Source organism: Clostridium sp. AF35-15 (assembly GCF_003477745.1).
GTDB classification, from domain to species: Bacteria; Bacillota; Clostridia; order Lachnospirales; family Lachnospiraceae; genus Otoolea; species Otoolea fessa.
The window spans coordinates 1-57,671 of record NZ_QUDY01000011.1 but is presented as its reverse complement, the minus strand read 5'-3'; the positions used below and the strand labels follow the sequence as shown (position 1 = coordinate 57,671).

53 protein-coding genes (1 of these 53 running past the window's edge) are annotated in these 57,671 nt (G+C 44.6%); 43 read left to right on the top strand and 10 right to left on the bottom strand.

All coding sequences use genetic code 11. The features are described from left to right. From DWZ76_RS12175 to DWZ76_RS12100, 16 genes are all read left to right on the top strand, one after another. Positions 1-628, top strand: the 3' portion of a protein-coding gene (locus DWZ76_RS12175) for an exopolysaccharide biosynthesis polyprenyl glycosylphosphotransferase (protein WP_118472844.1). 743 nt of this gene lie to the left of the window's left edge; only the last 628 of its 1,371 coding nucleotides appear in the window; its start codon lies beyond the left edge, outside the window; the stop codon is at positions 626-628. A 91-nt stretch (positions 629-719) separates the two neighbouring features. Further along, positions 720-1,706, top strand: a complete 987-nt coding sequence (locus DWZ76_RS12170) for a glycosyltransferase (RefSeq protein WP_333549113.1) — start codon at positions 720-722, stop codon at positions 1,704-1,706. A 25-nt stretch (positions 1,707-1,731) separates the two neighbouring features. Next, positions 1,732-3,549 carry a glycosyltransferase gene (locus tag DWZ76_RS12165; protein WP_118472842.1) on the top strand — a complete coding sequence of 606 codons (1,818 nt, stop codon included), beginning with the start codon at positions 1,732-1,734 and terminating at the stop codon, positions 3,547-3,549. Further along, on the top strand, positions 3,507-4,334 hold the full coding sequence (locus DWZ76_RS12160) for an ABC transporter permease (RefSeq protein ID WP_333549114.1): 828 nt from the start codon (positions 3,507-3,509) through the stop codon (positions 4,332-4,334). The genes DWZ76_RS12165 and DWZ76_RS12160 overlap by 43 nt, the downstream gene beginning before the upstream one ends. 15 nt (positions 4,335-4,349) lie before the next feature. Next, on the top strand, positions 4,350-5,087 hold the full coding sequence (locus DWZ76_RS12155) for an ABC transporter ATP-binding protein (protein WP_118472840.1): 738 nt from the start codon (positions 4,350-4,352) through the stop codon (positions 5,085-5,087). Positions 5,088-5,104: 17 nt separating this feature from the next. Beyond that, positions 5,105-6,163: a glycosyltransferase gene (locus DWZ76_RS12150; protein WP_182427334.1), complete on the top strand. Its 1,059-nt coding sequence runs from the start codon at positions 5,105-5,107 to the stop codon at positions 6,161-6,163. 26 nt (positions 6,164-6,189) lie between these two features. After that, complete coding sequence (locus DWZ76_RS12145; protein ID WP_118472838.1) at positions 6,190-8,286, top strand: glycosyltransferase; 2,097 nt, start codon at positions 6,190-6,192, stop codon at positions 8,284-8,286. A 1-nt stretch (position 8,287) separates the two neighbouring features. Further along, on the top strand, positions 8,288-9,610 hold the full coding sequence (locus tag DWZ76_RS12140; protein ID WP_118472837.1) for a hypothetical protein: 1,323 nt from the start codon (positions 8,288-8,290) through the stop codon (positions 9,608-9,610). A gap of 16 nt (positions 9,611-9,626) precedes the next feature. Next, complete coding sequence (locus DWZ76_RS12135; protein ID WP_118472836.1) at positions 9,627-10,577, top strand: glycosyltransferase family 2 protein; 951 nt, start codon at positions 9,627-9,629, stop codon at positions 10,575-10,577. Positions 10,578-10,609: 32 nt separating this feature from the next. Next, positions 10,610-11,866, top strand: coding sequence for a nucleotide sugar dehydrogenase (locus tag DWZ76_RS12130; protein ID WP_118472835.1), 1,257 nt, complete (start codon positions 10,610-10,612; stop codon positions 11,864-11,866). A gap of 30 nt (positions 11,867-11,896) precedes the next feature. After that, a complete protein-coding gene (locus tag DWZ76_RS12125; protein WP_118472834.1) occupies positions 11,897-14,257 on the top strand; it encodes a YfhO family protein in 2,361 nt (786 codons plus the stop codon). Further along, entirely contained in the window at positions 14,247-15,230 is a 984-nt protein-coding gene (locus tag DWZ76_RS12120) for a glycosyltransferase family 2 protein (RefSeq protein ID WP_118472833.1), read from the top strand. Before DWZ76_RS12125 ends, DWZ76_RS12120 begins: the two co-directional genes overlap by 11 nt. A 36-nt stretch (positions 15,231-15,266) precedes the next feature. After that, complete coding sequence (locus tag DWZ76_RS12115) at positions 15,267-16,181, top strand: sugar phosphate nucleotidyltransferase (RefSeq protein ID WP_118472881.1); 915 nt, start codon at positions 15,267-15,269, stop codon at positions 16,179-16,181. Positions 16,182-16,221: 40 nt separating this feature from the next. After that, complete coding sequence (locus DWZ76_RS12110; protein ID WP_243017833.1) at positions 16,222-17,451, top strand: hypothetical protein; 1,230 nt, start codon at positions 16,222-16,224, stop codon at positions 17,449-17,451. A gap of 185 nt (positions 17,452-17,636) precedes the next feature. After that, positions 17,637-18,461 (top strand): hypothetical protein, encoded by an 825-nt coding sequence (locus tag DWZ76_RS12105; protein ID WP_118472831.1) that lies wholly within the window; start codon positions 17,637-17,639, stop codon positions 18,459-18,461. A gap of 117 nt (positions 18,462-18,578) precedes the next feature. After that, positions 18,579-20,168 carry an AAA family ATPase gene (locus DWZ76_RS12100; RefSeq protein WP_118472830.1) on the top strand — a complete coding sequence of 530 codons (1,590 nt, stop codon included), beginning with the start codon at positions 18,579-18,581 and terminating at the stop codon, positions 20,166-20,168. A 106-nt stretch (positions 20,169-20,274) separates the two neighbouring features. Here DWZ76_RS12100 and DWZ76_RS12095 read toward each other — a convergent pair whose 3' ends face one another. Then, a complete protein-coding gene (locus tag DWZ76_RS12095) occupies positions 20,275-21,654 on the bottom strand; it encodes an MATE family efflux transporter (protein WP_118472829.1) in 1,380 nt (459 codons plus the stop codon). Positions 21,655-21,809: 155 nt separating this feature from the next. Between DWZ76_RS12095 and DWZ76_RS12090 the strand changes: the two genes are divergently transcribed. From DWZ76_RS12090 to DWZ76_RS12040, 11 genes are all read left to right on the top strand, one after another. Next, positions 21,810-22,046: a hypothetical protein gene (locus tag DWZ76_RS12090; RefSeq protein WP_022360338.1), complete on the top strand. Its 237-nt coding sequence runs from the start codon at positions 21,810-21,812 to the stop codon at positions 22,044-22,046. A gap of 372 nt (positions 22,047-22,418) precedes the next feature. Beyond that, the gene (locus DWZ76_RS12085) at positions 22,419-23,204 is read left to right on the top strand and encodes a ZIP family metal transporter (RefSeq protein WP_118472880.1); all 786 of its coding nucleotides are present in this window, start codon (positions 22,419-22,421) and stop codon (positions 23,202-23,204) included. A 483-nt stretch (positions 23,205-23,687) separates the two neighbouring features. Continuing rightward, on the top strand, positions 23,688-25,607 hold the full coding sequence (locus DWZ76_RS12080) for a DNA gyrase subunit B (RefSeq protein WP_118468750.1): 1,920 nt from the start codon (positions 23,688-23,690) through the stop codon (positions 25,605-25,607). 85 nt (positions 25,608-25,692) lie between these two features. Beyond that, positions 25,693-27,936: a DNA topoisomerase (ATP-hydrolyzing) gene (locus DWZ76_RS12075; RefSeq protein ID WP_118472828.1), complete on the top strand. Its 2,244-nt coding sequence runs from the start codon at positions 25,693-25,695 to the stop codon at positions 27,934-27,936. A gap of 34 nt (positions 27,937-27,970) precedes the next feature. Continuing rightward, positions 27,971-28,693, top strand: coding sequence for a purine-nucleoside phosphorylase (gene deoD, locus DWZ76_RS12070; protein ID WP_118472827.1), 723 nt, complete (start codon positions 27,971-27,973; stop codon positions 28,691-28,693). A gap of 121 nt (positions 28,694-28,814) precedes the next feature. Beyond that, the gene (locus tag DWZ76_RS12065; protein ID WP_118472826.1) at positions 28,815-30,386 is read left to right on the top strand and encodes a nitrite/sulfite reductase; all 1,572 of its coding nucleotides are present in this window, start codon (positions 28,815-28,817) and stop codon (positions 30,384-30,386) included. Positions 30,387-30,640: 254 nt separating this feature from the next. Continuing rightward, positions 30,641-31,726 (top strand): aspartate-semialdehyde dehydrogenase, encoded by a 1,086-nt coding sequence (gene asd, locus DWZ76_RS12060; protein WP_118468829.1) that lies wholly within the window; start codon positions 30,641-30,643, stop codon positions 31,724-31,726. A gap of 699 nt (positions 31,727-32,425) precedes the next feature. Continuing rightward, positions 32,426-33,475: an aldose epimerase family protein gene (locus DWZ76_RS12055; RefSeq protein WP_118472825.1), complete on the top strand. Its 1,050-nt coding sequence runs from the start codon at positions 32,426-32,428 to the stop codon at positions 33,473-33,475. Positions 33,476-33,521: 46 nt separating this feature from the next. Then, on the top strand, positions 33,522-34,412 hold the full coding sequence (locus DWZ76_RS12050; RefSeq protein ID WP_118472824.1) for a DMT family transporter: 891 nt from the start codon (positions 33,522-33,524) through the stop codon (positions 34,410-34,412). Between the two features lie 171 nt (positions 34,413-34,583). Beyond that, positions 34,584-36,881 carry a DNA topoisomerase gene (locus DWZ76_RS12045; protein ID WP_118472823.1) on the top strand — a complete coding sequence of 766 codons (2,298 nt, stop codon included), beginning with the start codon at positions 34,584-34,586 and terminating at the stop codon, positions 36,879-36,881. Between the two features lie 58 nt (positions 36,882-36,939). Beyond that, complete coding sequence (locus DWZ76_RS12040) at positions 36,940-37,665, top strand: UDP-N-acetylglucosamine pyrophosphorylase (RefSeq protein ID WP_118472879.1); 726 nt, start codon at positions 36,940-36,942, stop codon at positions 37,663-37,665. Here the strand turns inward: DWZ76_RS12040 and mgtE are convergent. The 3 genes from mgtE to DWZ76_RS12030 form a co-directional block, all read right to left on the bottom strand. After that, positions 37,657-39,108 carry a magnesium transporter gene (gene mgtE, locus DWZ76_RS12035; protein ID WP_243017832.1) on the bottom strand — a complete coding sequence of 484 codons (1,452 nt, stop codon included), beginning with the start codon at positions 39,106-39,108 and terminating at the stop codon, positions 37,657-37,659. The two genes, DWZ76_RS12040 and mgtE, sit on opposite strands and share 9 nt — an antisense overlap. A gap of 205 nt (positions 39,109-39,313) precedes the next feature. After that, entirely contained in the window at positions 39,314-39,463 is a 150-nt protein-coding gene (locus DWZ76_RS15090) for a hypothetical protein (RefSeq protein WP_022358426.1), read from the bottom strand. Positions 39,464-39,526: 63 nt separating this feature from the next. After that, positions 39,527-40,111, bottom strand: a complete 585-nt coding sequence (locus DWZ76_RS12030) for a TetR/AcrR family transcriptional regulator (RefSeq protein WP_107000022.1) — start codon at positions 40,109-40,111, stop codon at positions 39,527-39,529. A 410-nt stretch (positions 40,112-40,521) separates the two neighbouring features. On the opposite strand from DWZ76_RS12030, the gene DWZ76_RS12025 reads away from it, so the two are divergent. From DWZ76_RS12025 to DWZ76_RS12010, 4 genes are read left to right on the top strand one after another with little or no spacing between them, the layout of a single operon-like run. Next, positions 40,522-41,154: a cytidylate kinase-like family protein gene (locus DWZ76_RS12025; protein ID WP_117795649.1), complete on the top strand. Its 633-nt coding sequence runs from the start codon at positions 40,522-40,524 to the stop codon at positions 41,152-41,154. Between the two features lie 25 nt (positions 41,155-41,179). Next, entirely contained in the window at positions 41,180-42,148 is a 969-nt protein-coding gene (locus DWZ76_RS12020; protein WP_243017831.1) for a cell surface protein, read from the top strand. A gap of 35 nt (positions 42,149-42,183) precedes the next feature. Continuing rightward, positions 42,184-44,625, top strand: a complete 2,442-nt coding sequence (locus DWZ76_RS12015) for an MMPL family transporter (protein ID WP_118472822.1) — start codon at positions 42,184-42,186, stop codon at positions 44,623-44,625. Then, a complete protein-coding gene (locus DWZ76_RS12010) occupies positions 44,609-47,239 on the top strand; it encodes a hypothetical protein (protein WP_118472821.1) in 2,631 nt (876 codons plus the stop codon). The genes DWZ76_RS12015 and DWZ76_RS12010 overlap by 17 nt, the downstream gene beginning before the upstream one ends. 128 nt (positions 47,240-47,367) lie before the next feature. Here DWZ76_RS12010 and DWZ76_RS12005 read toward each other — a convergent pair whose 3' ends face one another. The 5 genes from DWZ76_RS12005 to DWZ76_RS11990 all read right to left on the bottom strand — a co-directional run bounded on the left by DWZ76_RS12005 (position 47,368) and on the right by DWZ76_RS11990 (position 50,580). Further along, the gene (locus DWZ76_RS12005; protein WP_118472820.1) at positions 47,368-48,420 is read right to left on the bottom strand and encodes a site-specific integrase; all 1,053 of its coding nucleotides are present in this window, start codon (positions 48,418-48,420) and stop codon (positions 47,368-47,370) included. A 320-nt stretch (positions 48,421-48,740) separates the two neighbouring features. Beyond that, complete coding sequence (locus DWZ76_RS15425) at positions 48,741-48,863, bottom strand: hypothetical protein (protein ID WP_279220597.1); 123 nt, start codon at positions 48,861-48,863, stop codon at positions 48,741-48,743. Between the two features lie 43 nt (positions 48,864-48,906). Beyond that, positions 48,907-49,590 carry an SHOCT domain-containing protein gene (locus tag DWZ76_RS15345; protein WP_243017830.1) on the bottom strand — a complete coding sequence of 228 codons (684 nt, stop codon included), beginning with the start codon at positions 49,588-49,590 and terminating at the stop codon, positions 48,907-48,909. A gap of 36 nt (positions 49,591-49,626) precedes the next feature. Continuing rightward, complete coding sequence (locus DWZ76_RS11995) at positions 49,627-49,851, bottom strand: hypothetical protein (RefSeq protein ID WP_118472819.1); 225 nt, start codon at positions 49,849-49,851, stop codon at positions 49,627-49,629. 312 nt (positions 49,852-50,163) lie between these two features. After that, entirely contained in the window at positions 50,164-50,580 is a 417-nt protein-coding gene (locus DWZ76_RS11990; protein ID WP_118472818.1) for a helix-turn-helix transcriptional regulator, read from the bottom strand. Between the two features lie 141 nt (positions 50,581-50,721). On the opposite strand from DWZ76_RS11990, the gene DWZ76_RS11985 reads away from it, so the two are divergent. Continuing rightward, positions 50,722-50,943, top strand: a complete 222-nt coding sequence (locus DWZ76_RS11985; RefSeq protein WP_118472817.1) for a helix-turn-helix transcriptional regulator — start codon at positions 50,722-50,724, stop codon at positions 50,941-50,943. Between the two features lie 130 nt (positions 50,944-51,073). Here the strand turns inward: DWZ76_RS11985 and DWZ76_RS14955 are convergent, their stop codons facing one another. Continuing rightward, on the bottom strand, positions 51,074-51,997 hold the full coding sequence (locus DWZ76_RS14955) for a hypothetical protein (RefSeq protein ID WP_147353139.1): 924 nt from the start codon (positions 51,995-51,997) through the stop codon (positions 51,074-51,076). 246 nt (positions 51,998-52,243) lie between these two features. Between DWZ76_RS14955 and DWZ76_RS15085 the strand changes: the two genes are divergently transcribed. From DWZ76_RS15085 to DWZ76_RS11930, 11 genes are all read left to right on the top strand, one after another. Next, positions 52,244-52,387 (top strand): hypothetical protein, encoded by a 144-nt coding sequence (locus tag DWZ76_RS15085; RefSeq protein WP_182431323.1) that lies wholly within the window; start codon positions 52,244-52,246, stop codon positions 52,385-52,387. A 59-nt stretch (positions 52,388-52,446) separates the two neighbouring features. Further along, complete coding sequence (locus DWZ76_RS11975) at positions 52,447-52,692, top strand: hypothetical protein (protein ID WP_118472815.1); 246 nt, start codon at positions 52,447-52,449, stop codon at positions 52,690-52,692. A 96-nt stretch (positions 52,693-52,788) separates the two neighbouring features. Then, positions 52,789-52,968: a hypothetical protein gene (locus DWZ76_RS11970; RefSeq protein ID WP_118472814.1), complete on the top strand. Its 180-nt coding sequence runs from the start codon at positions 52,789-52,791 to the stop codon at positions 52,966-52,968. 12 nt (positions 52,969-52,980) lie between these two features. After that, the gene (locus DWZ76_RS11965) at positions 52,981-53,196 is read left to right on the top strand and encodes a hypothetical protein (protein WP_118472813.1); all 216 of its coding nucleotides are present in this window, start codon (positions 52,981-52,983) and stop codon (positions 53,194-53,196) included. Continuing rightward, complete coding sequence (locus tag DWZ76_RS11960) at positions 53,189-53,377, top strand: hypothetical protein (RefSeq protein WP_118472812.1); 189 nt, start codon at positions 53,189-53,191, stop codon at positions 53,375-53,377. Before DWZ76_RS11965 ends, DWZ76_RS11960 begins: the two co-directional genes overlap by 8 nt. Continuing rightward, the gene (locus tag DWZ76_RS11955) at positions 53,358-53,657 is read left to right on the top strand and encodes a hypothetical protein (RefSeq protein WP_118472811.1); all 300 of its coding nucleotides are present in this window, start codon (positions 53,358-53,360) and stop codon (positions 53,655-53,657) included. Before DWZ76_RS11960 ends, DWZ76_RS11955 begins: the two co-directional genes overlap by 20 nt. Beyond that, positions 53,629-53,949, top strand: coding sequence for a hypothetical protein (locus tag DWZ76_RS11950; protein WP_118472810.1), 321 nt, complete (start codon positions 53,629-53,631; stop codon positions 53,947-53,949). The genes DWZ76_RS11955 and DWZ76_RS11950 overlap by 29 nt, the downstream gene beginning before the upstream one ends. Further along, entirely contained in the window at positions 53,933-54,127 is a 195-nt protein-coding gene (locus DWZ76_RS11945) for a hypothetical protein (RefSeq protein WP_118472809.1), read from the top strand. Before DWZ76_RS11950 ends, DWZ76_RS11945 begins: the two co-directional genes overlap by 17 nt. Continuing rightward, entirely contained in the window at positions 54,128-55,093 is a 966-nt protein-coding gene (locus tag DWZ76_RS11940; RefSeq protein ID WP_243017829.1) for a hypothetical protein, read from the top strand. 20 nt (positions 55,094-55,113) lie between these two features. Continuing rightward, the gene (locus DWZ76_RS11935) at positions 55,114-55,851 is read left to right on the top strand and encodes a PD-(D/E)XK nuclease-like domain-containing protein (protein WP_118472808.1); all 738 of its coding nucleotides are present in this window, start codon (positions 55,114-55,116) and stop codon (positions 55,849-55,851) included. A gap of 11 nt (positions 55,852-55,862) precedes the next feature. After that, a complete protein-coding gene (locus DWZ76_RS11930; RefSeq protein ID WP_118472807.1) occupies positions 55,863-57,413 on the top strand; it encodes an ATP-binding protein in 1,551 nt (516 codons plus the stop codon). Positions 57,414-57,671 lie beyond the last annotated feature (258 nt).

The following is a 57,671-nucleotide window of genomic DNA, read 5'->3' as shown; positions in this document are numbered from 1 at the left end:
GGGACAGCGGTTTGTGAAACGGGCGATTGACCTATTCTTTTCAGGATTGGGAATCGTTGTTTTATCGCCATTTTTTCTGCTGGTGGCGCTGTCAATCTATCTGACCGACCGGGGACCTGTGTTTTATAAGCAGACGAGGCTGACCGAGGGTAGGAAAGAGTTTCAGATCTGTAAATTCCGGACGATGATCCAGAACGCAGAGGCGAAAACAGGCGCCAGACTGGCGGCTGAAAATGATGACCGGATTCTGCCGGTCGGACACTTCCTCCGCAGAACCCGTCTGGACGAGCTTCCGCAGCTTTTTAATATCTGGAAAGGCGAGATGTCGATCGTGGGACCGCGCCCGGAACGTCCGGAGCTGGCGGAGGAGATAGAGGAAGAGATCCCGGAATTTTGCTACCGCCTGAAAATGAAAGCGGGACTGACTGGTTATGCACAGGTTTACGGGAAATACAATACGACTTCCTATGACAAGCTGAAACTGGATCTGACCTACATACGGAATTATTCTCTGCTTCTGGATCTGAAGCTGATGCTGATGACACCGAAGATCATGATGTTAAAAGAAAGTACGGAAGGAGTGGCGGACAATGGAAACGCTTCTGACAGTCGTCATCCCGGCGTATAACGCGGAAAAATATATTAAATACACATTGGACTCTCTCTGTGACGAATGTACAAACAAACGTCTAGTTCTTGAAAAACCTGAAATTTCAGACATGGAGAAAGGAGAGACAGAACCGGATGCGAGATACCAGGAAAATGGGCAGTCGTGCCTGGAAGTGTTGGTGGTAGACGATGGTTCGACAGATCACACCGGAAAAATTGCAGATCAATATGCAAAAATCTATCCCGATACAGTCCGTGTGATTCATAAAGAAAACGGCGGTCACGGTTCTGGCATTAATTGCGGCGTCCGGGAGGCGCGCGGCCGGTATCTAAAGATTGTCGATGCCGACGACTGGGTCGAGCCGGAGGCATTTTCAAATTTATTAGATGCATTGGCGCATACCAACGATGATGCGGTGGTCAGCGGCTTTTACTGGCGGTTTGACAATGGAAGCGGGGAGGAATCCTCTTTTCCGAGTAAGGCGGAGATGAAAGAGCCATTCAAGGGCGTGAAATACGGAAAATCATACGTTTTGGATGGTATCGCTGATCAGGTTTATATGAAAATGCATGGGATTACCTGGCGGACAGAGATTTTGAGACAGATGCCGCTTTCGATCGACGAACATTGTTATTACGTCGATGCGGAATACATCCTGTATCCGATTCCGTGGGTGCGGACCGTGTCCTTTCTGCCGGATTTTGTCTACCAGTACCGGATTGGACGTGTAGGTCAGAGTGTCAGCCCGGAAAAAATGGTGCAGAACAAGAAAAATTACGACCGGGTGCTGGAATCCCTGTGTGCATTTTATCAGAAATGCCGGAATGGAGAGATTGCCTGCTCTGAAGAAAAACTGCGCTATATTGAGAGCGGAATCGCCCGCGTGGCGGCAGGAAGAGTCAAGATCCTTTTGAGCCTTCCGGCGGATAAAAAGGTGAGAAATCAGCTGGTTCGGTTTGACAAGGAATTATTGGAAAAATATCCGGGAATTTATCATGCAAACCGGAATAAGGCGGTAAAGGCGCTCCGGATGAGCCGGTATCGGTTGTATGGGGCGGCGGTTTGGGTGCTGAAACATCAGAAACGCCAGTTCTGACGAAACAAAAGAAGGAGAAGAGCGGATGAGATTACAGAATATACGGTTCCCAGAACCGGACATTTGCAGGGAAGAAGAGCTGTATTTCCACCGGAATGGTGAGTGGATTGATTTCAATGGCTATTTCAATCTCTTTTATATAGAAAAAAGAAAAAAATATACAAATCAGGAAACACTGACGCTGCATCTGGAAGTGGGCGATTGCCAGGCAGTCCGGCTGATACATGACGAAACCATGATCCGTGAAATCGAATTGAGCGGACAGCCGGAGCCGCTGACATTGGAATTTCCGTATCAGGAGACGGATAAAGGTGTATTCTGGTTTTCAGTAAAACCAGGAATAAGCAGCAAATCAGATGTACCGCAGCTGTCTGGGTGGTATGAGGGAAAATGTCAGGAGGAAAAGTCGGTTCGCATCGCGGCGGTTGTCTGTACATTTAAACGCGAACCGTATGTGCTGCGAAATTTAAAAAGTGTTCTCCGCTTTTTAGAGCGCCCGGAAAATGCATCGATGAATCTCTGCTATTGGCTGGTGGATAATGGGAGAACACTCTCGGAACACGAAGAAATCAGCCGCCTGGCTGCCCAGCATCCAGATACAATTCGCATCATTCCAAACCGAAATGTCGGCGGCGCCGGCGGCTTTACGAGAGGCATGATTGAAGCGATCGAGGAGAAAGAACGCCTGGGACTGACACACGTACAGATGATGGATGACGATGCGGTCATGGATCCGGAGCTGTTTGTGCGGGCGTATGGATTTTTGGGGATGCGGAAGGATGAGTGGGAGGATATTACCTTAGGCGGAAGCTTGTGGCGGGAGGATTTCCTGTATATTCAGCAGGCAGCCGGAGAGTGGTTTGAAGAATTTGTAGTAAAGAATGATTTCCCACTGGCAGATTTAAGAGATTTCCACACATGTACGGATAAATATATGTGTGAAGCAGTTCATAAAAACACGCCGTATTCCGGCTGGTGGTGCTGCTGCATGAGTTTGAATCTTGTGCGCCCGGATAATCTGCCGATCCCGCTGTTTCTTCACCATGATGATATCGAATTTGGCATTCGAAACCAGAAAGCGGGAATCGTCTTTTTAAATGGATTTGGCGTATGGCATAAAGGGTTTGAACTTACCTTTACAGGCGTAAATACGTATTACGATGTGCGGAATACATTAATTACGACCGCTTTGATCGAAAAGGAGAGAAGTCAAACAGAGATCCTTAAATGGATTTGGAAACGTATTACAGTGGATATCATTGAATTCCGCTACGGAGAAATGCGATTGGCATATCAGGCATTCTATGATTTCTGCCGTGGACCGGAATGGTTATCTAAAACGGATGCAGAAAAGTTGAATAACTGGCTTCGAGAGCAGGTTGCAATGAAACCGATTGAAAATCTGAAGGAAGAATTAGGGGAAGAAGACTATCGTCGGATTAAACAATATGCGGAAGACTATCGGGATTCCTATGAAGTGAAAACGGTAAACGAATATTTCGGCCCGGCGAGAAAAGCGGCAAATCTGGTAAAAAAAGCCACATTCAATGGCTGGCTGCTTCCTGCGGATAAAAAAATAATCGCTTTATCGCCAGTTGAATCTCCGTTCCAGGCATTCCGGAAGAAAAAAGTTGTGTTGTTTGAGCCGTTTTCGGGAAAAGCCGTTCTGGCAAAGAAAGACTGGAAACAGATGTGGCTGGCTTGTGGACTTTACCGTGACGCATGGAGGTTGATGAAAAAACATAAATCAGCAGCCGAGAAATACCGGAATGAGATTCAAAAATTCACATGCATGGATGCATGGAAACAGTATTTGGAGATAGAGAAAGGAACCAAAAAATGAGGGCTTGGATTGACCGGATCAATGTTTTTATGAAATACAAAGATCTTCTGATACAGCTGGTAAGCCGTGACATAAAACTAAAATATCGACGCAGCTTTCTGGGATATCTGTGGAGTGTGCTGAATCCGTTGTTTGTCATGATTATTATGACGATTGTGTTTTCGACGATGTTCAGCCGGAATATTGAAAATTTCCCGGTGTATTTGTTTACGGGGAAGATGTTGTTTGATTTTATGTCTACATCGACAAACCAGGCGATGACCTCTGTTACGGGCAATGCGGCGCTTTTGAAAAAAACGTATGTGCCAAAATACATTTTTACCTTATCGAAGGTGACGAGCTGTATGGTGGATTTGCTATTTTCGTTTGGAGCATTATTTATTGTTATGCTTGCCACAAGAGCACATATATATTGGACCTTTTTCTTGTTCCCAATTGTAGTAATTCAAATATATATCTTTTGTTGTGGTTTGGGATTCTTTTTAGCAGAGTTCAATGTCTTTTTTAGAGATGTGCAGTATATCTACCAGGCAATTATTACAGCATGGATGTACTTAACACCGATTTTTTATCCGGTGGAGTCCTTACCAGGCAGTGTTGCCTTTATCGTAAAGGGATTGAACCCGTTATATTATTATGTGGCGCAGTTTAGAGATTTAGTTTATTATGGTCGTTTTCCGGGACCACGTGTTTTCTGGGGCGGCTGGTTGATAGCATTTGTGATGCTGGTGCTTGGAGTCTTAATGTTTAAGCGAAAACAGGATGACTTTATTTTATATATTTAAGGAACAGGTGCTGAAATGGAAGATTATGCAATCGAAATAGATCACGTAACCATACGTTTTAATATGGCGAGTGAAAAGGTTGATAACCTGAAGGAATACATTATTAAGCTGATAAAAAAAGAACTGATATTTCAGGAATTTCTGGCAGTAAAAGATGTCTCTTTTAAAGTAAAACGAGGTGAAGCGTGGGCGCTCATTGGCGTGAACGGTTCTGGAAAATCAACACTTTTAAAGGCAATTAGTGGAATTTTAAAGCCATATAAAGGGAGTATTACCGTAAATGGAGAGATTGCGCCTCTGATTGAGTTAGGAGCAGGATTTGATCCGAATTTAACAGCTCGTGAAAATATTTATTTGAATGGAACTGTTTTAGGACATTCGAAGAAATTTATGGAAGAGCATTTTGATGAAATTGTGGATTTTGCAGAATTGCATGATTTCCTTGATACTCCAATTAAAAATTTTTCATCCGGTATGTCTGCCAGACTTGGCTTTTCGATTGCAACGATGGTTAAGCCGGAGATTTTAATTGTTGATGAAATTCTGGCAGTAGGTGATTTCCTTTTCCAACAGAAATGTATGGAACGCATGAGTCACATGCTGGAGGGTGGAACAACCTTATTATTTGTGTCACATAATATAGAGACAGTGAAAAAACTTTGTGATCATGCAGCGTGGTTGGATCATGGGGTGCTTAAAATGGCTGGCGAAGTAGAGACTGTATGTGATGCATATATGGAACAAAGAAAATAGAAATGATTGGAGAGCATATGACGAAAGTATCAATAATTGTTCCTATTTATAATATGGAATTATATCTGAAAGAGTGCCTGGACAGTATTTTGAGCCAGACTTTAAAAGAGATAGAGGTAGTATGTATTGATGATGGTTCAACGGATCGATCATGGGAAATTCTGGCAGAATATGCGAAAGCAGATGCCAGAATTTTACCGATCCGTCAGGAAAATCAGGGAGTTTCGACAGCAAGGAATAACGGAATTAAAAAGGCTTCCGGTAAATATCTGATTTTTATGGATCCAGATGACTGGTATCCAGAAAAGGATATTCTGGAAGTCCTTTTTGAAAAAGCGGAAAATAGTGGGTGTCAGATATGTGGCGGGGAGTTTAGTGAATACAATGACAGGACGGGAGAGGTCAGAACAGAATTTCCAGAACAGTATTTTGGATATGTATTTCAAAAAGAGGGTGTAATTGAATACAGGGATTGGCAATTTGATTTTGGGTATCATAGATTTTTATATAATCGGGAATTTATATTAGAACATCAGTTGTATTTCCCTAAATTGATTCGATTTCAGGATCCTCCATTTTTTGTAAAAGCGATGATTACTGCCGAAAAGTTTTATGCGGTAAAGAAAGTGGTGTATCGATATCGTTATGGTCATAGAGATTTGAAATGGACAAGAGAAAAACGGATAGCGCTGTTGAAGGGTATCTATATGGATATGGATATGGCAGTTAGAAATCATCTGGAAAGACTAGTTGATTTGACGTGGTTTCGGATGACGGAGGAGTTTGGAGAGATAATTTGTTGTGGAATTATAGAGGGTGAGACAGAAATTGAAGAGTGGATCAGACGAGTGTATGATTGTTTAGAAATAGATAGAAAAGAGAAGTATGGATATCCGTTTTATAGAAGATTTAGGGACGAAGTGATTTTGTTAAAAGAAAAGCAAAGAAAAGAAGATGAGAGATTGGAAAATGAAATAAAAGCAATAAAAAATTCAATAACATTTCGAGTTGGAAAATATCTGCTATATATACCGCGCTGTATTAAATTGGCTTTATGGAGCCGAAAAAAGTCCTAAAAAATAACATTTAATGAGGAATACAAATGAGTGAAATTAAAGTTTCGGTTATAATGCCAGTATATAATGCAGAAACATATTTAGAAGAAGCTATTGAATGCTTAATATGTCAGACATTAAAAGAAATAGAAATTATTTGTGTAGATGATGGTTCGACGGATCGTTCATTGGAAATTTTGGAAGAATATTCAAAAAGAGACGATAGAATCAAAATTTTACATCAAAGAAATTTATATGCTGGAGTTGCAAGAAATAATGGATTGAAACAAGCAAATGGAGAATTTGTTATATTCCTTGATTCGGACGATTTGTTTGAAAGAGGACTATTGGAAAAAACATATAAACAAGGGAAAAAAGTAAATGCAGATATAGTTTTGTTTGGAGGGGAGTGTTTTAATGTAGATAATGGAGAACATAAAGAAAGACCGGATTTTTTGCGGAAAGAGTATATAGGAGATAAGTCAGTATTTTCACGAAAGGATATACCGGAAAAGATATTTAATATTACGACACCGTGTCCATGGACAAAATTATATAGTAGAAAATTTATTGAAAGAGAAAAATTGCAGTTTCAGGAATTGCAGCATACAAATGATGCTTTTTTTGTATTATTATCGTTAGCGTTAGCGAATAAAATTACATATATAGATGAGGTTTTAATAAGTTATAGAATTGGACAAAAGAATAATCTTCAAAGTGTAAAAAGTAAAAATCCAGAAATGTTTTTTGAAGCATATGAGCAAGTGTTTGATGCGCTGAATGAAAAAGGAATTTATGAAGAGGTAAAGAAAAGTTTTATAGAGGTTACTTTAGCTGGATGTGTTTATAATATAAATTCAGTTAAAACAAAAGAGGCAAAAGTGAAAATATATCAAGAGATGCAGCAAGAACATTTTACAAGGATGAATTTGTTGGAACAAGAAGAAACGTTTTATTCTAATTTAGAACATCTGTATCAATGCAAAGGAACTAAGTATATTTTAGAATGCATTGAAAAAAGAAATAGAAATTATGAAGAAAATAAGTTGACACTTTTATTAAAAAATGAAGAAAAAAATATTCCAAAAGTTTCAGTTGTTATACCAGTGTATAATACGGAAAATTATTTGAAAGAATGTTTGAATAGTATTATGAATCAAACGTTAGATGAAATTGAAATTATATGTATTAATGATGGTTCAAAGGATAATTCGTTGGAACTGTTGTTAGAAGCGGCAAGTAAAGACCATAGAATATCAGTATATACACAGAAAAATTCGGGACTCTCGGTCACTCGTAATAGGGGCGCTGAATTGGCAAATGGAAAATATATTTATTTTATGGACAGCGATGATATTTTAGATAAAAATGCACTTTATAAGTTGTTTTTTAGAGCTGAAAAAGATTCGCTTGATATGATATGCTTTGATGGCCGGAGCTTTGTTGATGATGATTTAGAAGGAACGGTTAGTGCGGCAATAGACTATTATATAAGAAGCGCAAAATATAATGGTGTGTATACAGGAGTAGAATTATTATCTTTAATGCAAAAAAATGGGGATTATCGGACAAGTGTTCCGCTTCAAATGGTAAAAAAGTCATTTTTAGAAGAAAATAACATACATTTTGTAAACGGAATTCTTCATGAGGATAATTTATATACATATCAATGTATGATAATGGCAAAAAGAGTAGTACATATGCCAAATCAATTTTTTAATAGGCGTTATAGAAGTAATTCTATTATGACGACACGGACCACATTTGAACATTCATATGGATTGTTTTCTTGCTATATATATATGGTTCTTTTTTTGAATGATAAATTTATAAATGAATTGTGTTTGGAAAGTGTACTCGAATTGCAAAAAAACGTATTAGGAGAAGCAAGAAACGGATTTTTAAAGTTATCTCGAGAGGAACAATTTGCAGTAGAAGGACTTGAATTAAAAGAAAAGAATCTATTTAAATTATATATTGTGGATTGGTGCGCGCAGAAGTGGAGTGCTGACTGTATAAAACAAAATATTGATCAAGAAATTCAAAAAGCAATAGAGAATGTAAAAAATACAATTACATTTAAAATTGGGAAAAGCATTATGTTTCTACCAGGTAAAATAAAAAGAATAATAAAGGGATATTAAAATGAAAAACTCAAAAATATCGGCTTTTTTGAAAAAATACATAGTACTATTTATTTTGTTATGTGCAGTATTTACTTTTTTGAAAACAATAATATATATACTTCCAAATGAACCAATTCAGAAGAATATAAGGAATTCTATGGAACAGATAAATGAAGAGGGAGTATATCCAAGAATGTTTTATTCTGGAAAAGATAGTGCAGCACAACGTTTAGATAATTATTCAGAGGCTATTTATTTAAATGTAGCATATGCTTCGAATCAAAAGAATGTATTAAATTTAGCGATGGGAGATTATAGAGCGTCTTTCAAAGGAATGAATCCTCTGGAAGCATTAAATCAATTAATTTTGAGTGATGGAAATGAGAAAGTTTCATATAGAGACTATGCTAGGCATTGGATGGGGAGTGAGGTGTTTATTCGTCCATTGTTGATGTTTTTTACATTACCTCAAATTAGATTGATTTACCAGGCCGTATTTATAATTTTGATTTTTTGTACTTGCCGAATTAGTGAGAAAACATTTGGAAAAAAAATTGGATTTTCTCTTTTGATGGCTTTATTGTCGGTGAATATGATTGTTTTATGTTCATCAAGTAATTTCCTTGGAAGCTTTTTTGTAGCATTAATAGGTATAATAGTTGTTTGCAAAAAAGACTATGATGAATCGGCTACAATGTTCGTTGTAGGTGGAGTGACTAGCTTTTTGGATTTATTAGTGACGCCAATGGCATCATATACATTAGTTATGAATATGTTATTGATAAAGAGAGATGTTAAACATGAAAATGAACAGATAAAAGACAAGTTTGTCTTTTTGTTAAAGTGTAGTGCTTCTTGGTGTATAGGATATCTTGGCTTGTGGATGAGTAAATGGATTTTATCATCAATTATCCTAAGAAAAAATATTATTTTAGATGCTTATTTGGAAACAAAGAAATATGGAATACAATCATCTGAGTATGATATGAAAAGCGGCAGAGATGTATTAGAGCTTATTTCAAAAGAGATAAAGCAAATATTTCCAATAAACTTAATTGCTTGGAATTCATTGTTTGGAAAAATATTGATTATGATGCTCATTTGTATTTTGTTGTTTTTGTTATATAGAATTTTCAAGGAAAAACCGAAATATGTATTTTGTTTATTAGTAGGATGTGCTCCGTATGTATGGTTTTTAGCATGTCCGGGGCATTCTTGGGTTCATTTTTGGTTTACATATCGTTCGCAAGTAGGAACAGTGTTTGCATTTGTGTTCGTTTGTTTTAATGTGTTTTTTATAAAAAATAATAAAAGTGAAATATTACAAGAAACACATACGTGAAGATAAGGAGAGCGATATGGATAAAATAGCAGTATTAATCCCATGTTTTAATGAGTCTCAAACGATAGAAAAAGTAGTTTCCGATTGGAAAAGGGAGCTTCCGGAAGCTGTTATATATGTGTATGATAATAATTCTAGTGACAATACAGCTGATTTAGCAACCAAAGCAGGAGCTGTGGTTAGGCATGAGTATTCACAAGGAAAGGGAAATGTCATACGACGGATGTTTAGAGAGATTGATGCTCAATGTTACATCATGGTTGATGGAGATGATACCTATCCAGCGGAATACGGAAAACAAATGGCAAATTTGGTGCTCAAAAAAAGAACGGATATGGTGGTAGGAGACCGTTTATCATCTACATATTTTGATGAAAATAAGCGTCCATTTCATAATTTTGGAAATTGTATTGTTAGAGGTTCTATTAATCGACTTTTTAAAACGGATATCAGAGATATTATGACAGGATACAGGGCATTTAGTTATTTGTTTGTTAAAAGTTTTCCGGTTCTGTCAAAAGGATTTGAAATTGAAACAGAAATGACGATCCATGCAGTAGATAAAAATATGCGGATTGAAAATGTAATTATTGAATATAGGGATAGACCAGAGGGAAGCGAATCAAAACTTAATACATATTCGGATGGATTTAAAGTATTAAAAACGATTGGAAAACTGTATAAAAACTATCATCCACTGGGATTCTTTGGAAGAATTTCTACGATATTAATTTTAGCTTCAGCACTCCTGTTTCTTCCGATTGCTATTAAATTTCTTCAAACGGGGTTTGTCCCTAATTTTCCGACATTAATTGTTTCTGGTTTTATAGCCGTGACAGCAATTATATCTTATTTTGCAGGATTAATATTGGAAACGTTGACAGAGAAAGAACGACAAGAGTTTGAATTTCGATTGCAAGTAATTGAAAATTTGGAGAAAAGCATAAAGAATATAGACTTCAAATGAAATTAATTGTAAAAAAGAAGAGGCAATAGAAAATGAAAAAATTTGAAGATTTAAAAATCGCAGTAGCTGGCACAGGATATGTAGGTTTATCGATTGCAACTCTTTTGGCGCAGCATCATAAGGTAATGGCAGTTGATATTGTTCCAGAAAAAGTAGAGTTGATTAATAGGGGAAAATCACCAATCCAGGATGAATACATAGAAAAATATCTGGCAGAAGAAAAATTGAATCTTACAGCAACGCTTGATGCAAAAGAGGCATATAGTAACGCGGATTATGTGGTTATTGCTGCGCCAACAAATTATGATTCAAAAACACATTATTTTGACACGTCAGCAGTTGAAGCTGTCATTGAGCTGGTTATGAAATATAATCCGGATGCAATTATGGTTATCAAGAGTACCATTCCGGTTGGATATACAACCTCTGTTCGTGAAAAGTTTAATTGTAAAAATATAATTTTTAGTCCGGAGTTTCTTCGAGAAAGTAAAGCCTTATATGATAATTTATATCCAAGCCGTATTATTGTTGGAACAGATTTGAAGGATGATCGGTTAAAGAAAGCAGCACAGCAATTCGCAGAACTTCTGCAGGAAGGTGCAATTAAAGAAAATATCGATACCTTGATTATGGGCTTTACCGAAGCGGAGGCTGTGAAACTTTTTGCAAATACCTATTTAGCACTGCGCGTGGCGTATTTTAATGAACTGGATACATATGCGGAAAGTAAAGGATTGAATACACAGCAGATTATAGATGGAGTGTGTCTGGATCCCAGAATTGGCAACCAATATAACAACCCTAGTTTTGGGTATGGAGGCTATTGTCTGCCGAAGGATACAAAGCAGTTGCTGGCAAATTATGCGGACGTTCCAGAAAATTTGATTGAAGCGATCGTAGAGAGCAACCGGACCCGGAAGGATTTTATTGCCGACCAGGTATTGAAATTAGCCGGATATTATGGATATGAGGATGATAACGAATTCGAAGAAGAGAAAGAAAAGAATGTGACTATCGGAGTTTACCGGTTGACAATGAAAAGTAATAGCGACAATTTCAGACAGAGCTCGATTCAGGGAGTTATGAAAAGGATTAAAGCAAAAGGGGCAAAGGTGATCGTATATGAGCCGACTTTAAAGGATGGAGAGACATTTTTTGGGTCACTCGTTGTAAATGATCTGAGTAAATTCAAACAATTAAGCCAGGCGATTGTAGCAAATCGCTATGACAGTTCGCTGGATGATGTGAAAGAAAAGGTTTATACAAGAGATATTTTCCAAAGGGACTAGAAAAGTATTTATTGCACAAGGAGAGCATGGATGTGCACAGCATATAAAGAAAGAAAAAAGATTGATTTTAACAGATATCCTGAGCTGGAGGCATTTATAATGTGTGCTTTGATTGCCGGAATCATTATGATCCCGGCAATGATTTTAAATCATGGATATTTTGCACTGTCAAATGATTTTTCGGCAGAGGAAATTCCGTTTGGAATGCTGATGAACAGGGCAATCAAGTCGGGAGAAACTTGGAGCTGGGGAATTGATTTGGGAGGAAATCTACTAGAATCATTTGGCTTTTATAATATTGGAAGTGTATTTTACTGGATTTCCCTTTTGTTCCCGGCAGAATTGTATCCACGGGTAATAGGATGGCTATTTATATTAAAGATTGCGGTCGCAGGATATTCATCTGCATTGTGGATGAAAAGATACTTACATAAAAAAGATGCTATATTGATAGGCGCGATGTTATATGCATTTTCGGGAGCACAATGTATTAATATTGTTTTTTATCATTTCCAGGATGTGATAGCGTTGTTCCCATTTATGCTGGCTGCCTTGGACAAAATGATATTGGATAAAAAGAAGGGATGTTTTGCACTGGCATGTGCCGTGAATTTGTTATGTAATCCGATATTTTTCTGGGGCACTACCTGCTTTACAGTTTTATATTATATTTTCCGTTTTTTACTTCCAAATTTGCGTGAAAAAGGACAGATAAAAAATATTTTAACTTGTTTCTGGGAAGGAATTTTGGGATGCCTGATTTCGGGTGTGATTGTAGTTCCGACATTTTTGTCCATGATGGGAAATAAGCGGGCAACTGCTGTTTTACCAATATCGGACTGGTTTTTAATGACGGTAAAAGAATGGCTGATTGAAGTAGGGGCTTTCTTTTTTCCAGCGGAATCAATGGATTCATATTCTGCAATTGTGTCTAATGACTGGGGAAGCTGGGGAATTTACTTACCATTGTTCGGATTGGCTTTTGTATTGACATATATTTTTCATGAGAAAAATTGGCTGAGTTCTTTGATTAAATGTTGTTTTGTAATGGCAGTGATTCCAATTTTGAATAGCGTATTTATAGCATTTTCACCAGATAGATATGGAAGATGGCTGTTTATGTTTTCCTTACTTTTGTCTTTGGCAACGGCCGTAGTTTGTGAAAAAGCGGATAAATATAGAGATTCTTTAAAATATGGATTGATAATTTCTATGGGTGTCATTTTGACGTTTACAATAGCGCTATGCTGCTTAAAACGGATACATTATGACGGTATAGAAATTTTTCGGATTCACCGATTTGTGCTTAATATAATGAGTGCTGTTTTGGGAGTGGTGGTGCTTGCAGCCATAATCAAAAACAAGCGTAGCGAGTGCACAAAAATATATAAAGGTGCTACTATCTTTTTTAGTGTATGTTTGTTGGGAGTAAGTGTTTTTGATTATCAGAATGGGGCGCTGGATAATACTGGGATAAATTTCCGTATTGAATCAAATCAGTATTCTAAAAATGTTTCTACTTATTTGACGGAGATTCCATCACTTTTGAAAAGGAATGTATTGCCCTACAGATATTATTTTGATGAGGGAATTGGATATACATACTATAATCTTAGTATGACAAATGAACTCCCATCAACGAATTCTTTTATAAGTACGTGCCATTCTTCTGTTTTTGATTTTTATCGTGCGCTTGGAATCAACAGAGGAAATATGTCTCCGGCTGGTCCGGTCGGAATGCAGGAATTATTGGGTGCCAGATATATCGTTACGATGAAAAAATTAAGCAATCTGAAATTGATAAAGCATATAAAGAATGCGAATAATCAAGATTTTTATATATATGCAAATCAAGCGGCGCTTCCGATGGGAACTTTATATGATTCATATATAACAAAGTCAGAATTTAACAAAGTTTCTGCGGAACTACGGGCTTTGGTCATGCTTCATACTTTAGTAATTGAAGATCAGGATGTAGAAAAAGTAGAGAAACAATTAAAACATGCGCCGGAATATATTGAATTGGCGGGGGAGGAGCTGCTAAAAAGAACGATACAAAATAAAAATCCTAATTCTAATTTTGAAACTAAAAAAAATACTTTAAATATTAGACTGGAAGCCGATAAGAAAGAATTTGCATTTTATAGCATACCGTATGATCGCTTTTGGAAAGTAAAGGTCAATGGATATGATGCAGAAATGTATAATTGCAATGGGTTAATAGCAATACCAGTTGAAAAAGGAGAAAATATAATAGAGTTTCGATACGAATATACACCCTTTAAAGTTGGAATATCTTTAAGTGCAGTAGGCTGTGTTTTATTTGCTTTATACGATCGCTTGCAAAAAAATGTGAAGCAAAAAGAAAGTAGTGAAAATAATGAAAAATAAACCTGTTTTATATATAATAATCCCTTGCTATAATGAAGAAAAAGTGCTTCCTATTACGGCGCCGTTGTTCAAACAGGAAATAATGAAATTAATCAATAGAAACATTATATCAGTTAAGAGTAAAATTATGTTTGTGAATGACGGAAGTAAAGATCAAACATGGAATATTTTATGTGAATTGGCAAAGAAAGATGATTGCTTTCTTGGTATATCACAAAGCCGTAATAGAGGACATCAAAATGCTGTTTTAGCAGGTTTGATGGAATCAAAGGATCAATGTGATATTACAATATCGATTGATTGTGATGGTCAGGATGATATCAATGCCATGGATTCTATGGTAGAAGAATATTTAAAAGGAAATGAAATCGTATATGGTGTGAGAAGCAGGCGGGATACAGACACTTTTTTCAAAAGGTTTACAGCGGAGTCTTTTTATAAGCTATTAAATTGGATGGGAGTGGAGGTCATTTATAATCATGCGGACTATCGTCTGATATCTTCCCGGGTTCTTCAGGAGTTTGCAAATTATAAAGAGGTAAATATTTTTTTAAGAGGAATGGTTCCCCTGGTTGGATTTAAAAGTACGATCGTATATTATGAAAGGCATGAGAGAATTGCAGGTGAGAGCCATTATCCTCTAAGTAAAATGCTTTCGCTGGCTTTTGATGGCATTACGAGTCTTAGCATTAAGCCGATTCGAATGATAACGGGAGTTGGTTTTGTTATTGCTGTATTAAGTTTTATCGGAGTGCTTTGGTCGTTTGTGGAGTATTTTATCGGAGAAACCGTAAATGGATGGGCAAGTATGACAAGTTTAATATGTTTTATAGGAGGTGTCCAACTGCTTTGTCTTGGTATTTTGGGTGAATATATTGGAAAGATATACTTAGAAGTGAAAGCCAGACCTCGCTATATTATTAGTGATAGAACGTATACTAAGACAACTATCTGTGAGGAAGAGAATAAATAACTTACTAAGATATAGAGAAATTCTATGGAGGAAAAAATGAACACAACCCTCATCATCATGGCTGCCGGCATCGGTTCCCGTTTCGGAACCGGTATCAAGCAGCTTGCGAAAATGGCTCCCAACGGGGAGATTATCATGGATTTTTCAATTTATGATGCGAAAGAAGCGGGATTTACAAAGGTTGTCTTTGTGATTCGCAAGGCAATTGAGAAAGAATTCAAAGAAGTGATCGGAAACCGATTGTCTAAGGTCATGCCGGTCGAGTATGTTTATCAGGAGTTGGAGGATCTGCCAGAAGGATATGAGGTTCCAGCGGGGCGTGTGAAACCTTGGGGTACAGGACAGGCGATCCTGGCTTGTAAGGATATCGTGAAAGAGCCGTTTGTGATTATCAATGCAGACGACTATTATGGAAAGGAAGCATTTGTCAAGCTGCATGATTTTCTGGTTTCGGGAAAACATGAGGACGGAAAGATAGCTCTGGCGATGGCGGGATTTTCTCTGAAAAATACTTTGAGTGAGAATGGCGCTGTGACCAGAGGCGTCTGTGTGGCGGATGATACAGGTCATCTTGAAAAAGTAATTGAGACAACCGGGATTCAGAAGATAGACGGCAAGATTCGGTGCGATAATGCAGAAGTAGAAGGCTGGATTACACCAGACACGATGGTTTCGATGAATATGTGGGCGGGATATCCGGATTTTTTACAATATATTAGGGAAGGTTTTCCTAGATTTCTAGATCAACTAGGTGAATATCCAGAGAAAAAGGAATACCTCCTTCCGAATATCGTAGCGGAATTGCTGGAAAAAGAAGCGGCTTCAGTTAAGGTACTTTCTACATCGGATAAATGGATTGGAATTACTTATAAGGAAGACATTGAGCCAGCGCAGGAAAGTTTTAGTCAGATGATAACGGCTGGATGCTATCCGGAAAATTTATGGATATAATTAAAGAAGCAGAATTGTTACGAAAGGGAAGAAGTAGATTGTGGCAAGTTGGTTGTTTTACATAGCGGTCTTTTTGAAACAATTTTATATTTTTCCAAGCGGCAATCTTGGGATTGCAGATCTGTTTTTCGCGGCTGCCTGTGCGATGACATTTTATGGAGCATGGAAGAACCGGACAAAATTATTTTACAGGGAAGATATCCCATGGGTTATTTTTCTGATTTTTGTCGCTATCATTAATGGAATCTATTTTATCCGGACTTCCAATCGGGAGTTCCCGCTGCATACGATGTATTGGATTTATTCCGCGTGTCTGATATGGATGTTCCGGACATTGTATTCAGATGGCTTTATGCGTGGTTTGTGCTGGATTTGCCGCATCAATATGGTATTTCAGCTGCTTGTTCTGTTCTCTGGGCGTGGGCGTTATTTCCATGAATCCTGGGGTGGTGCCCGGTTTATGGGAACCTTCAATGATCCGAACCAGTTTGCATTTTTTATCTTTACCATGATGCTGGTACTTTTTATGGGGGATCGGCGGAAAGCGATTTATACGGCGAAAACACGTATCGGCTTCTGGGGAATGTTTCTGTTGGGAGTGTTTTTGATAGGAAAGGCAAAATCAACGGGGATGTTTGTCGGTCTGCTTGTATTCTTTTGTGTGCTTATCGGACAGCTTTTCTGGGACAGATGCTGCCATTCAAAGCGGAAAAAGCTGTGGTGGATAGGCGGCGCGGTTTTTGTGGTGCTGTTGGCTGTTGGGGTATATAGGATCCTGCCGGGGGCTGATTTTGAAGTTTCTCAGACGAGCTACACGCTTTTTTCGCGGATTCAGCAGAAACTCTGGAAATTGGCAAATGGCAATCTTTATGATTTGCTTTACGATCGAAGTGCAGAACGCTTGGTATTGGAACCGCAGTATTTATTATATGGGGCAGGAGAGGGCTTTTTTGAGCGGTTTATTCCACATGATGGGTTTGAACAGCTGCTGAGCCCGGGCGTGTTTGATGTGTTTCATGTGAATGAAATTCATTCGAGTTTTTTTGATGTCTGGTTTTCGTATGGTATCATTCCAACAGCGGTGCTTGTATATTGGATTGTACGAAATGTGATTCGATGCGATCGGGCACAGCGTGCGGCAGTGCTGGCATTGTTGGCGGAAAGTTTTACGCTGATGAATTGCAGACAGCCATTTTTCTGGTTTTTGATTGTGATGGCGGGGATGAGCGGACGGGAAATGTGTGTGGATGAAAGAGCGACTGAGGAGTAAAAACTCAGCCGTTCTTTTTTATAAAGTGACCGCTTTGCTGGAATTGCTATTTTCATAGAATAGCATATGTAAGGGGAGGATGCAAGAAGAAAAGAAGTTGAAAAATAGATTGGGTAAATCTTTGCAAATTCTTTTTTGAAATGCTACAATACAAGAAAAATCTTTGTAAAGAGAAGTGAGAATTTATGATATTTTTAAAGCTAAAATATTATTTCAATAAATTCAAAATCTGCATCTATATATGTGGAGTCATTCTTGTCCTGTTTATGTTTGTGACATTGTTAAGACAAGTGAATCTGTTCACGCGAGCAGATTCTCAAACCCTATTAGGTATAATCGGAACATTGCTTGGAGCAGTTGTCGGTGCTGTTTTTTCATTGCTTGGGTCTATATGGGTCAATACACAGCAGCGAAAAGAAGAATTGAATAGGAAAAGAGCGCAGGAGATTTATCGACCGCTTTATGATGAACTTGTAAACATCCATAGAAACATATTGAAAGAAAATCCATATCCTTCTCTTATTGAATTCAGGACGGGGCATCAGACGATGAAACCGCATCCACAGTATGCTGAATGGCGGAAGATAGAATTGGACAGCCGTTATCTTCAGATCCCGGCGGAGTTGAAGAGACAAATGGATCGCCTGTTTGGGGCGCTGGCTGGTTATTTGACGAAACGAAAAGGGGCATCGGATGAAGTGAAGAGAATTCTTGATTCTGTTTTAGAGGAATTCAAACTGCCACCTTGCAGAATAGAAAATTTTGGAAGTGTGGTATTAGGGGATGTTATGAGTGGTAAAAGGAAGGGAATTTATGGAGAGAGTATGTATTTTATGGAAGAGGATGTGCCGGATGAAGCTGTCATAAAAAAAGTAAATGAACGCTTTTATGAGGTGGCGGATGAAAGCATAATTTTGAAGGACATGAAGGATGTTTATAATGGCTGGATGCGGGAAGAAGAGATGGCAATTAAAATATTGGAGTTGCTGATTCGGATGGCTGAGAAGTAGAGGAACGTTTTGAATGATGATCTTGTCATTCAAACTATCAAATGTTAATATTAATCATATAAATATGATTAATATTATGAACAGGCAAAGCAACAGCTTCGAAAGGAGTGTGTCAATATGGGGATTTTTGTGAATTCGGATAATTCAGCGTTTCAAGTTGCGTTGAATTCGGAAATCTATATTGATAAAACAGGTTTGTTGACGTATACCAATAAGGTGATGAATACATTGCAGGGATATATTTGCAATAGCCGTCCCAGAAGGTTCGGAAAGTCGATTACGGCGGATATGCTGACAGCGTATTACAGTAAGGGCTGCGATTCAGGGAATATGTTTTCTGGACTTGAAATTAGTCAGAGCCCGGATTTCAAGGAACATCTAAACCGATATGATGTGATTCACTGGGATATCCAGTGGTGTATAGGAGCTGCTGGGGGTGCCGACAGGGTTGTATCGTATATTACAGAGAAAACGATTGAGGAATTAAGAAAATATTATTCAGAAGCAATACCGAGTGACACGTGTTCGCTTCCAGAAGCACTGTCATTTATTTGTAATGCAACGAAGAATAAGTTTGTTGTAATTATTGATGAGTGGGATGTTCTGATTCGTGATATGGCGGCGAATTCGAAAATTCAGGATGAATATATAAGTTTCCTGAGGGGATTGTTTAAGGGAACGGAACCGACCAAGTATATTCAACTTGCTTATTTGACGGGCATTCTTCCTATTAAAAAAGAGAAAACCCAGTCGGCACTGAACAATTTTGACGAATTTACGATGTTGAGCGCGGGTCGCTTGTCTCCGTATATTGGATTTACGGAGGCGGAGGTGAAAGAACTTTCAGAACGCTATCAGGTGGAATTTGATAAGGTAAAGGCGTGGTATGATGGATATGTTCTAAAAAATTGTCAGGTTTATAATCCCAAAGCAGTTGTGAGTGTCATGCTAGATGGTGAATTTAAGAGCTATTGGTCGGAAACCGCGTCTTATGAGGCGATTGTGCCGCTCATTAATATGGATTATGACGGATTGAAAACGGCAATTATCGAAATGCTGTCTGGAGTTGAAGTGAAGGTAGATACATCAACATTTGGAAATGATATTTCGAATATTCAGAGTAAAGACGATGTGCTGACATATATGATTCATTTGGGGTATTTAGGCTATGATCAGACGAAAAAGATGGCGTTTGTTCCGAATGAAGAAATTCGGCAGGAGTTGACTAAGGCGGTAGAAAGTAAACGCTGGAATGAGATGTTTCTGTTTCAGCAAGAGTCGGAGAGGTTGTTGGATGCAACATTGGATTTGGATGAGGAAGTAGTAGCATCACAGATCGGGAAGATTCATGATGAATATGTATCTGTTATTCAATATCATAATGAAAATTCTTTGAGCAGTGTTCTCGCGATTGCTTATCTGAGTTCGATGCAATATTATTTTAAACCAGTTCGGGAACTACCGACAGGACGTGGATTTGCGGATTTTGTATTTATACCAAAACCAGAGTACAAGAATGATTATCCGGCGCTGGTAATTGAACTTAAATGGAATCAGAATGCACAGACTGCGCTGCAGCAAATCAAAGAAAAGAACTATCCAGAATCGATTTTAAATTATATGGGAAATATTTTATTGGTTGGAATTAATTACGATAAGGTAAGTAAGGAACATACGTGTCGAATTGAAGCATATGGAAAAAATTAATGTATATTTTTGACATAGTAAAAACTATCGTTATATACAGCAATGGCTAAAAGTCCGTCCCACAAACTTTTAGCCATTTTCATTTAAATAAATAACCTCTCTATCTTTAAGAATCCTTCCCTTTCTGCAATCTCGTCAATTCTCTCCAAATCGTCAAAAGCATCGTTCCAAAGCAGGCAATTCCGCCGACAAAGTTGGAAATCGGTTCGGCGGCGAATACGCCGTTGGTGCCCATTCCGAACATACCTGGCAGCAGGATTGTCAGCGGAACGACGATGATTACTTTTCGGAAAATAGAGAAAAAGATCGCTTTTTTGGATTTGCCCAGACCGACGAAAATCGACTGTCCGGAGAATTGGAGCGACATCATAAAGAATCCGAAAAAGTATAAGCGGATCGCCGGAATACCTGCTGCGATGAGTTCGGCATCCTGGTTAAAAATGCGGATAAAGAATGCCGGGAAACCATCGACGATCAGCCAGATACCGGTCGTATATAAAATTGCAATAAAAGAGGTAAAGACGATCGCCTTTTTAACGCGTCCGTATTCTTTTGCCCCATAATTGAAACCGAGCACCGGCTGGGCGCTGTGGGTGACGCCGGTTACCGGAAGCGTTGCAATTTCACGGATGGAGTTGATAACGGTCATAACGCCGACGTAGAGATCGCCGCCGTATACCTGTAAGGTCGCATTGCACATGATCTGGACGGTGCAGTTTGTGATCGACATTGTGAAACCGGAAAGTCCGAGACCGACGATTTTCCGGACTCTCTGCGCGGAAAGACGCATGGAAGAACGTCTCAGTTTCAGAATTGTTTTGTCACTGGTTAAAAACCGCAGAATCCAGATAGCGGAGAGAAGCTGCGACAGGATGGTGGCGAGCGCCGCGCCGCGGATTCCCATGTGAAGCACAAAGATAAAAATCGGGTCGAGCAGGATATTGGCGGCAGCGCCTAAAAGGACGGTCATCATGCCGATGCGCCCGAAGCCCTGTGAATTGATGAACGAGTTCATGCCAAGTCCGACCATCACGAACAGGCTGCCGAGCAGATAGATCGTAATGTAAGCATTCGCATATGGATAAGTAGCGTCGCTGGCGCCGAACAGATACAGCATTGGTTTGCGGAATATCAGGCAGAGAAGGGTCAGAAGCACACCTGAAATGAACATCATGGAGAAAGAATTTCCCATGATTGCCTCGGCTTCTTTGATATCCCCGCGCCCGCGTTCGATCGAGCAGAGCGGTGCACCGCCCATGCCAAACAGATTGGCAAATGCGATGACAAGCGTGATGATTGGCAGCGAAAGCCCGATGCCGGTCAAAGATAGAGTGGCGTGATCGGGAATGCGCCCGATATAGATGCGGTCGACGATGTTGTACAGGACGTTGATAAGCTGCGCCAGCGTCATCGGGATTGCGAGATTCATGATATTTTTAACGATACTTCCTTTGGAGAAATCGTTCTGTGTATTGGGATTACTCATACAAACTCCTTTTTTCTTGCGTTTGGATACAACCTGATATTATAATAAAGTAAAAGAAATTTGTCCAGAGAGAAAGACATTCAAAAAAGGAAGTTCGATATTGCACAAATAAGAGATCTGTGCTATTCTCAAAGAAAACGAAAGGGGTATGTATTATGCCGAGAGGACCAAAACGTTCTGCATTAGAAGTAAACAAAGAGAAGCTGGCAGCGGTAGAAGAGAAGCTGGCTAAATTAGAAGAAACCGTTAAAGCTCTGAAAGCAGAGAAAAAGGAATTAGCGGCTGAGATTCGTAAAGCTGAATTAAGCGAATTACTGGATGCGATCGAAGAGAGCAATTTAAGCGTAAACGATGTTCATGAGTTTATCAAACAGAATTCTGAGCAGAAATAAATTAAAAAGCGATAAATCATTGTATTCAAAGAATGAAAAGAGAACTGGAAATTAGGGACAGCCTGGTTTCTGGTTCTTTTTTTATTTTGTGAAAAAACATTTGTAAACGAAATATATGAAAGAATGCCGGTGCCGAAACAGAGGGTTGTTTGAATCGGATTTGAGCCGGGATTGGCGGATGAAATCGGCTTAATGATAAAAAGGAACCGTGCAAAAGAAAGGTGCATATGCTACAATAGGAATATTCAATCAGAGGAACTTGAGATGACTTCTTTGATCAAACCGGTACCTCAAAGAGAAATAGAAGAAAAAAAACAAGGTTCCGGGGAAAGAACCGCTCAGATATTAAAAAAGAAAGCGAAGGGAATGAATATGGATCATAATACGCTACTTGGGGTTTTGATTCCGTTTGTCGGTACGACGGCGGGAGCAGCTTGCGTCTTTTTTTTGAAAAATGAGTTAAAGCCGATCATCCAGAAAACGCTTTTGGGGTTCGCATCGGGGGTGATGGTGGCGGCGTCGGTCTGGTCGCTTTTAATTCCATCGATGAATATGTGCGAAGCGATGGGGCGTCTGGCATGTCTGCCGGCATCCATTGGGTTTATGGTGGGTATTCTGATGCTGCTTTTGCTGGATCGCCTGATTCCGCATCTGCATCTGGGAAGTGATGAGCCGGAGGGACATATGTGCGGGCTCAAGAAGACAACGATGCTGGTTCTGGCGGTCACACTTCACAATATCCCGGAGGGCATGGCAGTCGGAGTGGTATTTGCCGGATTCTTAGCAGAAAAGAGCGGCATCACGCTTGCAGCGGCGCTGGCACTTTCACTTGGAATTGCGATTCAGAACTTCCCGGAGGGAGCGATCATTTCCCTGCCGCTTCGGAGTGAGTCGGGGATGAGCCGGAAAAAGGCGTTTGCGATGGGAACACTCTCCGGTATCGTCGAGCCGATCGGGGCGCTTGCGACGATCGCCGCGTACCGCTATCTGGAACCGGTTCTGCCGGTTCTCCTGGCGCTTGCAGCAGGGGCGATGATTTACGTGGTTGTGGAGGAGCTGATTCCGGAGTCGGCGCAGGGCAGTCATTCCGATATGGGAACGATCGGATTTGCGGTTGGATTTGTGCTGATGATGATTCTGGATGTGGCGCTGGGATAAAAGAAAGCTGGCAGTGCTGGCATGGAATCCGGTTGTCCAAAAAGCGAACATTTGTTCTGAAAAATGCGTTGCAAAATTTTTGAATTTATGTAATAATATTTGTAGCTGTTCAGTAGGTCCGCGCATTTACTGCGCTGACCGTACGAAAACATGGGCTAGCAGGCAAAAATCCCATTGCCGCAGGCAATTTTTAATGGATTTTTGCGCGTGACTGTGAAGGTACTGAACAGTTACTAATATTTTATAGTAAATGAGAACGGTTTACTACTTTTTCGCTAATGAAAAGTCTATAAAACAATGGCTGGCGGGTGTGATGCCAGAGAGTTAGAATGTTCTATTTGCATGATTTCAAAGTCATAAAATAAATACGTATTATAAGTGGAAGAAATCAGCTTGACCAGTGAAATAAAAGCTGCCGTTTGCATCACACGTGTAAATGGCAGCAAATATGATTCCCAGGTCGGGCACAGGAGGAATGAATCTATGGGTAAAACACAGTATGATGCGGACAGCATAACGGTTCTGGAGGGGCTGGAGGCTGTCCGTAAGCGTCCTGGTATGTATATAGGAAGTGTGGGAACGAAGGGACTCAATCACCTGATCTATGAGATCGTGGATAACTCGGTCGATGAGCACCTGGCGGGCGCCTGTTCCCAGATCCGCGTGACGCTCGAGGCGGACGGCTCCTGCACCGTCCGGGACAATGGACGCGGTATTCCGGTGGAGATGCATAAAAAGGGTATGGCAGCGGAGCGAATTGTGCTCTCGACCTTGCACGCGGGCGGCAAGTTTGACAACAATGCGTACAAGACGAGCGGCGGTTTGCACGGTGTCGGTTCATCGGTTGTCAATGCCCTCTCAGCGCATCTGGAGGTCAATGTATATAAAAATGGACAGATCCATCACGATGCGTATGAGCGCGGCATCCCGACGGTTGAGCTGATCGATGGTCTTCTGCCGGTGGTTGGAAAGACAAGAGAGACTGGAACAGAGATCAATTTTCTGCCGGATCCGGAGATTTTTGAAAAAACGCGGTTCAAGGCGGACTGGCTCAAGAGCCGCCTGCATGAGACGGCATATCTGAACCCGAAGCTGACGATTCTTTATGAGAATAAGCGGGCAGGCGAGGCTGAAAAGGTGACTTATTCGGAGCCGGACGGCATCGTGGCGTATGTGCGCGAGTTGAACAGCACGAAGACGCCGATTCATGATCCGATTTATTTTAAGGGCGTCAGCGACCAGATCGAGGTTGAAGTGGCGTTCCAGTTTGTCGATGCATTTGAGGAAAATGTACTCGGCTTCTGCAACAATATTTTCACGCAGGAGGGCGGCACGCATCTGGCAGGCTTTAAGACGCGTTTTACCCAGATGATCAACAGCTATGCGAAAGAGCTGGGAATCCTGAAGGAAAAAGATACAAAATTTACAGGACCGGATACGAGAAACGGCATGACGGCGGTTGTGGCGGTCAAGCATCCGGATCCGATCTTTGAGGGGCAGACGAAGACAAAGCTGGCGAGTGCCGATGCGACAAAAGCGGTGTTCAGCGTGACAGGGGACGAGCTGCAGCTTTATTTTGACCGGAATTTAGAGGTATTGAAGGCGATCATCGCCTGTGCGGAGAAATCTGCAAAGATCCGGAAGGCAGAGGAACGCGCCAAGACCAATATGCTGACGAAATCCCGTTTTTCCTTTGACAGCAACGGAAAGCTGGCAAACTGTGAGAGCCGCGAGGCAGAGAAATGTGAGATTTTCATTGTCGAGGGAGATTCCGCGGGCGGTTCAGCTAAGATGGGACGAAACCGCCGCTATCAGGCGATCCTGCCGATCCGGGGCAAGATTTTAAATGTGGAGAAAGCTTCGATGGACAAGGTGTTGGCGAATGCCGAGATCAAGACGATGATCAATGCGTTCGGCTGCGGCTTTTCGGAAGGATATGGCAATGATTTCGATATTGCGAAGCTGCGTTACCACAAGATCGTCCTGATGACGGATGCCGATGTGGACGGAAGCCATATTGATACTCTGCTTCTGACTTTCTTATACCGTTTTATGCCGGAATTGATTCAGAACGGGCACGTATATATTGCGATGCCGCCGTTATTTAAGGTGATTCCGAAAAAGGGAAAAGAAGAGTATCTATACGATGAGAAAGCATTGGAGCGCTACCGCAGAACCCACACAGGGGAATTTACCCTGCAGCGCTACAAAGGTCTGGGCGAGATGGATGCGGAACAGCTCTGGGAGACGACGTTAAACCCGGAGAACCGTGTGCTCAAGCGTGTGGAGATCGAGGATGCCCGGATGGCGTCGGAGATCACGGAGATGCTGATGGGAAGCGACGTGCCGCCGAGACGGCAGTTTATCTACGATCACGCGGATGAGGCGGAGATAGATGCTTAATAGAAAGATTATGAGTAACTGTGAAGGCACTGAACAGTTACGATTATGAAAGTATATGACAGGAATTTAGGAGATAGAAAATAGAATGGCTGAAACGATCATTACGACAGAATATTCAGAGGAAATGCAGCGCAGCTATATGAACTACTCGATGAGTGTCATCACGGCCCGCGCCATCCCGGATGCGAGGGATGGTTTGAAACCGGTACAGCGCCGCGTCCTTTACGATATGGGGGAGCTGCATCTGGGGCACGACAAGCCGCACCGGAAATCGGCGCGTATCGTCGGTGATACGATGGGTAAATACCATCCGCACGGCGACAGTTCGATCTATGAGACGCTGGTCGTGCTTTCCCAGAATTTTAAGAAAGGAATGCCGCTGGTAGACGGACATGGAAACTTTGGTTCCATCGAGGGCGACGGGGCGGCGGCGATGCGTTACACGGAGGCGCGTCTCCAGAAGTTTGCGGAGGAAGTATATTTAAAGGATTTGGATAAGACCGTCCGCTTTGTGCCGAACTACGATGAGACGGAGAAAGAGCCGGAGGTTCTGCCGGTCCGTGTGCCGAATCTTCTGATTAACGGTGCCGAGGGAATTGCGGTCGGCATGAGCACCAGCATTCCGCCGCACAATCTGGGCGAGGTCATCGATACGGTGATGGCGTATATCGATCAGCCGGAGATGGAGACGGAAGCGCTTCTGAGCGTCTTAAAGGGACCGGATTTCCCGACAGGCGGCATCATTGCGAATAAGAGTGAGCTTCCGGCGATCTATGAGACGGGAATGGGGCGCATCAAGCTGCGTGCCCGGATGGAGGTGGAGCTTGGAAAACGCCGTTCTGACCGGGACAAGCTGGTGATCACGGAGATTCCGTACACGATGATCGGCGCGGGCATCAATAAATGTCTGTCGGATATCGCAGATCTGGTTGAGTCCAAGAAACTTGCCGATGTGGTGGATATTTCCAACCAATCGAATAAAGAAGGAATCCGGATTGTTCTGGAACTCAAGAAAGATGCGGATATTGAGAAAATCCAGAATATTTTGTATAAAAAGACAAAACTGGAGGATACATTCGGCGTCAATATGCTGGCGATCACGAATGGACGCCCGGAGACGCTGAATTTAAAGGGAATCTTAAAGAATTACCTGGATTTCCAGTATGAAAATAATACCCGCAAGTATCAGGTGCTTCTGGAAAAGGAGCAGGAGAAGAAGGAGATCAAGGAAGGTCTGATCACAGCCTGCGACTGCATCGATCTGATTATCGCGATCCTGCGCGGTTCGAAGAATCTGAAAGATGCGAAAGCCTGCCTGATGGAGGGCGATATTTCCAAAATACAGTTCCGCACACCGGGATTTGAGGAAGACGCCAAGAAGCTTCATTTTACGGAGAAACAGGCATCTGCGATTCTGGAAATGCGTCTCTATAAACTGATCGGCCTGGAGATCTTGGCATTGCAGAAGGAGTACAAAGAGACACTTCGAAAGATCAAAGAATACCAGAAGATTCTCGGCAGCCGTGAGGCGATGGACGAGGTGATTAAAGAAGATCTTCGGTCAATCAAGGAAGAGTTTGCAGTGGAACGCCGGACGAAGATCGAGGATGGACGCGAGGCGGTGTATGACGAGGCGGCGGAGAGCGCCAGACCGGGCGTGTTCGTGCTGGACAAGTTTGGTTATTGCAAGATTCTGGAACCGTCGATCTACGAGCGGAACCGGGAGACAGTGGACACGGAGAATATGTATGTACTGTCGTGCCATACGACGGATAAGATTGGATTGTTTACGGATCTGGGTGCATTCCATCAGGTGAAGGTGACGGAGATTCCGTTTGGAAAGCTGCGCGATAAGGGTGTGCCGATTGATAACCTGAGTAAATTTGATGGTACCAAAGAACGTCCGGTCTGTGTGGTGAATGCGGCGCAGTTAAAGGGACAGAAGCTATTATTTGCAACGAAAGATGCGATGATCAAGATCGTGCCGGGCGGGGAATTTGAGACAAATAACCGGACAGTGGCGGCGACCAAGCTTCAGGAGAATGATATGCTTCTCTCGGTACAGTCGGCGGACGGCATGAGAGAGGCGGTCATCCAGACAACCAGCGGTATCTTCCTGCGATTCCCGATCGAGGAGATATCGGAGATGAAGAAGAATGCGAAAGGTGTGCGCGGCATCAAGCTGGGACGTACCGAGTCGCTGGAGGCAATCCATCTGCTGGACGGCACCGAGGACGATCCGATCGTTATGTATAAAGAAAAACCGGTTCATTTGAGCCGTTTGAAAATAGGCCACCGCGACGGCAAGGGAAGCCGGGCGAGAAGCTAGAACAAAACAGAAAGAAAAAAAGGAGGTATTTCATATGACTGAACTTCAGAACACACCGACCCCTCATATCGGGGCAAAGCAGGGCGAGATTGCGGAGACAATTCTACTTCCGGGCGATCCGCTGCGGGCAAAGTATATCGCAGAACATTTTCTGACGGATGCAAAACAGTTCAATACAACGAGAAATATGTACGGTTATACCGGCTATTATCAGGGCAAACGCGTGTCTGTCATGGGAACCGGCATGGGCTGTCCGTCGATGGGAATTTATTCGTATGAGCTGATTCATTTTTATGGATGCAAGAATCTGATCCGGATCGGAACAGCCGGTGCGCTGCGTCCGGAGGTAAAGGTGCGCGAGCTTATTTTTGCGATGGGCTCCTGTACGACATCCAACTATGTAAAACAGTTTTGCCTGCCGGGGGATTATTCCTGCGTGTGCAGCTATGAGCTGCTGGAAAAGGCGGTTGAGTCTGCGAAAAAGAGAAATTTAAAATATCATGTCGGTAATATTTTGTGTTCCGATATGTTCTACAATCCACCGCTTGAGCCGACCGGAACTACCTGGGCGCAGATGGGCGTGCTGGCAGTGGAGATGGAGTCGGCGGCACTTTACAGCAACGCTGCCTATGCGGGCGCAAATGCGATCTGTATCCTGACCGTATCGGATTCGGCAGTGACCGGAGAGGCGACGACGGCAGAAGAACGCGAGAAGACGTTTACCAATATGATGGAAGTGGCGCTGGATCTGGTGTAAGTGCTAAGCTGGTAAAATAAAAGTAGAATTTGAAGGTTACTGTTTATGGGTAGGCACTTTTGGAACCGAAAGTGCCGTAAGAAAACGTGGTGGCAGCAGGAAGAGAAAACAGGAGAGAACAATGATAGGAATTGCTCCACAGGAGTGGAAAACAGATCTTCCGGAGTTTTGTGAAAAAACGAGGGATTTTTATGCAGGAAAGATGGATAAGGGCTCATATAAGGGCTTTTCAGGACGTTACGGCAGTTATGCACAGAAAGGCGGCGCGGCGAGCATGCTGCGTCTGCGTATGACGGCAGGATGTGTGTCGAAGGAGAAGCTTGCATTTATCGCAAAGGCAATCCGTGCATATCAGGTAAATATGGTACATTTTACGACTTGTGAGAGCGTGCAGTTTCACAATCTGGATGAGAAATCAGTCTGTGAATTGATGGAGCAGGCACTCGATGCCGGGATCGTGACGATGGGCGGCGGCGGGGATTTTCCGCGAAATGTGATGTGTTCTCCGCTTTCCGGCGTGGAAGAGGGCGAATATTTCGACGTTATGCCGTGGGCGAAGGCGGCGGGAGAATATCTGATGACCTTTATCAATGCGGAAAAGATGCCGCGCAAGCTCAAGGTCTGTTTCTCTAATTCACCGGCGAATGTGACGCACGCGACCTACCGCGATCTGGGATTTGCGGCTTGTCCGGACGGAACGTTTGATGTATACAGTGCAGGCGGCCTGGGAAACAATCCGCAGTTTGGCGTTAAAGTTGCCGAGGGCGTTGCGCCGGAGAAGATTCTTTATTACATTAAGGCGATGTGGCTGACATTCCGGGCATATGGCAATTACGAAAACCGCGGAAAAGCGCGTACCCGGTATATGCAGGAAGCACTCGGCGGAGCGGAAAATTACCGGAAGGCGTATCAGGAGAAACTTCAGGAGGTACTGACATCCGGGGAGCAGCTGGATCTTTCCCGCGAGGAAGTGATGGCAGCGGCAGGAATAAAAGAAAAGCAGAGCAAAACAGGCGATGGAAGCAGCGCGTCGGGAGAACGTGTGCTGGAGCAGAAACAGCAGGGACTTTATACGGTTATCTGGCATCCGATTGGCGGACAGCCGCGCCCGGAGACGCTGGCAGCCCTGGGAGAACTGATGCAGACGATTGACGGCACAGAGCTTCGCCTGGCACCGGATGAAACTGCGTACATCATTAATTTGACCGGAGCAGAAGCAGAGAAGATTCTGGAGGCGACGAAGGAGACGGCTCAGACAAAGTTTGAGACATCGGTAAGCTGTATCGGTGCGTCGATCTGTCAGGTTGGTGCACGCGATTCGCAGGCTCTGTTACAGGCGTGTGTAAAGGCGGTCGGGGAGGCACAGATCCCGGACGGCGCACTTCCGCAGATTCATATTTCCGGATGTCCGTCCTCCTGCGGTACCCACCAGACCGGACTGATGGGATTCCGCGGCGGTGTGCGGATGGCAGATGGCAAGGCACAGCCGGCATTTGTATTTTATCTGGGCGGAAATGAGGTACAGGGAAAAGAGACGATGGGACGCGAGCTTGGCACGATGTTTGAGAGTGAGATTCCGTCGTTCTTAGTGAAACTAGGAAAAGAGATTGCGGCAAGGGGGCTTGATTTTGAGAGCTACCGGACGCAGTACCCGGATGGGATTGAGAAGGCTGCAGCGGAATACTTGGCTTAGAAGAACCTATTTTGAGTTAGAACATCGTTAAATCCGTGACAGACGTTATAAATTTGTCAAATGTCCGCGAGTGACATACAAATGTATTTTTCTTGCGGAAAAATGTTGATTTTTTGTTTGTTTTGTTATAGGATAGACAAGAATTACAGCGGCAGAGTGAAAACGTGTTGCAGAGCAGGAGCTTCCTATCCAAACTCCATCCTGCCATGAGAAGCTGAAAAAGCCGCTGTCAGAAGAGGAGAAAAACGATGAACATGGAAAAGAAATTACGTGTAGGCATTCTGGGAGCAACTGGTATGGTAGGTCAGCGTTTCATCACGCTTCTGGCAAATCATCCGTGGTATGAGATTACTGCGCTGGCAGCAAGCCCGCGTTCTGCAGGAAAAACATATGAGGAGGCAGTCGGCGGACGCTGGAAAATGCAGACCCCGATGCCGGAGTGTGTGAAGAAGATGGCCGTTATGAACGTAAACGAGATCGAGAAGGTAGCATCCGAAGTTGATTTCGTGTTCAGCGCCGTAGATATGACAAAAGAAGAGATCCGTGCGATTGAAGATGCGTATGCAAAGACAGAAACACCGGTTGTTTCTAACAACAGCGCACACCGCTGGACACCGGATGTTCCGATGGTAGTGCCGGAGATCAATCCGGAGCACTTTAAGGTGATTGAGTTCCAGAAAAAACGTCTGGGAACCAAGAGAGGCTTCGTAGCAGTAAAACCGAACTGTTCCATCCAGAGCTATGCACCGGTTCTGACTGCATGGAAGGAATTTGAGCCATATGAGGTAGTAGCTACGACGTATCAGGCAATCTCCGGAGCTGGCAAGACGTTCAAAGACTGGCCGGAGATGGAAGGCAACATCATCCCGTACATCGGCGGTGAGGAGGAGAAGAGCGAGCAGGAGCCGCTTCGTCTCTGGGGAGAGATCAAGGACGGCGAGATTGTGAAGGCATCCGAGCCAGTGATTACCTGCCAGTGCATCCGTGTACCGGTTCTGGACGGACATACAGCAGCCGTATTTGTAAAGTTCAGAAAGAAACCAACCAAAGAGCAGCTGATCGAGAAGCTGGTTAATTTCAAAGGACTTCCGCAGGAACTGGAGCTTCCGAGCGCACCGAAGCAGTTCATTCAGTATCTGGAAGAGGATAATCGTCCGCAGGTACAGCTGGATGTCAACTATGAGAAGGGCATGGGCGTATCTGTTGGCCGTCTGAGAGAAGACAAAGTTTACGATTGGAAGTTTGTAGGTCTCTCCCACAACACACTGCGCGGCGCAGCCGGCGGTGCGGTACTGTGTGCAGAGCTTCTGACCGCACAGGGATATATCCAGGCGAAATAAAGAAATCTGTTCAGAGAATCCGTGAAATAGAAAATTAAAACTGATAAAAGTAAGAACTGCCGCCCAGTGGCGGAGAGGCTGTTAAAAAAACGATGGCTGACTCTGTCCGGAACGGCAGTTTTTGTTTGTGCCATAGGAAACTTCGTCCTAAGACACAAAAAATGCTCCGCGTGATGCGTCAAGGAACATTCTTTTTTATCTGAAATGGAATCTTGGTAATTGTTCACAGGTGGGAATTTTCTGAACTGAAAATTCCGTAAGATACAGTTCTGGCTGCAGCTTTTGCCGATTTGGAATGTGAAGCATCGGCAAAAGCCTGTTACTGGGCACACATGTGTGAACAGTAACGAATCTTTAAATTTTTATAATGGGATTTGGAAAAAATGGGTGTGCATGAGGGGAAAAGTATTGTATACTTAATAAATCAGCTATTTATCTCAGTCGAGAAGACTCCCACCTCTTCAGGTGGTGAGTAATAGCAAATTTGTCTCAGTGGAAGCCTTGTTTCCGACTGAGATAAACGCTCCGCGAGGATGCACAGTGATTCTGATAGGAATATGTCAGCTTCGCTGACCAGAATCACGCGCCAAGTCTCACGGACGTTCGATTTGAAAAGGTAAATAGATTTAATCTGACATAGGTAAGCATAAAAAATGCGAAAAATATTTTTCGGATTCTAAAAATTAAGGGGGATTTGGCATGGTTGAGAAGACAATCTTTGGAACAATGGAAGATGGCAGAGAGGTCAGCCGTTATACATTGACGAATCAGAATGGAGTTTCTGCATCCTTTTTAGATCTGGGTGCAATCTGGTCCACGATGCTGGTGCCGGATCGGAACGGAGAGATGGCGGATGTCCTGCTGGGACATGAAACAGTAGCAGACTGCCTGGTAAGCGATGGGCATCTGGGCGAGTCTGTTGGACGAAATGCAAACCGGATTGGCGGCGCGGCGTTTACGTTAAATGATAAAAAATACGAATTGACGGCGAATGATGGTCCGAACAACCTGCACAGCGGCATGGATTTTTACCGGAACCGTATCTGGGCGGCAGAATATGAGACGGGCGTTAATCAGGTTTCGTTTACACTGGAAAGCTCGGACGGCGATCAGGGATATCCGGGAAATGCCTCGATCCGTGTGACCTACACGCTGACAGATGAAAATGAAGTAAAGATTCATTACGAGGGAACCTGCGATCAGGATACCATTTTTAATATGACAAACCACGCGTATTTCAATCTGGCAGGCCATGAGAGTGGTCCGGCGCTTTCGCAGATGGTTTACATTGACAGTGATGCGATCACGGCGGTAGACAAGGTGCTGATCCCGACCGGTGAGATCCGCAAGGTAATGGGGACTCCGATGGATTTCTCAGATTTCAAGCCGATCGGACGTGATATTGAAGCGGATTACGATCAGTTAAAACTGGGCGGCGGCTACGATCATAACTGGATTCTCAACCATGAGTCAGGCGTATTCAGTCTGGCGGCGGCTGCGATCGACGAGGAGAGCGGGCGCAAGATGGAGGTATACACCGATCTGCCGGGAGTTCAGTTCTACACGGGCAATTTCCTGGACGGACAGGTTCCGGGTAAGGGCGGCGTGAAGTATGTGAGACGCCAGGGATACTGCTTTGAGACGCAGTATTACCCGAACGCAGTCAACATGCCGGGATTTGCATCCCCGATCGTGAAAAAAGGCGAGAAATACGATACAACGACCAGTTACAAATTTATGACGGTTTAAATTTGTATTTGATTTGTGATCATTTTGACATAGGATAGAGATTGGCATGAGTGAGACAAACAACAAGGGAGTAAAAGTGCTGGCATCTGCCAGCCTTTTATTTGTAACAATTATCTGGGGCAGCGCGTTCGTTGTGATGAAAAATTCGATGGACGCGATCACACCTACATACCTTTTGGCGTACCGGTTTACGATCGCGGCGCTTGGGATGGCGGCTCTTTTCTGGAAACAGATCCGGGGAATGTCGATGCAGGAGTTTAAATGCGGCGCACTGGCGGGATTGTTTCTATTTATCAGTTATTATTTTCAGACGTATGGGCTGAAATACACGACCGCGAGTAAAAATGCGTTTATTACGACGTTGTATGTGGTGATCGTGCCGTTTCTGGCATGGGCGGTTAATCATGTGCGCCCGAAGGCAAATAACCTGGTCGCAGCGGGATTTGCTGTTGTGGGATTGGCTCTTTTATCGCTGAAAGGCGATCTGTCGGTCAATTTTGGTGATTTCCTGACGCTGGTGTGCGGCATCTGCTTTGCGGTTCATATGATTTTTCTGGATCGCTTCACGGCATACTGCACTCCGATCCGCCTGACGGTCATGCAGATGGGAACAGCGGCGGCGTGTTCGTGGGTGCTGGGGCTTCTCACGGAAGGAGCGTTCCATCCGAAAGTATTTACACTGCCGGGAGTAGCAGTTTCGATGCTGTATCTGGGACTCGCATCCAGCATGCTCTGTTTTCTGCTTCAGACAGTGGGGCAGAAATATCTGAGCGCCAGCACATCCTCGATTCTACTGTCGTTTGAATCGGTGTTTGGACTCCTGTTCTCTGTCTGGCTGCTGCATGAGGAGCTGACGGTGCGGATGCTAATTGGCTGTGCGCTGATGTTTGTGGCGGCGATTCTGGCGGAGTGGACGCCGAAGCGGAAAAGTAATTAGAGGAAATTAGGTTACTGTTCAGCAGGTCTGCGCATTTACTGCGCTGACCGTACGAAAACATGGGCCAGCAGGAAAAAATCCCATTGCCGTAGGCAATTTTTAATGGATTTTTGCGCGTGACTGTGAAGGTACTGAACAGTTACGAAATTAGTAAGATAGGAGCAGAACAACGTGGCAAAATCGTTATTTATAGCCGAGAAACCGAGCGTGGCGCGTGAGTTCGCAAATGCACTCAAGGTAAATGGGCGCTCGGCGGATGGCTATATTGAATCGGAAAATGCGGTTGTGACCTGGTGTGTTGGACATCTGGTCACGATGAGCTATCCGGAAGTATATGATATGAAATATAAGCGCTGGAGTCTGGAGACACTTCCATTTCTCCCGAAAGAATGGAAATATCAGGTTATCGACAGCGTGAAGAAACAGTTTGGAATCGTGAGCGGTCTCTTAAACCGGGCGGATGTAGATACAATCTACGTCTGTACCGACTCGGGACGGGAGGGAGAATATATCTACCGCCTCGTCGCGCAGATGGCTGGCGTGCAGGGCAAGAAACAGAAGCGCGTCTGGATCGATTCACAGACGGAGGAAGAGATTCTACGCGGCATCCGCGAAGCGAAGGATCTGTCCGAATACGATCATCTGGCGGATTCGGCATATCTGCGGGCAAAAGAAGATTATCTGATGGGAATTAACTTTTCCCGTGCACTGACGTTGAAATATGGACCATCTGTTTCTAACTATATGCGAAGTTCTGACCGGACCGTGATCTCAGTCGGACGCGTCATGACCTGTGTCCTCGGCATGGTAGTCCGCCGGGAGCGGGAAATACGGGAATTTGTCAAAACGCCATTTTACCGCGTGATCGGTACATTTGGACCGGCAGGTATCTCGATTGACGGTGAATGGCGGGCGGTGGAAGGAAGCCGTTACTATGGAACGCCGTGTCTGTATAAGGAAAATGGTTTTAAGGAGCGAAAGGACGCGGAGGCGCTGATTGCATGGCTGTGGGAACGCGAGAATGGAAACGAAAATTCGGGAGTCATGCAGTCAGAGGTCAGCGACGCAGAAAAAGCGGACGCGGGTTTAATGGGCGTATATAATACTTCGCAGGGAACCATTTTAAAAGTGGAAAAGAAAAAGGAAACCAAAAATCCACCTCTTCTCTATAACCTGGCGGAGCTCCAGAATGATTGTTCTAAAATGTTTAAAATCAGCCCGGATCAGACCCTGAAAGTGGTGCAGGAGCTGTACGAGCGAAAGCTGGTTACCTATCCGCGAACGGACGCGCGTGTGCTTTCAACGGCGGTGGCGAAGGAGATCAGCAAAAATATCGGCGGTCTGACGCATTATGAGCCGCTGGCGGCATTTGCATCGGAGGCGATGCAGGCAGGGCTGTGGAAGAACATAGCAAAAACGCGTTATGTCAATGATAAGCAGATTACCGATCACTACGCAATCATACCGACCGGACAGGGACTCGGCGCGCTGCGAAGTCTCTCGGAGTTGAACCGCAAGATTTACCAGGTGATTGTGCGCCGTTTCTTAAGCATCTTTTATCCGGCGGCGGTTTACCAGAAATATGCGGTTGAGATTGAGGTAAAAGGTGAACATTTCTTTGCCAGTTTTAAGGTATTGAAAGAAGCGGGATATCTCAAGGTGGCGGAAATTCCGAAAAAGAAAAAGGACACTGCCGGGGAAAGTGTCGGCAGAACGAACCGCCTTGAACCAGGTATAGATGGAAATGATGCGGAAAATCCGGCAAGAGAAGCAGATGGAACAGACAGCAGCCAGCCAAAGGTAATTGACGCGTCCCACCCAGAGTTTATCCAGATGCTGGAACAGCTCAAAAAGGGGATGAAAGTGTCACTGGATGATTTGCAGATCAAAGAGGGCGAGACATCTCCGCCGAAGCGTTATTCCTCCGGTTCGATGATTCTGGCGATGGAAAATGCCGGTCAGCTTATCGAAGACGAAGAGCTGCGCGCCCAGATCAAGGGCAGCGGCATCGGAACGAGTGCAACCCGCGCGGAGATCTTGAAAAAGTTGTTCAACATCAAATACATGGCGCTCAACGAAAAAACGCAGGTCATCACGCCGACCTATCTGGGAGAACTGATTTATGAGGTCGTACACACCTCCATGAAGCAGCTTCTCAACCCGGAGCTGACGGCAAGCTGGGAAAAAGGTCTGACCTATGTGGCAGAGGGCAGCATCACACCGGATGAATATATGCAGAAATTAGAGCGCTTCGTTATCGGACGCACCTACAATGCGGTTCATATGGGAAATACGTATGGGCTGCGGCCGGCATTTGATGCGGTTGCTGTGTTTTACCAAAATGCAGAGAAAGTGTCGCGAAGCAGAAGCGTAAAGAGTAGGGGAACTGCGAAGACTGCAAGAACAGTAAAAGCTGAAACTAGCTCTGAGACGACAAGTATTACATCCGGACAGGAACAAAGTAAGTGAAAGTAAACAATCTATTTATAATAATAGAAGAAATTGAATTTCAGGAAAGGCAATGATCATGAAAAAAGAAGAAATGAAAATCACAGAATTATATGATTTAACCCATACGCTGGCTTCAGATTATCTGAAACAGTTTACCTACCCGTGGGAGGCGCTGGCAGGTCTCAGTGATTTTATCATCGAATTGGGAAAGAGCCTGGATCCGGCAGAATATGAGAAACGTGGTGAAAACATCTGGGTTCACAAGACAGCGAAGGTATTTGACAGCGCCTATCTGCACGGACCGGTCATCGTCGGCAAAGACGCTGAGGTGCGCCACTGTGCATTCATCCGCGGCAGCGCCCTGATCGGAGAAGGTGCAGTAGTCGGAAACTCTACCGAGCTTAAAAACGTCATCCTGTTCGACAAAGTACAGGTACCGCATTATAATTACGTCGGAGACTCCATCTTAGGCTATAAATCCCACATGGGTGCCGGTTCCATCACCTCCAACGTAAAATCTGATAAACGCCTGGTGGAAATCCACGCCGAAGACGGCAAGATCGAAACCGGACGCAAAAAAATCGGCGCCATGCTCGGTGACAACGTAGAAGTAGGCTGCGGCTCTATCCTAAACCCGGGCAGCATCATCGGACGCGGCACCAACATCTATCCGCTTTCCAGCGTGCGCGGCGGGGTAGATGCAAACTCTATCTATAAGAAGCAGGGAGAAGTTGCTAAAAAGGAAGAGTCCTGTTTTGCGTCCGAATCACAAATACCTATTTTCACCGGTTCTCTACACTAAATGAAACACATCCACCAGCAAAATCTCCGCCAGTCCATAATAAGTCACAACCGCTACCAGATCATTCACCGTCGTGATAAGCGGACCAGACGCAACTGCCGGGTCAACCTTCAGCTTGTGAAACAGCATCGGCACCAGTACGCCGACCAGGCTGGAGATCACCATTGCGGTCAGAAGAGAGATGCCGACACAGCCGGAAAGTGCAAAAGAGAAGAAAAGACTCTTCTGCTTCATAATATGAACGAAAATGCCGATCACGACGAATGAAGCCGAACCGAGCAGCAGTCCATTTAAAAATCCGATTCGCATTTCCTTGAATACAAATCCCAGCTTCTGCATCGCGGAGATGTCCTCATCCATCAGGACACGGATGGTGACAGCCAGCGACTGGGTGCCGACATTGCCTGCCATGTCGAGGATCATCGACTGGAAGCAGATAAGAAGGGCGATACGGTCAACGATCGGTTCGAAAATACCGACTACCGAGGAAACGCCCATGCCGAGGAAGAGCAGCAGCACCAGCCACGGGAGGCGTTTTTTCAAACTCTGCAACAGTGGTTCGTGCAGATCCTCTTCCGAAGTAAGACCTGCCAGCTTTGCGTAGTCATCACCCATCTCGTCGTCGATCGCCTCGGCGATGTCCTCGTAAGTGATGGCACCGATGATCTTATGGTTCCGATCGAGTACTGGGATAGAATCCTCGCTGTAATCGATCAGCTCTTCCATACAATCCGAAGATCTCTCATCCGCGTACACATACGGATAAGAGGTACTGATAATGTCCTCCAGCTTCATGTACTCACGGGCAGTGATTAAATCTTTCAGCTCGATCGCACCGAAATAGCGTCCATTTTCGTCTTCGACGTAGATGGTGTCGATGTTGTCGTTGTCCTCCGCCTGGGAGATCAGATGGCGCATTGCCTGCTTGATCGTACAGTTATTGGGAATGACGATGTAGTTGGTCGTCATCCGGCTACCGATCTGTTCCTCATCGTAGGAAAAGATCAGGTGGATATCATCCTTAGATTCCTGATCCATGCGCGCGATCAGGGCTTCTTTTTCCTCTGGATCTAAATTTTCGAGGATATCGACCGCCTCATCGGCATCCATCTCTGCCAGAACGGCTGCCGCCCGGTCAAGTCCCAGCTCATGCAGATAAGGCGCCGGTTCATCGAGATAGGTGAAAATCTCTGCCGTCATTTCCAGAGAGAGAATATTGTAGAGGCGTTTCCGGGTCGCAGTGTCCAGTGTTTCCAGAACCTCGGCAATATCGTTTGCATGGTAATTGTCGAGGTCATCCCGGATCACGCTTGCCGGTTTTCCGCTGCGGATGATCGCGCGGATATTTTCTTCAAAATTAGCATTATGCTCTGCGGTTGCGGCGATCGGAGCCGTTTCCGGGGAGCTTGTTTTCTTTTCGTCCATTTCTGGAGTCTGATTCATATTTGGTTCCCTCGCTTTCTGTCGTTCTATTTAATGCCGTTTGGGACGTACAGGGCGAGCAGTGCGGGGATAAAAAAATCCACCGCCAGTCGGGAACAGGATGAAATGCCGCAGATGGCAGTTTCAAACCCGCGCCAGGGCGATGGACAAATATATATGAAAACCAATCGTGCCGGGAAACGTTCAGCACTGAATCACCAGCCTGTTAAAGCAGGCGGAAATGTGCTGCCAGACAGCCCGATTCACACTCAAAAAGACCCTGCGGCAGACCAACAGTCTGGTACGCATGGTTGGAATTCATAGTTTGATTTTGCCCATCGCGACGACTTCGCCCGTTGCTGTCACAACTGTCCATGTGGTTCTCCTTTCTGAATTTTTAAAAATTGCAGTTTTATTAAAGCACGGAATTTTGTGAAAGTCAAGCCGGATTTTCCAGCACCCGGATGCCTTTTAAGATAAAGTCCTCTGTCAAGATTGCCATCTGTTCTGTGGATTCCTTCATGCCGCTTTCGATCCAGTACTGAACGGTACCGACACAGCCGGAAACGATAAAGGCGGAAAATGCCGCGAGCGTATCCGGATCGCTGGAACATTTGAGATCCAGCCAGCCTTTTAAACATTTATCGCTGACAATGCGTTTCAGGCGGTTGACAAAATTCAGATCACCGTTTTCTCCTATTAAGATAGAAACAATCTCTGCATTTTCCTGTACAAGAGGAAATAGTTCTGAGAGTGCGAGGGAAGGGCGCGCTACCAGTTCGGGAACGGGATGGTGCGTCAGGACAGACTCAACCTCCTCGATCAGCTCATTTTTGATCTGATCCATCAGGTCAAAGACATCTTTATAATGAAGATAAAAGGTGCCGCGGTTGATGTCAGCCATCTCGGCGAGTTCGCGTACCGTGATATCCTGAATTTTTTTTTCTTTGAGGAGGCGGGTTAAGCATTCTTTTAACTGGCGTCTCGTCTTTCGTACACGCCGGTCGAGTATTTCTTCTTTCATAGTGACTTCCTTTCTGAACGTTTCCAGACAGGGAAACGCCGTATGACTGTGTATCGGAGGCTGTGGATGAAGGGAGTGTTAAAAATAAGTAAAAATGGGCACACCAGATACAAAAAACAAACATAATGTGATGAAATGTTGATTAAAATACAACTGACGTAAAAATGATTATTGTATTCATTCGAACAACTTAGTATAATGCATTATAGTTCAAAAATGAACAAATGTCAATTAAACAGACATGAGTTGTATATGCTCTATTTTAGATGTAACTGTTCACTGCGAAGAAGTCTTTTGTATGGAACGTTTCACAGACGGCAGGAGTGGCTGACAATCGGGAAAGGAACGGCTATGAGAACCTGCAGCATATGCGAAAGCAAAAGGAAATAGATACGAAGGTGGAATCTGGTATGAAAAATTTTGTCATTACAATCGGAAGAGAGTTTGGAAGCGGCGGCCATAATCTGGGGCAGTCTCTGGCAAAGGAACTGGGAATTCCCTGTTATGACCGCCATCTGATAGAGGAAGCAGCGGTGTGCGGCGGATTTAAGATGGAGGAACTGGAAGAGGCGGACGAGATGAAGGCGAACCGTTTTCTTTTTAAGGTTCCGGCCAAGTGCAATCCGTTTACCGGTTATGGAAAGCCGATGAATGATACCTTGTTTGTCGTGCAGTCCCAGTTGATCCGGGAGTATGCGAAGAAAGGTCCATGCATCATCGTGGGACGCTGCGCTGACAAGATCCTGGAGGAGACAGAAGGGCTTATTTCTCTATTTATATATGCTCCGATGGAGGCGCGCGTGAAGGAGATTATGCGGCGTTACGAGACAGATGAAAAAGAAGCTGAATACCTGATCAAACAAGCGGATAAAATACGGAAAAATTATTATAATTTTTATGCAAAAAAGACATGGGCGGATAAAGCAAGTTATGATATGCTGATTGACAGCAGCCGGATCTCGGAAAAGGAGCTGGCGGCGATGCTCCGGGCACTTTTAACGGCACGGGGGGTGGAACTGGAAACAGATGGATCCGATCAATAAGCATAAAGAAGAGTGAGGACAGCGTATGAAGGACAGAAATTTGTGGATGAAGAAGGAAGAAAAGCGGACGGCGCCGGGGTTAAAAAGGGCGCTGAAAGCGGTTCTGGGACATAAGATAGTACGGCTGGCAGGAATCGCAGGAGTAAGTCTCCTTTTCTCAGCGTCTGCCGCTCAGACAGTGCTAGCGGATGATGCGGGTGTCTGGCAGCCGGTGGAGAATGGGTATTATCTGGTGGGAATGGACGGTTCTTACCTGACGGGCTGGCAGCAGATGGGTGGAAAATGGTACCTGCTCGGAGCAGACGGTTTGATGAAAACGGGCTGGGAGCAGGAAAATGGAACCTGGTATTATCTGCAAGGGGACGGCGCGATGGCGACCGGCTGGCAGAATATCGACGGAAAATACTATTTCCTGAAAGACAGCGGCGCGATGGAGGGAACGACCTTCACAAAGGATGAGACGCAGTATACGATCAACGCGGACGGCAGCCTGGCGAACGCCAAAAAGAAGAAAAACACGGGCGGCGGCGCGTACACGCTGGCATTTCTGGATGGCGATACCCAGGCGATGGCGGACAGCTTAAATGAGTTGAAGGCGGACGCGTTTGACGGGGATGAGGAAGAAGATTACTACGACGATGACAAAAAAGATTACGATAAAGATGCCAGCTTTATTTTAAATGGAAAATTACAGCAGATCGCCGAACACCGTCTGGCGATGGCACGCAGTAAGGGCTATGGAAGCAGCCGGATCCCGGATGAAGGCACACTTGATGATTACCTCAAATCCATCGGGGAAAGCACTGCGAGACGTCATACGGAGATTTACCTCATCAACTGTGACGATGTGACGCAGGCAGAAGAAAAGCTTCTGCGTAATCACGACAGCGACGAGAAAAAGCGCGTGGACCGGGTGATTTATTATAAGGAAATGGGTGTTGCACATCAGCAGGTCGGCGATAAGCATTATTATATGATTATTTTGATGCGGTAAGGATCGCAATCATTGTATGACAGGAGCAAGCAGGCATGAAACTGAAATTTTTACATAAACGCAAAGAAGAAAAACAGACGGAAAAAGAAGCCTTCTCCCTGCCGAAATTCATCATTGAGCGGAGCAGGGCGATCGAGATTGTCTTTCTGGTTCTGGTGTTGATATCAGCGCTCATGGCGCCGTTTGTCGAGATCAACTATGATCTGACGGAATACCTGCCGTCGACCGTCCAGTCCAAACAGGGACTGGACCTGATGGAAGAGAAATTCGGCTACCCCGGCACGGGGCGCATCATGATTGATGATGTTTCGCTTTATGAGGCGAAAGCCTACAAGGATAAAATAGAGGCGTTGGACGGAGTCGATCAGGTTATGTGGCTCGATACATCGACCAGCGTATACGCGGCGGACGCATTTATCAACTTTAATAGTGTTGATGAGTATTACAAGGATAATACGGCGGTTATGGATATTGTTTTTGTAAACGGCGACACGGATAAGAGGACGTCCCAGACGATCGATGAGATCAAGGACATTCTCGGAGACAAGGGACATTACGTCGGCATGGCGGTTCAGAATAAATCGCTGCAGGAAAATGTTTCGAGCGAGATGAAGCTGATTATGACGCTGGCGGTCGTGGTTATTTTCCTGATTCTGACCGTGACGACGAACTCCTGGTTTGAACCAGTGCTGTATCTGACGGTCATGGGCGTGGCGATCGTCCTGAACAAAGGAACGAACCTGTTTATCGGGCGGATATCCTTTTTGACGAACAGTGTGTCGGCGGTCCTGCAGCTCGCCTGCTCGATGGATTATTCGATTTTCTTAAGCCACGCGTTTGCGAGGGAAAAGGCAAAGGGACTGGATCAGATGACCGCGTTAAGCAACGCGATCAATGAGGCATTAAACTCCATTTTCGCCAGCAGCCTGACGACGATAGTCGGATTTATCGTTCTGTGTTTTATGAAGTTTAATATCGGATTTGATATGGGACTCGTGCTGGCAAAAGGTATTGTCCTGAGTCTTCTGACAGTGGTGTTTTTTATGCCGGCGATGATTCTGCGTATGACGCCGATGATTGAGAAAACATCCCATCGTTCGTTCCTGCCGTCGTTTGATAAGCTCAGCCACGGTATCTACAACAGCCGCCGCATCGTGCTGATTCTGATTGCGGTGCTGGTGATCCCGGCATACACGGCGCAGAGCATGAACGATTTCCTCTACGGAAATGACGCGGTCGGCGCCAGCGAGGGAACGACGGTATATGAGGATGATGAGCTGATCACAGCGAAATTCGGACGAAGCAATATGATGATGGCAATCGTGCCGGATACTTCTTTTATCAAGGAAAAACAGTTCACGGATGAGCTGGAAGACCTGCCGTACATGAAGAGTGTAACGTCCTTGTCCGGGCAGCTCCCGGAGGGCGTACCGGAAGATTTCCTTCCGTACAGCATCACAAGCCAGTTACATAAAAAAGATTATGCGAGAATCCTTATTTACGTTAAGAGTAAGGGCGAGAGCAAGCTGGCGTACCAGTGCTCGGATGAGATCCAGGCGATCATGAAGAAATATTATCCGGAAAATTCGTATCTGGTCGGAACAACACCGTCCACACAGGACATTCAGACGACGATCACGAAGGATTACAGCCGTGTTAATGTGATGTCGCTGATCGGCGTATTTGTGGTTGTCATGTGGAGTTTTAAATCACTGATTATTCCGCTCCTTATCATGATTCCGATTGAGGTCGCGATTTTCGTCAATATGGCGGTACCGTACATCGTCGGAGACACGATGATTTTCATTGGTTACATTATCGTAAGCTGTATCCAGCTGGGCGCGACCGTCGATTATGCGATTCTGACGACGAACAATTATCTGGAATGCCGCAAGACGATGGATAAGAAGGAAGCGGCGATCGGGGCGCTGAATCTTGGTATTCCGGCGATTCTGACATCCGGTTCGATCCTGACCTGTGCCGGATATATTGTATACAAGGTATCGAGTGTCGCGGCGATTGGCGATCTGGGACATTTGATTGGACGGGGGGCTCTGATTAGTATGCTTTTTGTCTGCTCCCTGATGCCGGCATTTCTGGTATTGTTTGATCATATCCTGATGCAGAACGAATTTGAGAGGATTCATCTGTTTTTCAAAAAACGGCGCGAACGCCGCCATGCCCGTATGAAACGGGCGGCAAGACGCATGGCTGGTGCCGTGTGGAAAGGGAAAAAGCCTCTGGTGGATTCAGTTACGTCGAAAAGAAAACAATTCGAAGCTGAAACGAAAGCGCTGGAAGATACAGAAATGACAGAGACGGGCGGTTCTCAAGAGAAAACAGATTCCGATGCGGAGGCGCGGGAGAAACACAGAAGAAAGCTCCGGCTACTCGGAAAAGTGAGAGAACGAAGAAAAGACCGGAAACGGAAGATGACAGAAAAAAGGGAGGCTGGAAGCCATGAAGAAGATCATTAGAAGAGGAGCGGCGGCGACGCTGGCAGCGGTTACGCTGGTAACGAGTGCGGCAGTTCCTGTCCGGGCGGCTGCACCAAGAGTTCAGGTAGATGAAACGATGTATGTCAATCTGGACTATTATGGAACGGCAACGCAGATCAATGTGGTCAAAGGCTGTACCACGAATGGACTGACCGAATATACCGATTATGGTACCTATGACAAGGTGGTCAACATGACGGACGACACGGCGCCGGAAATTGGCGATGGAACCGTCACATGGAAACTGCCGGAGAAGAATTCGCGTTTTTATTATCAGTGTACGATGCCGAAAAATAGCGTCGATCTGCCGTGGACGTTTGACGTTTCCTATAAACTTAATGGAGTGGAAGCGGATGCATCCAAACTGGCGGGGGCGTCTGGTCTGGTTGAGGTCAATGTAAAGGCGACCCCGAATGAGAAGGCGAAGGCGTATTATAAAAATAATATGGTGTTGACCGTGCTTGTGCCGGTGGATATGGAGAAATGCTATAGTGTCGATGCGCCGGGTGCGCAGGTGCAGTCGGTTGGAAGCTATCAGGCGGCAATGTTTGCGGCGCTTCCGGGCGAGGACGGCGATTTTACAGTCCGGGTCGGCACGGATAATTATGAGAATATCGGAGTCATTATGATGATGGTTCCGGGGACCCTGGATGAGCTGAACCGCATCAAGGATCTGAAAGAGGCGAAAGATACCTGGCGCGAGGATGGAAACAAGATGTATGACAGCATGAATGCGCTGTTAAAGACGATGGAATCCATGAAGTCGGATGTTTCCGGCGTGAAGGGCGGTCTGGCAAATCTCGATCAGGCGCGTGGAACCGTCAGTGCTAACCGGAAACAGATCGAGGCTCTCTCGACACAGGCGCTTGCCGATCTGCAGGCGGTCACGGATCAGACGGCGGTCATGATTCCGTATTTACAGACGGCGCGCGATGCGGTGACGGATATTAACAGCAACACACAGGCGCTTTCCAATACGATGGAAGATATGCAGGATGAACTGGATCGCCTGTATGACCGCCTGGGAAGTCTGAGCAAATCGCTCCGGTCGGCTTCGGATGAATTAAATAAGGGTCTTGTCAGCCAGCAGACGCAGGATGCGATCGAGAAAGATATTGTCCAGCGGACGGCGGAAGTCCAGAAAATTTTGGAAGAACTCGATAAACTTCTGGGACAGGGAAATACCTCCCTGGCGGTGACAGAACAGGGGATTGGAAGCCTGAATCAGAGTTTAGCCACGTTAGACGGCATGAAGCTGAAACGGATCCGCAAGATGAAGAGTGCGGAGAAGGAAGAGACATCTGTATCGTCGGAGGCGGCATCTGGAAACGGAAATGGTCAGACAGCGGGGGCGGCTGGCAGCGCAGATATCACGGATTCTGCAGGTGCCGCCGATCATGCAAAAATTACGGGTTCTGCAAATACCACGGATGACGCGGAAATGGCAGCAGGCACTTCGGCCTCTGGCTTAGCAGGAACAGAAAGTAAAGATTCGGCTGAACAGGAAGCAGCGGGTGCAGGCTCAGCGTCTGGTGCAGCTGGTAACCAGGCGGAAAAAGCGGCTGAATCAGCGACAAAGACGGAAGAGAAGAATCCTGCTTCGACGGCAGACAAGGCAGAGACGGATTCTGCTAAGAATTCGGGTTCCGCTTCGGAAGACAACTCCTCGGGTCAGGATGCAGCGGTGAATGCATTTGGAACCGAGGTTTCTGCGGGAGCCCTGACAGCCGGACCGTCCGGCGAGCCGGGAAGCGGCGGTGTCAATGATGCGAGCTGGGAAGATGAGATTGGCAATGCAGAAGATGATGTAGAGGAGGCGCTGGAGTCTCTGTCAGCGACTACTTATTCTGCGGATGCTGCAAGTCTGGTGGAAGAGACGAAGGGCATTTTCCAGAAAGTGGAGCAGGCGCAGAAAACTGCGAAAACGATTGTGAATAAAGTGAATGGTGCGTTCAAGACGGCGGGAGATATTACTGGCAAGACGGGTTCGACTTTATCGGCGCTCAGAAGTTCGACCGATGAACTGATTAATTTGCTGGATGATATGCGGGTCCTGATTGACACAACGGATAAATATGTGCCGACGATGCTGGATTCCCTGTCTGATTCTGAAGAACTGATGAACCGGCTGACCAGGGCACTTTATACCACACATGATATGCTCAGTCTTTTGAATGACACGCTGATTTCGGCAGGTGATTCGCTGGATGCCGGAACCAAGGCAACGCTGCAGGGCATGGAGAAGATTCTTGATAAGAACCTGACCATGATCGATCAGCTTGCGGCGGTTCGGGAAGCGGGGGAAGACATGAAGAGTACGCTCGATGAGCAGATCGATAAGTTTGAGGATGAGAACAACTTCCTGAACATAGATCCGGAGGCGGAGAAAATTTCCTTTACCTCCTCGAAAAATCCGTCCCCGAACAGCGTGCAGATCGTCCTGCGGACCGATGAGATCAGCGATGATGATGAATCAACCGATATCTCCGATCAGGAGGCAGACGGCAGCAGTGAAGAAGGTCCGTTAAAACGAATGTGGAATGTGCTGGTGGCGATCGTGAAGGCGATTATTGAGATATTCCAGAATCGGTAAAAGATGCAGAATAAAAATAGATAAGAAAAAGAACTGCCGCATCAGCAAATGATTTGCTGGGCGGCAGTTCTTTTTAGTGGACCAGACGGGAGTTGAACCCGCCAAAAACCCTTGATTTTAAAGGATCTTTAGGCATTGTGTGATATTTCGTGTGATACTTGCTCAAAATGCTTATTGATAAGGTCATTTTGTTTTACGGATTCATTTGCGATAGCATTCCGGTAAACGGTTTTCATTACGCCGTCGGTGCTCCATCCGCCGCGCTGCAGAATATACTGATCCGGAACACCGATGGCGTGCATGATACTTGCCGAGTAGTGCCGCAGATCATGAAAACGGAAATCCGGAAGCCCAGCCTTTGCCAACGCTCGTTTGAAACGATGCGAGATGGTATCCGGGGTGGATGAAAACAGATGCCCTTTGATGCCGGATAGTTTTGCAATTACCGGCTCCGGAAGGGGGATGGTGCGATAGGAGGCATAGGTCTTAGGGACCTTTGTGTACCACACATTATCCTTACCCCGGACATAACTCTTTGTGATGGAGACCATGTTGCCCGTAATGTCTTTGTCGGTAAGAGCACAGAGTTCGCTACGGCGCAACGGTCCGAAAGCTCCCAACAGCACGGCACGTTCTAACTCTGGATCGTCTTGGATGCTGTCCAGCAATTTTTTAATGTCAGTATCAGAAGGACAATACAGTTTTGCTTTCTTTTTGGCTGGCAGCTGAACCTTGAAATGCCGATCCGGAGCAAACATTTCCAGTGTTGGCCTCAACAGTCCGATGATGTTACGGACTGATTTTGGAGATAGGTCTCGGCTCATGTCAGAGATCCAGATCTGCAGCTGCTGGCTGGTTAAGTCATTGATTTTGGTTTTCCCGAACGGTCCGGAAAAACGGGTTTTATAAATGGATTCGTATCCACGTATGGTAGCAGGAGAGAGAACGCCGTCTTTCGAATCGATGTATCGGCGGACTACGCTCTGGATCGTCGGATTTTTGGCGGCGTCCTGCTCGTTTTTTCGGTGCAGTTCCCATTCGCTCCGTAGTGCCTTGGCTTCTGCCAGCGTCGGCGCTGTAAAGCTGCGGTAGTGTTTTTTACCGCTATCATCTGTGTAATCATACGCCTGGATCCGGACAGATCCGGACGGCAGACGGTGTTTTGCTGATTTTTTTGCCATGATATCATCCTCCTTGGTGGGTATAAGAAATACACCTCTTGCAGGGTGCCCGGAAGAATGATATAATTCAAGTGCTCAAGTTGATTATATCTTTCGGGGCAACCTGTAAGAGAAAATCTATGTGAAGCCGTTCGGTACGCCAATACCGGGCGGTTTTGCTATTTATATAACGTAAAAGACCCCGTATTACTACGGGGTCCTCACATAATAGCATATGTCTTCATTGATGCCCTAAAGGCGATGTTTATGACAGGATAATCAACCTATCACGTATTGCTATTATACTAAATAGTATGCCCGTAGTCAAGAAACGGTTTATCTTATATTTTCTCGATCACCGCCAGATACGGCTCAAACATAATCAGATACCCATCCAGCTCCGTATAACATCCATACTTTTCGCGGTAACACTCCAGAGCCTCTTTCAGAAAATCCTCTGACACTTCCAGGCACTCTGCCAGTTCGTGTAGGTTGCGGCAATAAATTTTAAAGAAGTTCAGATTTCTTTTTATCAAACTCTTCTTGAGTGATAACTCCATCATCGAGTAGTTTTTTATACTCTTTCAATATTTGTATTGTGTCTGATTCAGAAATCGGTTGTGCAACAGGCTCGTCAGTTTCCTCGTCAGAATTTAAGAAAGATGATCCGCCTATAATATCAGAGAGGAAAGTCTGGAGTTCAGCATCTAATTTAGAATTGCATTTGAAGCCAATCGTGAATACCTCCGAAGAGCCAGCAATACGAAGCTGCATAGTAGCAGAACTGGATGCCTCTACTCCGTGTGTGATTGTATTTGAAAATCCCTTTGAAGCCCCTTTCCCTTTTTGAACGCTTTTACTTCCAGTTCCAAGTAAAGCACCCGCGGCAGTTCCAGCTCCTGGAAGCAGAAGGGTTCCAATAGCTGCACCAGCTAATCGACCGGTTGTTTTTGTTTTCTTTTTTGTTTTACTGTTTGTTTTTGTATCAGTAGTAGTGGTGCTTACAGAATCATAGGCAGGACCAGACCAATTATAGGAAAGAACTTCGTATTTTAACGGAGATTTGTTGACGGTAATACAGTCATCAAAAGTTCTTTTGAGTGTAGCCTCTGGAGAGAATAACAGTCCGAGGTGTTTTTTGCCCGAAGTTACAGTAATCGTTATCTTTGGTGTAAGGTCGAATAATCTCATAATAAGTCTCCTTTTCGTTCTAAACTGGCGGATGAGTTACATAGCCTGTTCAATTTCATCCGCGTCATACTTTTCAAAATCGTTTTTTATAATGTGCATCAGCGCGTGCTGATAAGCCAGCATCTGACGTTCCTGGTTCAGTCTTGCATTAATGAAGATGGAGTAGCTGCCATCCTCGTTGAAAACAACCTGTTCTTCAACTTTGGGTGTCATATCAATGATATAAACGCCGAGATCTTCGGTTAATAGTGGATTGCTCAAAACAATTCTCCTTTGACAAATAAAATGGATTGACGTATAATATACTTAACAAGACAGCCAGTAAGGGAGGTCAAGGCTCCCCGCTCTGGCGAAACATTGTACTAAAAAGTAGTCGTCAGCTTACCAGGGCAGGACGGCTATTTTTTATGGGTATACGTAAGGATTGCCACAATTAACAACGCTACAGATACAATCAGCTGTAATTCCTCATATGTACTCATAAGGCATCCCTCCCTTCAAGACTCAGGGCGGGTAAGCCGCAGCCGCTCTACTGGCTGCCTTGGTAAGTATATTATTGTCAATGCTCTATGCTTAACAGGTTCCTTCCGGATCTCGTTTTTCTCTGTCTTTTAACTTTTTCATAAAATCTATATGAGCCCGAAGCTCTTCTGGCGGAATATCCTTAGCTACGTGGAAGAGGGAACGCAGTTCAGGGTTTTCGAATACTTCTTGTGCGATCGCGCGAGTCTCATCATTGAGATAATAAGGCTGTTCTGGAGTATCCGTGGTATTTTTATCTTCTATTAAATCGGAGCGATTGCAGTGAAATAAATCACACATAGCATCCACTTTATCCATTCGTGGATTTTTTAGTCCATTGCACCAATTATATACAGAGGTTGTTCCGACATTTAATCGTTTTGCCAGTTCAGCTTGGGTCATATCAAATTTTGATAAATAATAGCGTAAACGCTTTGAAAATACAGTGTTAAAATCGTGTTCTGGCATTCTGGTCACGCCTCCTTCCTTCTTAATAATGATAATACACCAAAAGTGATAATATTGCAATATTAAAAGTGAAATAATTTCACTAAAAGTGTTGACATCCACTTAAAGTGATGATATACTGCTTTTAGAACAGAGAAAGGAGTGAAAAAATTGCCAGAGGTAATTCAGATCAGTTTAGCCGCGGCTAGGGTTAATGCAAAAATGACGCAGGAAGAAGCCGCAAAAAGGATGAAAATTGGCAAAAGAACGATAATCAACTGGGAAAAAGGGGCATCTATACCATCATTTTCGGATATGAGTATGCTTTCTCAGATTTATGGAATACCAGTCGATAATATTTTTTTGCCTGAAAAATCCACTTAAAGTGATGGCTGGGCGTAATATTAAATGAAATCTAACAGATGGAGGGAGGTGAGAGGGATGGAGAAAGAACAGGACACCAGTAAAAAGAAGAATCCACATCCGTGGAGAACGTGGATCCTTTTATTAACAATTATTCAGATTCTGACAGTGTTTCAGATGTGGCAGATGAACCAGAAGATTTGGAAGGCTTTGGTTCAGCAGAGCCGGGATGTGATTCAGCTTGGGGATTGTTTGAGCGATCATCTGAGGAATGAGAATCGTCACGCCGAAGCAATGAATCAGCTGCTTGAAAGGGAGAAGCATCTGCTGGAGAGGTATTTGAATCAGAATAGATAGCCTCTAAAAGCTCGATGATTTTTAAACTAGCTTCGTATTGTTTGCGCTGGTTTTCGATTATTTCATCATTTTGCTGAATGAGTTTAGTGGTGTCTTCTATTTTCTCTTGGTGGTGTTGCTCTTGCCAAGCGGAGGGCGATTGGCTTTGGAAATATGAGGCGAACCAAAGCATTAGAGGTATTAGAATGCTACCGATTAAAAATTGTGCTCGTTCAGTTGGTAATTTGATTACAGATTTGGGCTGAACCGGTGAAATTGGTTTTTCATCATAATCAAAATCATCAGGTATAAGTTCAGCGGGAAATTCAATGTAGTTTGGCAGTATTCGTATTGAATTGACTGCTGCGTTAATAGCTTCCAAGCCCAACGATGATGGAGAAAAATCGGCTTGAAGCGCAGAAAAAGAAGTTATTTTTCGAGCAATATCAACAGCGGAAGCAGGGAGTACTTTTGTAAGTTCTATGTCTGTCGCGTTGTACCATGAATTGAGTAGGGCGCATGATGAACTGACAGAAGCAGGCAATGCGTTGGTAAATGAACGACTGAGTTCGTGACTGAATTTGGTATTTTCCAAAGTTGTAAGGTTAAGAGCAGCGAGAATAAGCTCCTGCTGCTGATCGTAAAGGCCAGCAGCTAGTGTCTGGGAAATGGACTTTAAAAGATCTATTTGTTTAGTAATTTGAGAAAGAGAGTCATAAAAATCGTTGTTTTGTTTCATGTAAAATTCCTTTCTTTTGTACTCGGCGCGGCAACGCCTGTAAGTACAGTATAGGACAAAAGGATGGGGATGGCAATTAAAAGGAAGGTGGAGAAAGTGAGAACGGCAGAACGGAACAGCGCCAAAACCTGCGAACTGGTTGCAGAGTTAAAGACTAGATAGAAATTTTGGTTGAAGGTTCTGCCATTATTTTACATTAAAAACTGCTACCCAAATTTGGGTAGCGATAATCACGGAGGTTAGGATATGGCTGATTACCAAATTTCTATAGATATGGCGAGAACAATGAGTATAGCTGTGATAAACATAGCCGCAGTAACGTTGGCGGTCAGAGAACATTATTTGGCTGCATGGATGATGTGGGGAGTAGCGGCGTGGCTCTGCGTGTAACCATACATTTTGTCTTTAAGATAAATTGAGACGAGACAGAGAAAGGGAGGTGTATTTGAATGAGTAAATCAATTGTAAAACGACCGGAATATTGGTTCTGGATCAAGGATTGGGTATCTGCTATTAAGAACCGTACCGGATGGACGGATGAGGAACTGGCGAAGCGAATCGGCACAGGAAGTCGGAACCTGCAGTACATTGTCGGCAGACCGCCGTCGGGGCGTGTTCTGCTGGTGTTCCGCCTGATGGCATTATACATAGAGAAAACTGGGCGGAATCCGATGGATAAGGATTCGGTGGCATGAGAGGGTCATGTAGTACCTGCCGGAAGCGGTGGCGGTGTTGGGAATCAGACAGGGAATATGCCTGCCGAGAATATGAGAAAAAAGCGAGGAAGAGCGATGAGAGAGGAAAGAAACATCGAGTGTATGAACCTGCGGAGTCAGCGCAACCAGATGATCCAGACGCTGGAAGCGGAGCTGCGGCAGAAAGATAAGCATCTGCATCTGATGGCAGAGGTAGCGGTAGTGATGTCGGCGGTTGCGGGGATCGCGACCGGGGCGCTCTTGGTACTGCATTAGGAGGTGGAGAAGATGGCAAAAGAAATTAGAAGAATCGTTGAGGGAATGCCTAGTGAAATCCTCGAACCAAAGGATGATTACAGGGATGATGCATTACGTGTCAAAGCGTGTGTGCATTATCTCATCGGATATCTCGAAGTAGAAGAGGAAGCCTATAAGGGTGAAGACATTGCAAAGTTGCTCGGAGTTATCTGCAAAGGGAAGGAGTGGTTAGAAGCTCATGAGTAGAAGAACCAACGGAACGAACAGAGCCGGTGCACTGCTGAATGCCAGCCGGTACACCGGTTATGGGAAACCAAAGAAAAAGACCGCCAGCTTGGCAGAGCTGAACGGTCAAATCAATAAAAATATTAACAGCTTGATTATATCAAGAGATTCGGGAGGATGCAATGGTAAAAGCAACAATTAAAGGTAAAAGGGCGTCGATGGAGCTGGAGGGGGATATGATCCTTGGTACCACGATCCAGTATGATGCAATCGGTAATTCAGAGGCGTTTATCATCGGTGATGTTAAACGTTCAATTCTTCCGGGAGCCCTGGCAGGAATGGCAGTGGCGTTTCTGAAAGCGTATTTTTCGGGAGAAGAGCTGGAGAAAGCGTATGCAGATTTCCATACGGCATTTCACACAGCTGCGGAAGCAGCATGGGAGGAGGATTCTGATGAAGAAGAGACTGGCAAAGAAAATTGAGAAGATGCGCCGGAAGAAGATTCATGAGGCGCTGGAGATGGTGTTGGAGATCAATACCACACAGGTAAGAAGTCAGGAGCTTACTGGACACAAACCTACGGCATTCTTTTCGTTTTCGGGTCACGTAGCAGACGTAGATGTTAGCATGTATCAAAATGGATGGAGCTTTACACGCGGCGCGGAAGGACGTTGGAATGCTCAAGCCTTCCTCGACCACGCTGGAGATATGGAGCGACTGCTGAAAGAGCTTGCGAACAAGAAAAAGGAGTTACAGGATGCTGGAAAGATGTGACTGCTGTGGTGTTTACAGGGGAATGACCGGCACACCAGAAGCCGGGAAAGTAGTAAGAGTTGAAAATGCATACGCATATGCTAAAGAGCATTTGGATGAGATGCCGGAGGAGGACAAGAAAGAATTTGTTAGGTTCTTCTTTTCCGGCGACTGGACAAAGGTGGAAGGAGAGGATTGAATGGAATTGGTAACAAATATTTATGGAAACAGCATGCCAGCGGCGCAGAATCATGCCACAACTGAAATGGTGATCAGCCGTCAGGCGCAGGAAGTCCAGGCTGCAATGGTGATTGCGAAGAAGTTTCCACGCGATGAAGTACAGAGCTTTAACCGTATCATGAAGGCGTGCCAGAGAAAAACACTGGCAGAGCAGGCAATGTATGAGTATCCCCGCGGCGGCACAAAGGTAACAGGGCCATCTATTCGCCTGGCTGAAGCTATGGCGCAGAACTGGGGTAACTTGGATTACGGTATTGTTGAGCTGGAACAGAAGAATGGAGAAAGCCAGGTTATGGCATATGCCTGGGATCTGGAAACAAATACCAGGCAGACGAAAATCTTCTCTGTTCCGCATATCCGTAGCACGAAGAAGGGAAATATCGCGCTGACAGATCCTAGAGATATTTATGAACTTGTAGCAAACCAGGGAGCCAGAAGAGTCCGCGCATGCATTCTTGGTGTAATTCCGGGTGATGTAATTGATTCGGCGATTGCTCAGTGCAATAAGACGTTACTGAGCGGTAATGGAGATGTGCCACTGGTGGATCTGGTGCGACAGGTCACGGCTACATTCCAGGATGAGTATGGTGTGACGATTCAGATGCTTGAAAAATTCATCGGTTGCAAGAGCGGGAGCTTTAGCATGAATGATCTGATCAGGCTGAAACGTGTATACAAGTCTCTGAAAGATGGAATGGCAAAGCGCGAGGATTACTTTGAGATGATCCCGGAAGCAAATCCGGATGATGTGGACAACCCATTTGAAGGAAAGAAGCAGCGCACTACGGGGAAAGCGGCGGTAGCTGATGAACAGAAAAAGCCAGCCAATAAAGTAACAAAAAAAGAACCGGTTCAGGCACCGGGTGAAATGGATCCTTCCTTTATTCCACCGGATGATGGAGAGGCAGGGAAACCGTTCCATTAAGTCAGAGAGGGGAAAACGCAATGGTATTAACAGAACAAAACTATTACGGGCAGGAAGCCAGCCAGCAGTTTTTCTCGGTCTCTCAGTATAAGGATTTCATGAAGTGCGAAGCAATGGCAATGGCTAAGATTTGCGGGGAATACCAGCAGCCGGCAACAAAGGCGCTGCTGGTGGGATCCTTTGTGGATTCCTATTTTGAGGGGACCTTAAAACAGTTCATGGAGAAAACCCCAGAATTGTTCACCCGCAAGAATGAGTTAAAAAGCGAGTTCCGCAAGGCCAATGAAATTATCGGGAGAGTAAAGGCTGACCCGCTTTTCATGCAGTTCATGAGTGGAGAAAAGCAGAAGATTATGACATTTACCATGTTCGGTGCCCCCTGGAAGATGAAAATGGACAGCTACCTTCCGGGAATCTGCATTACGGATTTGAAGATTGTAGCCAATTTTAAAAACCTGCCCCTGTGGCGCTATGATCTGCAGGGCGCAGTGTATCAGGCTGGCGTGGAAGCTGTCACGGGCGAAAAGCTTCCATTTTATCTGGCTGTGGCAACAAAGGAGCGGGTGCCCGATCTGGATATTTTCCAGATTTCGCAGAATACTCTAAATCTTGCCGTGGACGAAATTGGTTTTAACATCGAACATTTTGCGGAAGTAAAAGCCGGAGTGGTGCCGCCGAAGTATTGTGGGAAATGTGATTATTGCAAATCCATAAAAGGCGCTAGGATACGGAACTATAATGAGCTGCTTGATATGTAAGGAGATACAAGATGAAACTGGTGAAAATTTTAAGTGACAGCGTTCAGATCCGAACAAATACATCGGAATTCCAGAACATCCGAATTAACGATCTTTTGGAGGTATCTGACGGATGTGCCCGTCTGGTTGCAATGGTAACCGGTCTGACGGATACAGATTCGGAGGAGCGCCTGGGAGAAGATGATTTTCTTGGCGAGATCACAGGAATCAAAACAATTGACTGTACGATTATCGGAAGTTTAAAAGATGGTCGTTTCGTAAAAGCCTTGGATGATTACCCAACAACAGATGCACAGATTTCAAAGATCGCTTTGCAGGAATTTGCTCATATGATTGCGCCGCATGAAGAGGAATGCTTTCAGATTGGTCGCTACGCTGTATACGATGTACCAGCCTGGGTGGACGGAAACAAGTTCTTCCAGCGGCATGCTTGCATTGTTGGTAATACTGGATGCGGTAAATCGGAAACTGTGGCAAAGATCCTGGAAGAAACTGCGAAACTTCCTGGGGCAAACGTGATTGTTTTTGATGTGCATGGAGAGTACAGTGCTCTCTCCTACGCCAGAAACATCAAGATCGGTGAAGATTTCCATTTCCCAATTTGGATGTTTGGTTTCCAGGATATTATAGCCAACATCCTAAAAATCCGCGAGGAGTCAGCTACGGCAGTCGTGACGGCACTGAGAAAATGTTATTACGCTGTGTGTCCGGATGGAAAAGAGAATAAACCGGTGTACTTTAGCTACCAGAAACTGATCAGTGAGATGGAGGCATTGGATCAGCAGGTTGTACGTACGGGAGAGTATTACAAAACAGGAGATAAAGCTGGAACCGCCAAAACCACAAAAGGTGAATACAACGGCAAGCTGACCGGGACGATTAATTTATTGAAAGATCGCCTCCTGGATGGTCGGTACAGTTTTTTGTTCCACGATGAGCAACAGTGTTATTTGCATGAACTCTTGAAACAGCTTTTAGGCGATGATAAAGCGGTAAAAAATATTGACTTGTCAGGTATTCCACACGATGTCGCACTTCCGATCATCGGTGCGATCACCCGCATGATTTTTGATTTGCAGAGGCTGCAGGATAAAGACCAGATCCGGTCGGTTGTTCTGGTGTGCGATGAGGCACACGCATATATTCCGAATAACCTGCAGCTTTCGGCAAGCCAGCGACGCATGGTGGAAGTTTTCGAGGATATCGCGAAAGAAGGGCGTAAGTTTGGAATTACTTTATTTCCAGCCACACAGAGACCATCTGAGCTGAACCGGACAATCGTTGCACAGTGCGCAAACTTCATCGTCGGCAAACTTAACAACGAGAACGACAAGACCTTGATCAAAGGGATGCTTCCGGATGGAGACGATGCTTTGATTGACGCTGTGACCATGTTTAGCCCTGGTGAGGTTCTGGTAATTGGCGATGCAGTGCCAATTCCCTTAAAAATCAAAGTGGATCTGGCATCAGAGCGACCGATTTCACGGACTATTAATTTCTGGGATGTTTGGAGAGCAGGGAAATCATTAGATATCACAGAATTAGTAGATAAATATTTATGATGTAAACGCCGCAAAGCTTTACATAGTAACCCGTAGACAGCATCCTGGCACGCCTTACCGTGTTATATATTACCAACCTTTACAGGATGCCATTGGTTTACCGGGAGGGAGACCGACCCTCCCGCTCCGGAAGGGGGAAGCAAGTTGGCGAAGAAGAAAGTGACGCCGCAGATGGAGCTGTTTACCAGTGCATTATACAATGCATTGGGAGTAGGACATAAAAATGCGCAGACGCGCAAGGAGCTGTGTAAGCGCCTT

Coding starts and splice junctions, on each gene's coding strand:
- DWZ76_RS12170 (WP_333549113.1), top strand. CDS start 720: ATGGAGAAAGGAGAGACAGAACCGGATGCGAGATACCAGGAAAATGGG.
- DWZ76_RS12165 (WP_118472842.1), top strand. CDS start 1,732: ATGAGATTACAGAATATACGGTTCCCAGAACCGGACATTTGCAGGGAA.
- DWZ76_RS12160 (WP_333549114.1), top strand. CDS start 3,507: ATGGAAACAGTATTTGGAGATAGAGAAAGGAACCAAAAAATGAGGGCT.
- DWZ76_RS12155 (WP_118472840.1), top strand. CDS start 4,350: ATGGAAGATTATGCAATCGAAATAGATCACGTAACCATACGTTTTAAT.
- DWZ76_RS12150 (WP_182427334.1), top strand. CDS start 5,105: ATGACGAAAGTATCAATAATTGTTCCTATTTATAATATGGAATTATAT.
- DWZ76_RS12145 (WP_118472838.1), top strand. CDS start 6,190: ATGAGTGAAATTAAAGTTTCGGTTATAATGCCAGTATATAATGCAGAA.
- DWZ76_RS12140 (WP_118472837.1), top strand. CDS start 8,288: ATGAAAAACTCAAAAATATCGGCTTTTTTGAAAAAATACATAGTACTA.
- DWZ76_RS12135 (WP_118472836.1), top strand. CDS start 9,627: ATGGATAAAATAGCAGTATTAATCCCATGTTTTAATGAGTCTCAAACG.
- DWZ76_RS12130 (WP_118472835.1), top strand. CDS start 10,610: ATGAAAAAATTTGAAGATTTAAAAATCGCAGTAGCTGGCACAGGATAT.
- DWZ76_RS12125 (WP_118472834.1), top strand. CDS start 11,897: ATGTGCACAGCATATAAAGAAAGAAAAAAGATTGATTTTAACAGATAT.
- DWZ76_RS12120 (WP_118472833.1), top strand. CDS start 14,247: ATGAAAAATAAACCTGTTTTATATATAATAATCCCTTGCTATAATGAA.
- DWZ76_RS12115 (WP_118472881.1), top strand. CDS start 15,267: ATGAACACAACCCTCATCATCATGGCTGCCGGCATCGGTTCCCGTTTC.
- DWZ76_RS12105 (WP_118472831.1), top strand. CDS start 17,637: ATGATATTTTTAAAGCTAAAATATTATTTCAATAAATTCAAAATCTGC.
- DWZ76_RS12100 (WP_118472830.1), top strand. CDS start 18,579: ATGGGGATTTTTGTGAATTCGGATAATTCAGCGTTTCAAGTTGCGTTG.
- DWZ76_RS12095 (WP_118472829.1), bottom strand. CDS start 21,654: ATGAGTAATCCCAATACACAGAACGATTTCTCCAAAGGAAGTATCGTT.
- DWZ76_RS12090 (WP_022360338.1), top strand. CDS start 21,810: ATGCCGAGAGGACCAAAACGTTCTGCATTAGAAGTAAACAAAGAGAAG.
- DWZ76_RS12085 (WP_118472880.1), top strand. CDS start 22,419: ATGGATCATAATACGCTACTTGGGGTTTTGATTCCGTTTGTCGGTACG.
- DWZ76_RS12080 (WP_118468750.1), top strand. CDS start 23,688: ATGGGTAAAACACAGTATGATGCGGACAGCATAACGGTTCTGGAGGGG.
- DWZ76_RS12075 (WP_118472828.1), top strand. CDS start 25,693: ATGGCTGAAACGATCATTACGACAGAATATTCAGAGGAAATGCAGCGC.
- deoD (WP_118472827.1), top strand. CDS start 27,971: ATGACTGAACTTCAGAACACACCGACCCCTCATATCGGGGCAAAGCAG.
- DWZ76_RS12065 (WP_118472826.1), top strand. CDS start 28,815: ATGATAGGAATTGCTCCACAGGAGTGGAAAACAGATCTTCCGGAGTTT.
- asd (WP_118468829.1), top strand. CDS start 30,641: ATGGAAAAGAAATTACGTGTAGGCATTCTGGGAGCAACTGGTATGGTA.
- DWZ76_RS12055 (WP_118472825.1), top strand. CDS start 32,426: ATGGTTGAGAAGACAATCTTTGGAACAATGGAAGATGGCAGAGAGGTC.
- DWZ76_RS12050 (WP_118472824.1), top strand. CDS start 33,522: ATGAGTGAGACAAACAACAAGGGAGTAAAAGTGCTGGCATCTGCCAGC.
- DWZ76_RS12040 (WP_118472879.1), top strand. CDS start 36,940: ATGAAAAAAGAAGAAATGAAAATCACAGAATTATATGATTTAACCCAT.
- mgtE (WP_243017832.1), bottom strand. CDS start 39,108: ATGAATCAGACTCCAGAAATGGACGAAAAGAAAACAAGCTCCCCGGAA.
- DWZ76_RS15090 (WP_022358426.1), bottom strand. CDS start 39,463: ATGGACAGTTGTGACAGCAACGGGCGAAGTCGTCGCGATGGGCAAAAT.
- DWZ76_RS12030 (WP_107000022.1), bottom strand. CDS start 40,111: ATGAAAGAAGAAATACTCGACCGGCGTGTACGAAAGACGAGACGCCAG.
- DWZ76_RS12025 (WP_117795649.1), top strand. CDS start 40,522: ATGAAAAATTTTGTCATTACAATCGGAAGAGAGTTTGGAAGCGGCGGC.
- DWZ76_RS12020 (WP_243017831.1), top strand. CDS start 41,180: ATGAAGGACAGAAATTTGTGGATGAAGAAGGAAGAAAAGCGGACGGCG.
- DWZ76_RS12015 (WP_118472822.1), top strand. CDS start 42,184: ATGAAACTGAAATTTTTACATAAACGCAAAGAAGAAAAACAGACGGAA.
- DWZ76_RS12010 (WP_118472821.1), top strand. CDS start 44,609: ATGAAGAAGATCATTAGAAGAGGAGCGGCGGCGACGCTGGCAGCGGTT.
- DWZ76_RS12005 (WP_118472820.1), bottom strand. CDS start 48,420: ATGGCAAAAAAATCAGCAAAACACCGTCTGCCGTCCGGATCTGTCCGG.
- DWZ76_RS15345 (WP_243017830.1), bottom strand. CDS start 49,590: ATGAGATTATTCGACCTTACACCAAAGATAACGATTACTGTAACTTCG.
- DWZ76_RS11990 (WP_118472818.1), bottom strand. CDS start 50,580: ATGCCAGAACACGATTTTAACACTGTATTTTCAAAGCGTTTACGCTAT.
- DWZ76_RS14955 (WP_147353139.1), bottom strand. CDS start 51,997: ATGAAACAAAACAACGATTTTTATGACTCTCTTTCTCAAATTACTAAA.
- DWZ76_RS15085 (WP_182431323.1), top strand. CDS start 52,244: ATGGCTGATTACCAAATTTCTATAGATATGGCGAGAACAATGAGTATA.
- DWZ76_RS11975 (WP_118472815.1), top strand. CDS start 52,447: ATGAGTAAATCAATTGTAAAACGACCGGAATATTGGTTCTGGATCAAG.
- DWZ76_RS11970 (WP_118472814.1), top strand. CDS start 52,789: ATGAGAGAGGAAAGAAACATCGAGTGTATGAACCTGCGGAGTCAGCGC.
- DWZ76_RS11965 (WP_118472813.1), top strand. CDS start 52,981: ATGGCAAAAGAAATTAGAAGAATCGTTGAGGGAATGCCTAGTGAAATC.
- DWZ76_RS11960 (WP_118472812.1), top strand. CDS start 53,189: ATGAGTAGAAGAACCAACGGAACGAACAGAGCCGGTGCACTGCTGAAT.
- DWZ76_RS11955 (WP_118472811.1), top strand. CDS start 53,358: ATGGTAAAAGCAACAATTAAAGGTAAAAGGGCGTCGATGGAGCTGGAG.
- DWZ76_RS11950 (WP_118472810.1), top strand. CDS start 53,629: ATGAAGAAGAGACTGGCAAAGAAAATTGAGAAGATGCGCCGGAAGAAG.
- DWZ76_RS11945 (WP_118472809.1), top strand. CDS start 53,933: ATGCTGGAAAGATGTGACTGCTGTGGTGTTTACAGGGGAATGACCGGC.
- DWZ76_RS11940 (WP_243017829.1), top strand. CDS start 54,128: ATGGAATTGGTAACAAATATTTATGGAAACAGCATGCCAGCGGCGCAG.
- DWZ76_RS11935 (WP_118472808.1), top strand. CDS start 55,114: ATGGTATTAACAGAACAAAACTATTACGGGCAGGAAGCCAGCCAGCAG.
- DWZ76_RS11930 (WP_118472807.1), top strand. CDS start 55,863: ATGAAACTGGTGAAAATTTTAAGTGACAGCGTTCAGATCCGAACAAAT.